The following is a 57,671-nucleotide window of genomic DNA, read 5'->3' on the forward strand; positions in this document are numbered from 1 at the left end:
GCAGAGAATGCTGAATTTTGGATTACACCAGGATTAGATGAAGATTTAGACGAAGCAATGAAAAAATCTACACGTGAAGCGATTCGTTTTTTAAATCAAGAATATGGTATTGATGAAGCGATTGCTTATGCTTATCTAAGCGCTGCTACCGATTTTGAAGTATCGCAAGTGGTCGATAAGACCAAGGGGATCCATGCAAAAATACGTAAAGCTGACTTTAAAGAGTTTGTTGAAGACGCTAAGTAAAACTAGAGCTGCTTAATTAAATATCCTTGAAAGTAAGGTCGTATAATCTGCTTTCAAGGATTCATCATTATCTTTGAAATGATATAAAGCTATAATCTTTTGGTCTTTATTAGTGCTGATTGTTTTCCTGCAATTTATTTATGCTTTTGAACTACACTGAGTCGTTTGTTATCATAGCTTTCGATATCCGACATCAATGCTAAAACCTTTAAAACATGAAGAATCATGTTTATTTAAGCCTTAGTTATAGTAATTTAGCGGAATGAGCTTTAGACACGAATCATACTTTTACTGTTTATATCCTCCATCCAGTCATTTAAATCCAAATCATTGGTAAATGAATGTTCACCATCAATCTTAAAGACTAACAAAGAGTCATGAATACTGATAATACTCGCTAAATGTTGGCGAATGATGTTGGCTTCATAGTTGGTATTGATCAGCCAAGTGGAAGGGTTCACCCGAATCGAAGCATCGTAGTCACAGATAAGCTTATGGACTTCATCATAATGATGTGCTTGTGATGAGTTTAGAATAATCAAATAATTCATATTAACAACCTCCATAAAAGAGATTTCGATAAAATAACTTTTATTATGAAATGTGATAAGTATCACGATTTATTCAATCTAACACCAAAGCAATTTGATCAATTAAAAAAATGTCAGACAATCTAAAGCTGAATTTTGATGATGCGTTAGTTTTTTATTATTGTATTGTTCAAGAAAATTCTTAGTGGATATTCCTTTTGTTACACAATAAATAATCAAAAATTTTAAATACTGGCTAAATTGAAGTATGATTAAGTTTAAAATATTTAAACAATAAGCTCATCAAAAGATGGGCTTTTTTGTCTTACTCTCTCTGTGTTATAAAGTTTGAGGCTTAAAATGCTGGTTAAAATAGAAGATGGTTTTTACCTAAATTCACTGCATATTATCGCGATACATGTTTCTAAAAATATGATTACGCAAAATTTTTCTATAAGTATAGAATATACACCGCACAATCAAAATGCCAATGGCCTATATCATAAAAAGTGCCAGACCAAAGCTGAAGCAGATTTATTTTTGCAAACGCTACATCAACAAATCGCGCAAATATAAATTAAAATTTTTTTAGTTATTTTTGCATTGAAATTAAAAGAAAAGGAATTCATTTTTTAAGCTATATTAGGCTCACAATTGAATGTATCAATAATGTGAAAATCACAATGATTGAACATTTTTGAGGTCAAAATGCATAAACTAAAAATTCTTATTTGTACACTTTCACTATTCACACTGCCTGCCTGCCAAAATGTGCAAAAAAATAACAAAATCATTGCTAAGGCATTTGATACTTCAACACATTTTCAACGCTATCTGATGGATAAACATGCGCCAGAGAATGTCATTGTTACCCATAATATAACTTACCAAGAACAACCAAAACTCAGTTTAGATCTCTATCAGCCAATAGATATTCAACAATTTGAAAAACGCCCAACAGTGATCTGGATTCATGGTGGTGGTTGGATTTCAGGTGCTAAAGATAATGCAAGAGGATATTTTAAACTGCTTGCAGCACAAGGTTATAATGTTGTTTCTGTGCAATACCAATTTGCACCGCAAGCAATTTATCCAACGCAGTTGTATCAAATCAATAATGCACTGCGATTTATCCAGCAAAATGCAAAACAATACCATATAGATGCTGATCAATTATTTTTAGCAGGGGATTCGGCTGGGGCCAATTTGGCCAGTCATTATGCAGCGCTTCTCACTAACCCAAATTTTGCCATAGAATCTGGATTTACAGCCTCAATTCAAGCTTCACAACTTAAGGGTTTAATTCTGCATTGCGGAATTTATGATATGAATGCCTTTATCAATACAGCACCAGATGAAATCAAACTGATTGAATGGGGGGTAAATAACCTTGTTCAAGCTTATACAGGTAATCAAAAAGACAATCCTGAATATTTAAAACGTTTATCACCTATACAACATCTTACCAAGGATTATCCGCCTGTATTTATCAGTGGGGGGAATAAAGATTTTCTCACAGATACGCAGTCCATTCCTTTTGTAAAAGCTTTGCAAGAAAAGCAAATCCCTGTTCAAGCTGTTTTCTACCCTGAATCAAAAGAATGGTTGGTCCATGAATATCAATTTTTCTTGGGCAAAAAGGCGAGTCAGCAAACGTTTGATCAAACTATTTTGTTTTTGAAGAAAAATGTTGATTCAAAATAAACTCAAAAAATAATGATTTAAACTGAATTGTCATAAAAGCATGTTATAAAAAATAAAATTGTAGCGAGAAATGAAAGATGGAAATCAGTGTAAAGCAAATCAACAAGCGTATAGATGAATTTCAAGAATCAAGTAAGAAAGCATCAACTTTAGAAATTGGCTATAAAACCTACGCCAAGTTAATGAATGAAGATAAATTTGCAGATGCACTCAAGAAAGATCCGAATAACACAATGGTTCGTTACTACAAAGATATAAAAATTAAATTGGTCACAGAAAAACACCATTTTGAGGTGAAATAAGGTTTTTTTAATAAATAGAATAACAATTTTTAAAATTTACAACTCAAGGAATGAGTGTAAATTTTTTTATCATTTTGCATGAGAAAAAGTAATATATCTTTTAAACACTTAGTTGATCCTATAGTGATCACTTTTTGCCTTATACACTTAAAATTTAATACATATAAAACATTGATATGTGACCTCATTGTTAAACACAACTTGTAACACTTCCATCTAAATCCTTCATTTTTTATTCATTTTATTTGAAGGGTGTATCTAAATGTTTCATTTTTTTGATTTTTTATCATATGTTTAAAACATTAAAAACATAGTTTATTAAGATAATTTAATTAATGTTGGTAATTTTTTATCAGCGGAGTTTGAGGTTTATTCTTGTGATATGGGTATCAAAACCTACAGAATAACTGAATAAAAACAACTATATGATAATATTTATCATTTGGAATGACTCATTTGAATATCTATTTGTGCTGTAAAAGTAGACGTTTAGACTCATTTTTTAAGTGTTTTTTAATTTAAGCAGACTTAATGATCTTACAAATTGTGACAAAATATATTAAAATAAATGCTGGTTTATTTTGTGACGAAAATAATGGAAATTTTAAACTTTATAAAGAGTTTCAACACGGTAAACACGTATTTAATTTTGGCGGTCATTGCCTTGTTGTTTATAATTTCATTTTTCTATTTTATTCATCCTACCTGATTAAGTAGAAAATTGAAGAAAAAAGGTGAGTATCATATTGATAACTCACCTTTTTTTATAAAAATAATTTTTATCAAAGTGCAATTGCTTATTATTCATCAAATTTAATGGCTGAGATTACAAATCGCTAAAGATTGTATTGTAAATTGAATTTATATAACATACCAACCAAATGGTATCTTTTGATGAATTTATGAATTCTATACTTTTTGCCTATAGTTTATTGGCGGTCGCTATCATCGCTGAAGTAACAGGTTCAACATTCTTAGTGAAATCCCAAGGTTTCACAAAGTTAGTCCCAAGTTTACTGGTGGTATTTTTTTATGTGATTTCTTTTTATTTACTGTCTCAAGTGATTAAAACGATTCCATTAGGTATTGCTTATGCAATTTGGGCTGGTGTCGGTATTATCCTCACTGCTTTGGTGGGTTACTTCATTTTCAAACAAAGCTTAGACTTTGCTGCAATTGCAGGCATTGGATTAATTATTTCAGGTGTATTGGTGATTAATTTATTTTCAACATCAGCAGGACATTGATAAAAGCATGAAGCAGGTAAGATTTGAGTATGGATAAAATTGTAGAAAATGCTTATCAACGTAAAAAAGATCCTGAAGGTGTTAAAAAATTAATTTTAGCCAACACGATGAGTTTAGTTGCTGAACACGGTGTAAATGGCGTGTCGATTCAAAGTATTGCAACACGTTCAGGTGTAACGAAAGGTGGTGTATTTCATCATTTTGCCAATAAACAAGTTTTGATTGAAGCCATGTTGGAAGAGTTAATCCAACAATTGGACCAGCAAGTCAGTTTAGCAATTGAAAAAGATCCAGTTACTTATGGCTGTTTTACTCGCGCATATATTGATGTCACCTTAAGTGCTTCATTTGGAGTCAACACAGTATGGAGTGCTTTAAGCATGACATTGATGACAGATAAATCTTATAGCGAGAAGTGGGATCAATGGCTGACACGGCGATTATCTCAACATGCTGCAACGGATGATTCTGCCACATTAAAAATATTACGTTATGCAGCGGATGGGGCATGGTTTGTAGAAAGTCTCTCCCCAAAAATGCAGGATGATTATGAAGAAATTAAACAGCAATTGTTGTTAAGGACTTATCCTGAATAGTGATTCATTTGCTCAGATTTTTAAGCAAAACCAATAGCTGCAAACTAAAATAAAGTCCTAAATAAAAAAAACCAAGCCAAATGATATTGACTTGGAATGGAAAACTTTCTTTAAACTGGGTTAAATCATTGCTTTATGATTTATTCACTGCCTAAAGTCATCAAACTTGCATTTCCGCCCGCAGCAGCAGTATTGATACTAATCGCACGCTCAATAAGTAATGGTGCAAGCGGGATAATTGTATTGGCATCCGCTAAATGCGTTATGCCAACAATTGCACCTTCACGTTGCGCAATCACAGTCTGTAATTCTTTTAGACCAGTACCTTGATGTAAAACTGCCTCAAACTCTCCAACAGTCACATCATTGATCATCGAAAATTTTTGTTGCAACGCTTTTGGCATACTTTGAATCATTTTTAAAGCAATCGCATCATCACTTAAAATACACACTTGTGCATTGAGAGACAAAATTGCATTAAACTGATTCAGTAAAGCCTGTTCTTGCGCTGCGATTGCCAATATCCGATGACGTGATACAACATGGTATTGATTCAATTCACCTGTTGGACCCGGAAGTTCATATAAAGCAATCGGTGATTGATACTGATGCATAGCCCATTGCGAATAATGCTGTTTTGCCCAAGTGTGAAATTCTGTTTGAATTTCAGATGGTTTTAGATTGAGCTGTTCAGAGATATTTTTTACAGTACCAAAAGGGCGATTGGGTAGGGCTGTATGCTGCATCAATTTATATAAATAAATCGGACCGCCAGCTTTAGGCCCTGTTCCTGACAAGCCTTCACCACCAAAAGGTTGTACGCCGACAACAGCACCTACAATATTACGGTTAATATATAAGTTACCCACTTCCGCATGTTCAATGGTGGTTTGAATAGTTTCATCAATACGTGTATGTAAACCCATGGTTAGGCCATATCCTTTTGCATTGATATGTTCTAACAATTGCTTTAATTCACCATATTTATAGGTAATAACATGCAATACAGGTCCAAAAACTTCACGTTTTAAATCATTCAGATTTGGAAGCTCAATCACCGTCGGGACAATAAATGTGCCTGCATTTAGATCAGATGTTGGTGTTCCATAAGCAAGTTGATGTATTGAATAGCCCTTGCTACGCATCATTTCGATATGCTTTTCAATATTTTGTTGCGCTTCACCATCAATCACTGGACCTATATCTGTTTTAAGCAAAATAGGTTGCCCAATATTGAGCTGTTGCATGGCGCCTTTAAGCATCTTAATTAAGGTTGCTGCATTGTCTTCTTGAACGCACAATACACGGAGGGCAGAACAACGTTGACCTGCGCTATCAAATGCTGAATTTACTGCATCAATTACCACTTGTTCTGTCAGCGCAGAAGAATCTACGATCATCGCATTTTGGCCACCTGTTTCAGCAATCAGCGGAATCGGTTGACCTGTTGGACTCAGACGTTGTGCCACGGTTTTTTGTAAAATCTTAGCAACTTCAGTGGAACCTGTGAACATAATGCCTTGAATACGCTCGTCTTGGCTAAGTTTTGCACCGACTGTTTCACCACGACCAGGAAGTAATTGTACAACTGATTTTGGAACTCCTGCTTCCCATAAGATTTGAATTGCTTGTGCTGCAATTAATGGGGTTTGTTCCGCAGGTTTAGCAATTACGGTATTTCCTGCAACAAGTGCTGCCGATATTTGTCCAGTAAAAATTGCAAGCGGGAAGTTCCAAGGGCTGATACATAAAATTGTACCCAAGGGGCTAAGTGCGCCATTTTTTTCCATACTTTGCATTTGAGCTGCATAATATCTGAGGAAATCAACGGCTTCACGTACTTCGGCAATACCATTGCTGTAGGTTTTACCACTTTCACGACACAGTAAAACCATCAGTTCCTGAATACGTGATTCCATAATCGCAGCAGCTTTAAGTAATAATTCTGCACGAAAATCTTGAGATGCGTTTTTCCAATTTTCAAAAGCTTGATGAGCGTTGTTTAAGGCCAAATCAACTTGCGCTGTTTCTGCTTCGATCACATAACCAACCAAATCAGTGTGATCAGCTGGATTGCGGATTTCTTGCGAATTTATTTCAGCTAAGTCTTGTAAATCAAGCTGATCGACAAGGCTATAACTGTTCCACTGGTGTTTTAAATAGTGCTGAACAGTTTGATTTAAATCTTTTAATTTACTGTCATCGGCTAAGTCTAAACCTTGAGAGTTTTGGCGTATGCCTTGATATAAATCATGAGGAAGCGGAATCGCAGGGTGTTTTAGCCCGACTGCATGCTCTTTTTCTGCGGTATGTAAAATTTCTTGAACAGGATTTTCAATCAACTCTTCAATTTTAATATTTTTATCTGCAATACGGTTAACAAATGAAGTATTTGCACCATTTTCCAATAAACGTCGAACCAGATAAGCCAATAAGGTTTCGTGATTACCGACAGGCGCATAAATACGACATGGAATTCCTAATTTCTGATCCGAAACTTTGCCTACCACTTGTTCATAGAGTGGTTCACCCATGCCATGTAAGCATTGGAATTCATATTGACCAAGATAATATTTTTGTGGATCTGCTAACTCATAAATTGTGGCAAGCGTTTGCGCATTATGTGTTGCAAATTGCGGATACACTTGATCAGGCGCAGCCAATAGTTTTTTTGCACAAGCAATATAAGACAAATCTGTATGCACTTTACGGGTAAAGACTGGATAGTCAGACATACCGTCAATTTGTGCTTTTTTGATTTCACTGTCCCAGTAAGCACCTTTGACCAGGCGAATCATTAAACGTTTTTGACTACGTTTTGCCAGATCAATAATATAATCTACTACATAGAAACAACGCTTTTGATAGGCTTGGATCACAAAGCCAATACCTTTCCAGTTTGCCAGTTGTGGCTCAAAGCATAAACGCTCAAGTAATTCTAAAGACAGCTCTAAACGATCTGCTTCTTCTGCATCAATATTAAGACCAATGTCATAGGTCTTTGCTAAAAGCGCCAAATTTAAAATACGAGGGTAAAGTTCATGATGCACACGTTCGGTTTGAGAACGTTGATAACGTGGATGCAAAGCCGAAAGTTTAATTGAAATTCCTGGACCGGTATAAACATCTTTACCTTCAGACGCTTTACCTATGGCATGAATCGCTTGAGTATAGTCTTCAAAATAGCGATCTGCATCGTGTTCAGTCAGTGCCGCTTCACCAAGCATGTCATAAGAATAACGGAAACCTTTATCTTCAAGGATTTTGGCATTGTCCAACGCTTCTTCAATGGTTTCACCAGTAACAAACTGCTCACCCATCATACGCATGGCTGCATCAACTGCCTTACGAATGATGCCTTTACCCGTACGCGCTAAAAGCGAAGTGAGAATCCCTGAAAGGCTGGTTTGTTTAGGCGTTTCCATCAGCTTGCCAGTCAGCATGAGTCCCCATGCAGCAGCATTGACAAACATGAGATTACTTTGGCCTAAATGATCTTTCCAGTTTCCTTGATTAATTTTATCGCGAATCAATAAGTCTCGGGTCGCACTATCAGGGATACGCAATAAGGCTTCAGCCAAGCACATCAATGCGATGCCTTCTTGTGAAGACAATGAAAACTCTTGCAGTAGACCTTGTACGATACCTGCTTTGCCTGACGAACTTTTACGGTCACGTAAGCTATGCGCTAAGTTAAATGCAATGTCATAAATTTTCTGATTCATTTCTTCAGAAATTTGACTGTGCTCAAGTAAGTTTTCAACACATTCCGATTCAGCACGACGCCACGCATGATTGATTTCTTCTTCAAAATCAGTTTTGTCTTTAAATTCGGTAATGTAATCCAAACTTGGAAGTAAGTTTGCATTTAAAACTTGAGGTGAATCCATATTCATTGTCAACGTCCTGTGACTAGCAAATATTTTTGTTGAGCAGATGGGTTTATATAATTTATGATTACAGAATATTTGGTGAATAACTCACTATAATTTGAATAATATTTAGAGAATTATTCTATGGAAAGTGCTTATTTAAGCTTGGATCGTATAGATATTCGGATTTTGGACATTTTGCAAAAAGATGGAAAAATTTCCAATATTAAGTTGGCTGAAAAAGTTAATTTATCCCCCACAGCTGCGCTTGCTCGGGTGCAGAAATTGACCGGGGAAGGATTTATTTTGGGCTATGAAGCAAAACTAAATCCGAAAATGTTAGGTGCTAATTTTGTGGTATTTGTTGAGATTCTTTTAGATAAAACCACACCCAATGCTTTAGATGCTTTTTCAGATGCCATCGTACAATATCCAGAAATTATGGCATGTCATATGATCAGTGGCGGTTTTGATTTTTTAGTGAAAATTCGATGTGCTGATATGGAGGAGTTTCGTCGTATTTCAGGGCAGGTACTCTGGCAATTGCCTGGTGTAAAGGAAACACGTAGTTATCCAGTGATGGAAGTGATTAAAGACAGCTCACAATTACATTTAAATTTTAAAGCGAAAGTAAAGAAATAGAAAAGGGGGCATGAATGCCCCCAACGCTAATGGTTTATTCAAACATGTGAATTTACATATTTTTCATTTCACGGTTATAAATTTGTTCAGCATTTTCAAAACGATCAATTACTTCTTTTTCAGGCGCTTTGTCCATTAAGCTGACCACAATGATGCTGATGAAAGAAAGCACAAAGCCCGGCACGATTTCATATAAGCCCGTATGCGCCATGGTGTTTTTCCAAACAATTACTGTTACAGCACCGACAATGATACCGATCAATGCGCCATTTAAAGTCATACGCTTCCAGAACACAGACAATAAAATAAGCGGACCAAATGCTGCACCAAAACCAGCCCATGCATAAGCCACTAGACCAAGTACCTTACTTTCTGGGTTAAATGCCAAGATGATCGCGAGTACTGAAATGGCTAAAACCATTAAACGACCGACCCAAACCAACTCATTTTGTGAGGCTTTTTTACGAAGAAAAGATTTATATAAATCTTCAGTTAAGGTACTTGAGCATACCAAAAGCTGACAGCTTAAGGTACTCATGACAGCGGCTAAAATAGCGGCTAAAACAACACCAGCAACCCATGGATTAAATAAGATTTTGGTTAATTCCATAAACACTGTTTCTGGATTTTTTGCCACAATTGCAGCTGATGGAATGTCAGGATGTGCTTGGAAATAAGCAATACCCACATAACCGACAGCAACAGCGCCCGCTAAACATAGAATCATCCATGCCATACCAATACGACGAGCGTTGGGAATGGTTTTCACTGAATCTGCTGCCATAAAACGGACTAGAATATGCGGTTGTCCAAAATAGCCTAAGCCCCATGCCATTGATGAAATGATGGCAATAAAACTAACCCCTTGGAACATATTTGCTGCATGTGGACGTGCGGCTTCAATCAATTGATTGACATGTTGTAAATCACCGACTGCCAAGAAAGTCATAATCGGTGCCAACAGCAATGCAAAAATCATCAAGCCCGCTTGAAATGTATCTGTCCAACTGATCGCAAGGAAGCCACCGATACATACATAACTGATGGTTGCAATCGCACTAACCCAAAGTGCAGTGGTGTAGTTCATTGCAAAAATACTTTCGAATAAACGTGCACCTGCCACCATGCCTGAAGCACAGTAAATACCAAAGAAGATTAAAATGACCAGTGCAGAAATGATACGGATTACTTTCTTTTTATCACCAAAACGGCTGGTGAAATAATCTGGTAATGTTAATGCATTATTTTGTATTTCAGTATGGACACGTAAACGGCCTGCAACCAAATACCAGTTGAGCCAAGCACCAATAATAAGCCCGATTGCGATCCATGATTCAGATAATCCAGTCAAGTAAATTGCGCCGGGGAGACCCATGAGTAGCCAGCCACTCATATCCGATGCACCTGCTGAAAGTGCAGTGACAAAACTCCCTAAGCTTCGACCTCCCAAAATATAATCTGAGAAATCGGTGGTTTTTCTATAGGCATATAAGCCTATACAAACCATTGCAATGATATAAAAGATAAACGTGACAACTGTGGGGTTGAGTGAGTCCATATTTAATTCAGTCCTTGTGGAGTAAATCTCCAAGTTTTATTTTTTATCGCATAAGTTTCACGAGCGAATTCTTTCACACAACTAAAAAATATCGCTGTGATTTTTATAAGGTGATTGTGCAAGATTTATGTATCCGATTGTAACTTTAGATACAAATGCAAAAAATCAGCAATTTATATCCAAAAAAATTCTACTGGGAGTGTTTAGTGACTGCGGGATTATACTTTACGCAAAGTTACATTGTTAACGTTTAATTGATAATTCCATAAAATTGTTTATCGAAATGACATATTTTGCTAGTACAAAAGCAGATGAGAAGGAATATTATTATAACTGCACAACTATAGTGCATAAATATATAATGAGCAGATCACATGGAAACGGTTCAACCTGAAGTTACAAGAATAGAAAAAGATTTATTGGGAAGTAAAGAAGTTCCTATAAACAGTTATTATGGCATTCATACAATCCGAGCTTTAGAAAATTTTAATATTTCTAAACATAGCGTCGGTGAGCAAAGCTTTTTTATCCGCGCTTTGGCTCAGGTCAAAAAGGCCTCGGCACAAACCAATTTGCAATTTAATAAGATCTCTGAAGAAATTAGTGTAGCGATTCAAAAAGCAAGTGATCAACTGATTGAAAATCCGCAAAATTGGAAAGATGCATTTCCATCAGATGTCTACCAAGGTGGTGCGGGGACATCAATTAATATGAACACCAATGAAGTCATTGCCAATATCGCATTAGAATCTTTAGGTTATGCGAAAGGACGTTATGACATCATCCATCCAAATGACCATGTCAATAAATCTCAATCGACCAATGATGTCTATCCCACTGCATTACGTTTAGCAACTTACTATTCACTGGATTTGTTATTTGAAAAAATCAATAATTTGATTAGTTCACTGACATTAAAATCTGCTGAGTTTCAGTATGTGCTAAAAATGGGACGGACCCAGTTACAAGATGCTGTCCCAATGACATTAGGACAAGAGTTTCATGCCTTTGCGACATTACTCAAAGAAGATGTTCGTCTAATTAAAAAGACCCGTGAACTTTTATTAGAAATTAACTTAGGCGCTACTGCGATTGGTACAGGGGTAAATACGCCACATGGTTATGCTGCGCAGGTCAATGAAAATTTAAAAGCCTTAACAGGTTTAAATTTAATTGGTGCAGAAGATTATGTTGAAGCGACCAGTGACTGCGGTGTATTTATTATCCTTTCAAGCACCTTAAAACGTTTGGCTGTAAAACTCTCTAAAATCTGTAATGACTTACGTCTATTAAGTTCTGGCCCAAGAACAGGTTTATGGGAAATTCGCTTACCTGAATTACAAGCTGGTTCATCGATCATGCCAGCAAAAGTCAATCCTGTGATTCCTGAAGTTGTCAATCAAATTGCATTTAAAGTGATTGGTAATGATTTAACCATTACTTTTGCAGCAGAAGCAGGCCAATTACAGTTAAATGTGATGGAGCCTGTGATTGCGCTTACCATGAATGAGTCAATTGAATTACTAATCAATGCGATTCAAACCTTGGATGAGAAGTGTATTCAAGGTGTGGTTGCCAATGAAAAAACCTGTTTTGATGCAGTGATGCGTAGTGTGGGAATTATTACTTTACTTGATCCAATTCTAGGTCATGCAAAGTGTGATGAAATTGGGAAGCAATGTATTGCTGAAAATAAAACCATTCAAGAAGTTGTACTTGAGCAGGGTTTATTGAGCCAAGAACGTCTAGATGAAATTTTCTCTTTTGAAAATATGATTTCAGAAATTGCAGTACAACCCTATGAAGAAATTGGTAAAGCGGGCTAAGTGTTTAAACTGCGCCTGTTGATCTATATATAAAAACTTTGATAAATACAGCATTTAGATGCTGTATTTTTATGCATGGTAAAAAAAGTAAAGTTTCTTTATAATTCAACAAAATTTAAAATCACCAACAAAAGTCAATAATCTATGAATAATAAACATTTAATTCTTGCCTTAAGCTTAGTACTTCTTTCTGGATGTGCGAAAAAGTCGGAACAAGCTGCTGAAAGTTCGGCGTCTGCTCAAGATGCACAAGTCGTTGCTCAGGATGCTGCACAAGCGGCTGATGCCGCAGAAAAAAGTACTGAGCAAGCTGCTGAAAATTCTGTTGATACCACACCTGTGACTGAACAAAAACCTGAAACTATTTTAAGTACCGATGTCAGTCAAGCAGAAAAAGCACGTCGTATGGTGCGTGAAGCTCAGGTTAATTTCACAGCCAAAGATGTGGTGAAAACTGCTTTAGAAATTGATAAGCTCACTTTTCAAGCGGGCGGCTTTATAGAGCAGAAAAATATCAGTTTTGATGTACTCGATGTAAAAACACAAAAAATTGCGGATGGTAAAATACGAGTTTTTGAAAAAGTTGATCCGCATGCAGAGATCATTGTCAGAGTACCGAGTGATAAAGCCGCGTTATATGTCAATCAGTTATTGCCTTTGATGTATTTTTTAAATCAACAACAATATTCTGCTAAGCGTTTTGAGTTAAAGCTTTTAGAAGAAAAAATTGGACAAACTCAAAGCGTTCCAAGTGATACCAAACAATCACAGCTGAATGAAATTTCCCGTTTAACCCAACTTGAAGTTCAAGATCGGGTGCGTTTTAGCACGATTAGTATTGCCATTAAGCAACCTGCAATGGTGAGAGAAAGTCTGGATGTTGATGTTGCTGCTGTGGCACGCTTAAACGGTGATAGTTTTTGGAAACGTGCTTGGGAAGGTATTCAATATGGCTGGCAATTTATTTTGGATTTGTTGGTTGTTTTAGTCTCCATTTGGCCACTTTATTTATTGGTATTTCTTGGCTTGATTATTTATCGAGTGGTTAAGCCTTTAATGAATAAATTATTCAATGATTCATCTTCGACTAAACCTTCTAAAGATGTAAAAAAAGATCAGATGAATTCCACAGATGACAATGCATGATTTTACTTAGCGCTATGCTGTAATTTTTAAAGCCAGTGCAATTGCACTGGTTTTTTAATGTGTTGTCAGTTTTTCAAAAAGCTGTTGCATTCCTTCAGTCGCACTCATTTTTAAACATTGGTATTGCTGGGGAACACGCTCATAACTGGCTTGCGGGTCAATATAATAGGCATCACAGTGTTCTGGAATCTCGTGAATCAAACCTGCCACAGGGTAGACGGTCAATGTAGAGCCAATAACAATAAAAATATCAGCATCACGGATCATCTCTACTGCTTCTTCATACGCAGGAACAGCTTCACCAAACCAAACCACATGAGGTCGAAGTGGAAACCCTTCAGGACATTTATGTTGTTCTAGGTCCAATTGCCAACCAACTATAGGATAAAACTCATTTGTATACTGCGCATTAGGTTTAGAACTTTTAGCAAGGCGGATATTGCCATGTAAATGAATAACCTGTTGGCTTCCAGCACGTTCATGTAGATCATCAATATTTTGAGTAATTACAATGACATCAAAATATTGTTCGAGTTGAGCAATGGTATCGTGTGCTTGATTGGGGTGGGCTTTGAGAATATGTTGACGTCGTTCATTGTAAAAACGTTGCACCAAGGCAGGGTTACGCTGCCAAGCTTCAGGTGTAGCCACCTCTTGAATATCATAATTCTCCCATAAGCCATTACTATCTCGGAACGTGCTGATTCCACTTTCTGCACTCATTCCTGCACCTGAGAAAACTACAATTTTTTTCATAGGATAAACAATTAAAATTTTTAAAATCCTAACATAAATTGAGTGAAACGTGTTTTCTCATTATTATGACTATCCTGAAGCAGTTAAATGGTGTCAGGCGGCTTATCTAAAGATCCAGAGCATGACCTTGTCAAAGAGGTTTTATATGAGATCATGGGAAATACCAAGCGCAGTATCAAAAAGTATAACCAAACAATTGCCAATATTGCTGCTTCAGACATACCTAGACGTTAAGATGTTTTAATTTAGTCAGTTTTACTGATTTATCATTAATACATAAAGTCTAAAAATCTGAAATATCTAAATTTATAGTGTCAAAATAAGAATATAAAAAGCATGACATTTAGAAGGGAGAGTGGATTCTAATGTCATGATTTATTTTTAAATTATTCAATAAATTTGATTTGTTTAATGAAGTAAAAAGACTCATCTGCACTAGGACCAGCAACTCGATCTGCATTTTTTTCAAATTGAATATCTGCTTGGACTTTTTTTTCAATATATTGCTTTTTTAAAATTTGCCCGCCTGTTTCTTCATCATGGTCAAACCATGGCCCGCACTTTTGATTGCAGTATGCATAAATGGTTTTGCCTTGGGTATTTTTTAACAGCAAGCCGTTGTCATCAACACCACCACCATTGGCCAATATATAGTTTTGTGTTTTGGCATTGGCAAAATGACTGATTGAAATACAGGTAAGAATAAGCAATATTTTTTTCATCTTTTCCTCAAGATTTAATAAGACTTTATTGTATATACGCGGTTATTTTACAATAAATAGCATGTATTAAAAGAAAAGGTCTGTAAAAACAGACCTTAAAATACTGAGCTTAATGATCATGGTGTAAATATTTCGGCTGTTTAGGGAGTTGCATGCTACAGAAAAGACAAATAATTAGCATGACAATCACGTAAACAAAGAAGCTGTTCTCATGACCAAGATCTTTTAACTTTAATGCAACAGCAGGTGCAGATCCACCAAAGATTGCATTACCGACAGCATAGGCAAAACCAACCCCCAAGGCTCGAATATGTGGTGGGAACATTTCTGCTTTAACTAAACCACTAATCGAGGTATAGAAACTGAGTAACATCATTAAGAAGATCAGTAATAATGTCACGATAAAAGCTGAACCACTAAAGTATGGCATTGCAATGACCATGACAGGATAGATAAAAATGGCACAGCTGCTACTAAAGAGCATCATTGAAGCACGACGACCGATTCGATCTGCCAGCATCCCGAACAAAGGTTGCGCACACATAAATACAAATAGGGCAATGGTCATCATATAGCCGACCGTTTTATCAGCAAAACCAAGGCTGGTGATATAGGTTTTTGAATATACTGTGATGATATAAAAACACAATGAACCCGCAGAGGTATAACCAACAACCAGTAGGAAAGTATTCCAGTTCTTGCTGAGTAATTCTTTTAAACTGCCTGAACCCTCTTTTGCACTATCATCTTCAGATAAGGTTTCTTTTAAATGTCGACGTGCAAAGAATGAAAGAATGGCAACGACACCACCAATAACAAATGGAATACGCCAGCCACCATCCATTAATTGTTCTTTAGACATAAGGGCCAACATAATCACGCCTAAAAGGCTTGCTAAAAGTTGTCCACCAGACAGCGTGACGTACTGAAAAGAGGAATAGAATCCTCGTTGACCTTTTAAAGCAACCTCGCTCATATAGGTCGCAACAGTACCATACTCACCACCTACTGAAAGTCCTTGTAACAGACGTACAGCCAATAATAGAAATGGTGCTGCCATACCGACTTGATCATAAGTCGGGAGTGCTGCAAATAAAAATGAACTGATCGCCATTAAGGTAATAGAAATGATCATGGATTTTTTACGTCCATAGGTATCGCCAATCCAGCCAAAGAGCCAACTGCCTATGGGCCGCATGAAAAAACTAGCAGCAAAGACGCCCCACACATAAATTGCTTTTGTGGAGTCATCCATATCTGGAGCGGTTAATGCATGGGTGAAATAGGTTGCGAATGCTGCATAAATATAGAAATCAAACCATTCCACCAAGTTACCAGAAGCAGCCCCAACGATAGCCATGACACGATTACGTTTTTCATGTGGCTGATAAATATGTGTTTCAGTCATAAAATATCCTTATTATGCTGCTACGGTTTTTATGTCTTGAAAATGTGAAAAATCAAATTTTTTGCATTTCAAACTGTTTGGATTTTGCATTTTGATTTTAAGATTAAACGATTATACAAATACGGTATTGGTACAAAAAATACACAGCTTAATACAGCTATATCTATAAATTAATGCACGAATGTTCTTGTTTTAATTTGCGTAATATGAGAATTTATTGATTAATTGCATATTGTAAAAATGAAAAAAATAAATAATTATCAAACTTGGTTTTAGATAGATTTACTTATGATTTAAGTTAAATGAAAAGAACCATCGAAAAGTATTCGGTATTGTAGTTGAGAAAAAATATCTAATTACGATTGGGTGAAATCACATCAATTCGAATGAGACAAATTAGAGAGAAAGAAAATACAAGAATATTTTCAAATGACCCAAGGGCAGATTGATTATCGGCATAATTGACTTAACACGTTGAAACAAAATGAGACACAATTTGCCGTTTTAAAAGCGGCTGTAGACAAGCCTGTCTAGACATTTTATTAAGCTTTTTAGTATAATTCATCACATTCTAAAATTAAATAATAAACTATGTCTAACAATATTTACACTGCTTTAGAGCAACTGGGACGTGGTACGCAAAAACGTGCGATCCATGTTCTATTTTCAAATTCATCTTTAAATGATCAAGTTTTACTGCAACGTATTGATGGGACACATACACTTAACTTAGGCCTTAGCCTACAATTAACTTGTCTATCTACATCAGCAAGCATTGCTCTAAAAAGCTTTATTGGTAGCCAAGTGGCCGTAGATATTGTTAATGACAAATCTGAGCTGAATCGAATTTCAGGGATCGTAACCAAAGCCGATGTAGGTGCCAGTGACGGTTCTCTTACAATTTATCGCCTTACAGTTGAAGACCCCACAGCGCTTTGGAAATATCGTAGAAACTCCAGAGTGTTTATGAATAAATCTGTTGTTCAAGTTGTGGAGGTTCTATTTCAAGAATGGCGAGAGCGAAGTCCATTGTTTGCTTCAAGCCTGACTTTGGACAAAACAGCCTTAACCAAAGACTATGATGTCCGACCATTCATCATGCAGAGCAATGAGCGCGATTTTGACTTTATTCAACGGTTATTGGCTTCTGAAGGGATAAGTTTCTTAGCCGATGAAGCACAGCATAAAGTTTCTAGTTCTTCAGAGCAGATTCAACCACAGAAACTACGCCTAATCGATCATAATGCGCAATACAAAGCACTAGATCGCCGTAGTATCCGTTTTCACCGTAGCAGTGCTGTAGAAAGACAAGATAGCATAACGGCATTTACTGGTTTACGTTCCATTCAGCCTACGGCTGTACATGTACAAAGATGGCAAGCGGATGCTTTAGAACAAGAAGAAGGTGCAGGTTCAGTTCTTACCAAACATAAGCATTCAGACAATCAGAATGTGGCAAGTTTAGCTTTAGAACAGGCATTTCATGTCAGTCCTGCATGGATACAGGACTTAAAAGGTGAAGATGGTGTAACCAAATCTGGTCATGTCCAAATTGAAAAGCTCAATGAAAACTTGAGTAAATATTTCGATCTACAAGCCAAAAAATTTACTGCTATTTCTACAGTAAGAGATGCATATGTGGGGTATTGGTTTGAATTTAATGAACATCCTGAAATAGATCAGCATTCAGGTGCAGACAAAGAATTTTTGATCACCTCAAAGACATTCTATAATCAGAACAACTTGCCTAAAGACCTGAATGATCAAGTGACAGCATTACTTACACAAAGTCATTGGCAATTGAACAATATCATCACCAATAACAAAGATGAACGTCAAGCCAATCAGCTTGTATTGCAACGTCGAAGCATCGACATTGTTCCTGAATACAACCTACTGCAACAACGACCTACCACACATCCACAACGAGCAAAAGTTGTCGGGATGGATGGCGAGGAAATTCATGTCGATGAATGGGGACGTATCAAAGTACGCTTCTTGTTCACTCGAAATGAAGACCACACCCATGATGGCGGTGCAGGTTCAAATGACAATGATACAGATTCGGCTTGGGTCTATGTACTGACGCCTTGGGCAGGAGAAGGCTATGGTGCACGATTCTTGCCTCGTATTGGAGAAATTGTGGTCATTAATTTCTTTGATGGCAATATCGATCGACCGTATGTCGTGGGGCGAATTCATGAAGCACAACGTCATCCCACCAAATTTGATCATAAAGGCAAATTGCCAGATACTAAAAAATTAGCAGGGATAAAAAGTAAGGAATATAAAGGGAGTGGCTACAACCAACTGAGATTTGATGATAGTACAGGACAAATCAGCGTCCAACTGCAAAGTAGTCATTCAGCAAGCCAGCTGAATTTAGGTAATCTCAGTCATCCTAAAGAAACTGACACCAGTGAGGGACGTGGTGAAGGCTTTGAATTGCGTACTGATCAGTGGGGAGCGCTTAGAGCTAAACAAGGCTTATTGCTTTCTACCTATTCGCAAGATTCAGCAAGTGGTCATCATCTTGATGCACAAGAGACCAAATCACAACTTGAATCTGGTTTGAATAATTCAAAAGCGTTAAGTGAAGTCGCTAAAAATCAACAAACCGACCCTTTAGAAATTCTAGATGATCTTAAGCAGTTTATTGAACAAATCGAACAGCAAAGCGAAACTAAGGCAAAAGCATTTAAACAAGCTTTAATGATTTTGACTTCACCCAATTCAATCGCCCTTGCAAGCAATGAAGATGTACATCTTTCAGCAGATGGTCAAATTAGTCACAGTGCAGGCGATAGTATTAACCTAAGTACTCAAAAGAACTTGTTAGCTCATGCACAAAGTAAAATCAGTTTGTTTGCAGCACAGGAAGGTGCCAGATTCTACGCAGGTAAAGGCAAGGTCGAAATACAAGCTCAAGGAGATGGGGCTGATTTGATTGCACGTAAAGGGATTCAAATCATTTCAACTGAAGATGCAATCTATATTACTAGCCCTAAAGAGATTAGATTAGTTGCAGATACCTCAGAATTAAGAATCAATGGCTCAGGTGTGTTTGCCACTACTGGTGGTTTGTTTGAGAGTAAGGCGGGGCAGCATGTTTTGAAAGGAGGTAGCAATTTATCTGCAATCGTACCTGTCTTACCTACAATTAACGTATTGCCAAAGGAATTGGAACTAAAATATGTTTATGAGGATTTAAAACCCGTGGCACAGGCGCCTTTTAATCTTATTTTTTCTGATGGTTCTTCTCTAGAAGGTATATTGGATGCTGGTGGATATGCCAAGGTCACTATCCCAGGCGATAAAATACAGCCAAAAGTTTATTATGGTTTTAGTAGTGTTGAGGCAAAGCCTGATAAAGAGAAAGTAGATAATCCATTTAAAGATAAAAAAGTGATGAGCATAACTGAAGCAGAACAACTAATAGAACAATACAATCAACAAGAATTAGATGCATTGTTGGATGATTATTTTCCTGATGAAATTGAAAGTATGATTAATGGGGATACTATTGAGTATGATGATCATGTTGGTGATTATGAAGAACAATTACTAGGGCAAGAAAATAATCACAATGACGAAATAGCTGATGATTTAGAGGAAATATTATTAACCAATGATTCAACTTCTAGATTAGAACTAGGAGATGAAAAATGAATACTGCTGTAGCGAAAGCAACCTCACAAACTGTAAGAGTCACTGCTAAAGGTGAAGAGTCAGCAGCTCAATGGATCAAAGGTGTGCTTGATGGAAGTGGTTCAAGTCCTGCACAAATCATTGTTGCAGTGGTGATTGGTTGTATTCCTTTTGTAGGCCAAGGGGTCGATGTCGGGAATGTTATCGTTTCGGTCATAAAAATTGCTGAAAAGCCAGAAGATAAAGATAATTGGTTTGATTTGGTATTTAACCTAGTAGCTTTTGTTCCTGTAGCTGGTGATGGCTTAAAAATTGTTTTTAAGCAATTACGCTCAGGTAAAGCGATGGGCGCAATTTTAGATGCAATCCCAAGTAAGACTATGCGAGGGAATGTAGATAAATGGTTCAGGAATTTAAATTGGAATGCTTACACAAAAGAATTACAAAATACAAGTAACAAAATGATTGATGGTTTAATTGATGTTTTTGACAGTTGGATGACTCGGGCGGTATTGGGTAATGCAAGATTAAAGACCTTAGTGACCCAATTAAATCAAATGAAAAGAGTTGCCAATCAAAAAATTGAGATGGTGATGAAAGAAATGCAAGCTGCTCATGCAAAAGCAATTGCAACCCCTTATCCAAATACCACTGCAAAAGCTCCAATTGTTACAAAAACGCCAGCACCTACACCAGTAGCACAGGCTAAAACACCTGCAACTCCTACCCCAACTCCAAAGGCAAAAACACCATCAACGCCAGCACCTAAAAGTTCAAGAAAACCGAATGAAAAACCAGCACCTAAAACACCACAAAATGGGAGTGTACCTAAAAATACAGGTGGTAATAGAGTAAGCCCAGGTAGGAAAAATACTTCAAATCGCCGAAAGCAATTGAAAAGAAGAAAAAGATCAAATAAGGAGTTGGGTTCAGGTGGTGAGCATATCACGGATTACTACTATGTAAGACGTATGAAGAGTCGAACTAAAATCAATCATGATGGCGTGCTTTATGAATATCATGATGATGGTCACAATGGTATAGATCATGTTTGGCATAGCTCAAGATTGGGGCATAAGTATCGTGTAACAGACAGTAAAGCTACTAATGCTCTAAGTCATAGAGCATTAATGACACCCAAAGCCGCAATGATGGCGTTAAAAATGGGGTTAGATGTTTATATGTCTACAGATCAAGATTATAAAGTTAAGAACACTGTAGGCACTACAGTAAGTGATGGTGTTCAGATGTCACATTTGTGGATTTCTCGAAAAATTGGTTCATCAAAAATAGTATCAGCACACGATAATCTGCTTGATGATATCGAAGCATGGGAACGAGTACAATTTAAAGTGTCAGCAGAAAAGAAGCTAGGTAGATCTGTTGCTATAAGGTGCCCTTATGATAGAAGCTTGGTTACTATTACAGGTGATAAATTTGACCATCATGAAAAATGTAAAGGACTGAATAAACCTAAATGCACTAGAACTGTAACTGCACATGGCATTAAATTAGAATTTGTTTTACCAAATGACATGTTGGAGCGATAAAATAATGTCAATAACAGTGAATGATCAAACAATAGATTGGCAAAAATGGTTAAATTTAGAAATAAAAGATACAAACCTGTTTAGGGATAGTTTGCTTGAACAAAGAATGTATCATAAAAGATTTGAAACATTTGTAAATGGGATTTATTCCGTTACAGATGGTTTTAGCAATTATAAAAATGATTCTAAATTTGGTGGATATATTGCAGCTGGTAGAAGACGAATTATAGATACTTTAGACTTAATTTCTTTGCAATATTCAGCTGGGGGTGATATAGATTTTATAAAAGAACTTTATCCTTATTTACTTCATTGGACTGAAGAATACGCAGAAACAAGTCATCTCTATAATTTGAGTCCTGATGCTGATGGGCGATTTGTATGGCATATTGCTTTAAATACAGAGGATTATTGGTATATAGCATTCCGTTTGATTTGTTTTGGTTTATTGACTGGTTATGCAGATCAAATGGGTCGCGTAATACCAATTATAGATTACACAGAGGCTGTGCCAGAAGGACAAGAAAAAGATGGCTTAATTGAGCGTTTAGTTGCCCCTTTTATTTCTGATAGAGGCGTTCCACCAACTGAAGCAAGGCGACATTTACCTTATCGAAAATTAATCAAGGTGTTTGACGCAGAAGAGGGTAAACGTCCTGAACTTATGTTGCAATATTTAGAAGATTGGTACGATGCTAGTCGTCGTGAACCCTATTATGAACAACATCCTGAAACTGATCTAAGATCAGGACGAAGTTATTATGGTTATTGGTCATGGGAAGCTGCTGCAGTAACATGGTTATTAAATATCGATGATACAATCTATCGAGAACATCAGTTCTACCCAAAAGACTTGGTTGATTTTGCTAGAAAACAAGCTGAGAATCCAACAGCTGAAATAATAATTGAACGAATTAAAGTAAAAGGTGGAGAGAAATGTTCCAAAACTGGTTATTGGACGACTCCCGCTCAACCTGATACACGACCTTACTTCACACAAGGTGAAATATTACCAACATTATCAGAAACTGATTGGGGTGAAGTATATTGGTATTTTGATGGTGAGGAATAAAACTTTAAGTTAGTAAAACCATCCATAAAAAGATGGTTTTCTTTTTAGTTAGAATAAAATAGTAAAGAATTACATATGATAATTATGCTTAATTTTGAAGTAACTAATCGAAAGTGATGATGCATTATTATAATATTCATTGTATTCATACTTTAAAATCTGAAGGATAAAACTCATGATTAGTTTTATCTTTTTCTTAGCGGGATTACTTAGTTTTTCTCACTTTAGTGTACTCACAATATTAGTTTTTAGCTTAATCACTCTCTGCTTCTATCGAGTATGTTATTACTTTAACTTTCAAAAACTTCAAATTTACTCATCATATCTTTATGGTGGATTGAGCACAGGGTTAATTTTAAGATTAGGTATTTATTTTTGGTTAAGTAAAAACTATGTATTACTGATGGTTATCCTACCAATAATTGGGGTTCTCCTGATTGTAGTTTATGAAGAATTATTTAAAAACATTATTCTCTTAGTCTTATTGCTTTTGGGGAAAGTGAAGAGCTTTGTATTAAAAAACCAGAGATTAAAAATGATTGTGCGAAAGTATATTTGCAGTTGAGGGACAAAAAACCAAATCCAAGCAGTTTTTATACATTTAGTCCGAAAGAAGCCTATTTACTTGAACAATTTAGCGCTTTGTATTTTTTTGAAATTGTACGTAATAATCATCGTAAATTTTTAGATGGTTTAGAAGAATTATTTGAAATATATATGCATAATCTTCCTTATAACTTAAGAGATTTTCCTTTACCTGAACGTGCAGATATTAATTGGGGTGGTACAGTCTTACCAAACTTTAGGTCCACGATGGATCGGATAGAATATGCTTATATAAAAATAAAATCAGGTGATTTTACTTATCTAAATTGTGTGGGGGAAATTCGTTCGAATGACAAAGGTCTAAGTGAATTTTCTCCACATTGGATGGATGATCTACCTAACGATAAAGTACGACAATGTTGGGATTATTATTCAATCACAAATCGATATGCCTCAATTATTAGAAATTCTTACCCAAAAAATTGGGATATGGGTTTTCTTGAAGCCGAATTTCCAGAAGCAGCTATATTTCAAGGAATTGATGTTGATTTACCAAACTCTTATCCAATATATCGGATAAATTTTGAAATAACCGTTAAATCTAATGAGAAAGTAAAAACGACAGGGATTTATATTTGCAAAGAAGACCAGAAGCGGATTGAGTTTATAGCTTCAAGCAAAGAAGAGGATAGAGGGTGGGGAAGTGTAGTACCAATCGGGGTTGATCCAGACACATATGAAACATTGTATGCTGAAGTGAATTGGATATTAATTGAAAGAATTGCTGATGAAGGTGGTTCAGATAATTCTTTGGATGTTGAAAATATAAAGGCCTTATCAAGCCAAAGTTGCCCAAGATCAGGATATTGGTGGAGTCCAGCAAACAAATCTCAATCTCGTTATTTTGAACAAGGAGAAATTTTTCCAAAAATTGAAAATAGTGATTGGAGTGAAACGATTTGGTATTTAGAAATCACTAATAAACTACAGTGAAATATTTTAAGATTTAACTGCAAGAAATGGCGCTTTCATAAAGCGAAACTTAGTTATATTCCTTAATATGTCATGATAGAAAAATCCCATCGAACTGCATGGGATTTTATACTGATTATTAAGTGATTATGCTGGTTTATTGACTTTGCGGTGAGTCTTGTACTGGAGTTGGAATGGCAGCCTTTGATTGTTGTCGAGTTAAAATCAAGTGTGCGATCATGCCAATACAAATTCCCCAGAAAACCGAACTAAATCCTAAAAAATGCATACCTGATACAGTGGCAAGAAAAGTAATGATGGCAGCATCTCGTTGTGTTTCATCTTTCATTGCAATACCAAGATTGGTGGTAATCGCTCCGAGTAAGGCCAATCCAGCAAGTGCCGCAATCAACTCTTTGGGAAGTATGCTAAATAGCATCACCAAACTGCCTGCAAATAATCCCCCTAAAATATAGAAGATGCCATTTGCAATACCTGCGATATAGCGTTTTTCTTTCAATTCATGTGAATCTTTACCCGTGCAAAGCGCAGCAGTAATCGCTGCTAACACAATCGTGATTCCACCAGTAAACGCTACAGCAATAGAGGTGATACTGGCTATGCTTAAAATCGGTTTAGCAGGTGTATCGTAATGATTCAGTTTGAGAATTGCCATACCCGGCAAGAACTGACCCGTTAAACTGACAATTGTAAGTGGAATTGCAAGATTCAATGTAGAAGACCAGGTCCATTCTGGACTGATCAGAACAGGAACTGCCAATGAAAAATCCATTGGTACTGGATTGATTTTTCCAAAGATAAAACTGAGCACAATCCCTGAAAATAATACCCAAATTATGGCATAGCGAGGTGAAAAGCGTTTCGCCAGTAAAAAGCAGAGTAGCATACCAAAAACCACATAGGGCATTGTGTCAGTAGCTTTAAACAGACCTAAACCAAACTGGAACAGAATTCCAGCCATCATTCCTGCTGCCAGTCCTTGTGGTATCCATTTTAAAAGTTTGTCAAAAGAACCAGTAATCCCAATGATAAAAATAATGATTGCAGAAGTAATATAGGCTGCAACAACTTCATTGAGGGAAATATGCGGAAATAAAGCCACCAAGAGCGCCGTTCCAGGTGCTGACCATGCGGTAATAATCGGCGTTTTAAACTTAATGGATAAAATGATTCCAGTGATTGCCGCACCAATAGAGCTCCCCCAGATCCATGATGCCATCATGGTTGAGGAAACATTGGCTTGTTGAGCGGCCTGAAAAAAAATGATCATTGGTCCTGCATAAGAAATCAGTACAGCTAAAAATCCTGCAACTGTCGCTGATAAAGACCAATCTTGTTTTAATGTTTTGAACAGGGATGCCATTGGGCAAAGCCTCCATGCATTGAATTTCAATGATCCTGCTATATAAAAAGAAACCAGTTTTAACCCTGATCACCACCACCTACAGGGACAATAGTACCTGTCATATAAGAGGATTCATCAGAGGCAAGAAATAATATTGCATTGACCTGTTCCTGAATCGAACCATAACGGCCCATAAAAGTACGATCAATGGTTTGATCTACCACATCTTGCATCCATTGTTTTTCATTTTTGGTCAATGCCGTAGTATTGCGCGGGACTTTACGTGGCGGTGCTTCTGTACCGCCAGTCGCAACAGCATTAACCCGGATACCATCTTTGGCATGTTCAAATGCAAGTGCTGTAGTTAGACCATTTACACCACCTTTTGAGGCTGAATAGGGCACTCGATGAATACCGCATGTTGCAATAGAGGATACATTAACAATGGTACCTTTTTGATTTTTGATCATTTCGGGCAGGACTGCTCGACAACACCATAAGGTTGGAAATAGTGAGCGATGCACTTCTTTGATGATTTCTTCTTCAGAAAACGCTTGAAACGGTTTCATCCAAATTGCACCACCGACATTGTTAATTAAAATATCAACACGGTTATAGTGTTCAATGGCTTTAGCAACGACAGCTTGAGCACCCGCTAAAGTTTCCAGATCTGCATTGACGGTGATTGCATCACCGCCAGTTTTGTTAATTTCAACAAGCACGTCTTCGACATATTCTGAACGATCGGCCATAACCACATGCGCACCTTCCGCTGCCACTTGTAGGGCGACACCACGACCAATACCTTGTGCGGCACCGGTAACAATGACAACTTTATTTTTAAATCTTTGGCGATCTGACATTCTTCTCAGCTCCTGAACAGTACGATTTTAGTTTGCAGAGAATTTCTCAAATAAGAAGTTTGCCGGTTTAATCCCTTCAGTATCCAACCAGCCTCGAACAGCTTCAACCATAGGAACAGGGCCACATAAATAAACATCGACGTCACCGCCATTTAACCAGTCATTGTCAATATGACCTGTCACATAACCTTTGCGTTCATGTGTTGATTCAGCATGTGCAACGACTGTGCGGTATTCAAACCATGGCAGTTTATTTTGCAGTTCATTGAGCTTTTCAAGTGCCACAAGGTCAAAGTCATTGGTCACACCAAATACTAAACGTACAGGGTGTTGTGAGCCTTTGTCTTCAAGCACTTGTAACATCGACATAAATGGTGCAATACCTGTACCGCCTGCCAACATAACGACAGGGCGAACTACATTACGAAGGTAAAAACTTCCAAATGGACCAGTAAAGGTCATTTTGTCGCCCGCTTTGGCATTTGCACTTAAAAAGTCACTCATCTTTCCATTTGGAACATTACGTACCACAAAGCCTGTTAAGCGATTTCCGGGTTTTGAACTAAATGAATAAGAGCGCGTTTCAGTGGTTTGTGGAATTGCCACATTGACATACTGACCTGCAAGAAAATTAATATCGGGCTGACCTTCATCTAATTGAATATCGAAAGTGATGGTGGAATCAGAGAGCTTTTCCACACGAGATAATGTGCCTTGAAATGCATGAATTTCGGTTTTGCATACTTCAGATGAAGCTTGAATCTGGAATACGGCATCAGAAGAAGGTCTACATTGGCAGGCCAAGATATAGCCTTGTTCAGCCTCTTCTGGTGTTAAAGCATCTTCAATATAACTTTCCTCAGGCATGTCAAACGAACCAGATTCACAAAAAGCACGACATGTACCGCAAGCACCATCACGGCAATCTAAAGGAATATTGATTTTCTGGCGATATGCTGCATCAGATAAAGTTTCACCTTGTGTAACTGAGATAAAACGCGTTACGCCATCTTCAAATTGAAGAGCAACATTGTGGTTTGACATGGCTGAAAATCCTATAAAAATCTTTAAAACTTTTGAGTGCTTTAGCCAACTTTCCATTTGGCTAAAGCAAACACCTCTAATTTTTTACACAACTCGAGAGAAAAAATTAGAGGTGGTAAATATCGATGACTTGGTTGATGTAGTCATTTTTTAGCACCACATATTTATTCAGAATCTGTGGTTGTGTAGCAGAAAAGTCGATGACATAACGAGACATACCAAAATAGCTATAACTGTTTTTGTAACGAAAGCTCAGCGTATTCCAGTTAAAGCGGACTGTGACTTTGTCACCATCTCTTTCGATAATTTCAATATTGCTAATATTGTGGCAAGTGCGTGTATCAGGCATGGTTGCTGAAGAACGTTCAGTCTTAATCCGGAAAACACGGTCTTCCAAACCTTGACGGTCAGGGTAATAAATCAAAGAGATTTCAGACTGAGGATCTTCGGTTAAACGATCATCATCATCCCAAGCAGGCATCCAAAAACATGCCGAGGGTGAGTAGCAGGCGAGCCATTGATCCCATTGTTCATCATCTAAAAAACGAGCTTCGCGGTAGAGAAATTGCGCAATATTTTCTAAAGAAACTTGATCGATGTTTGCTGTTGTATTCATGCTGTTGCTCCTTGCTGAGATGTTTCTTGTTGAGCAAGATTTTTTTCAGATTGAATGGCATGTTTCATCATTTCTAACCAGTATTGATGTTGGGCGAGATATAAGCCTTCATCTTCTGTTTTAATACCACTCAGTTTAGGTTTTAAACCAATTTCATTGGCCGCATCATCAGGTCCTTGAATCCAGTGTTTTGATCCACGGCACATGTCATTCCATTCAAGCTCAATACCAGCATAACCCGCTTGACAAGCACGGAATTCTTCAAGGTCATCAGGCGTTGCCATGCCAGAAGCATTAAAGAAATCTTCGTATTGGCGAATACGTCGTGTACGTGCTTCAGGGCTTTCACCTACAGGTGCAATACAGTAAATCGTCACTTCAGTTTTATTAACTGAAATTGGACGTAATACACGAATTTGTGAACCAAATTGATCCATGAAATAGACATTTGGATAAAGGCATAAGTTACGTGAACGTTCGATCATCCATTTCGACATTGGCGCACCGAATTTTTCAGTGTACTCATCAGCTTTTGGATAATTAGGACGATCTTCAGGGTTTGCCCATTGAGTCCATAACAGCATGTGTCCATGCTCAAAACCGTATGAGCCGCCACCTTGTTTGCCCCAAGCACCTGCACTCATTGCACGTACATTGTCATTTTCTTGCTGTTTTTCTTTACGTTGCTGTGTGGTCGCTGCATAGTTCCAATGTACAGCTGAAACGTGATAACCATCTGCACCATTTTCAGCAGTCAGTTTCCAGTTACCTTCATAGGTATAGGTTGAAGCACCACGTAAAACCTCTAAGCCTTGCTCAGATTGGTCGACAATCATGTCAATGATTTTGGTCGTTTCACCTAAAAATTCTTCTAAACTTGGTACATCTGGATTTAAACTGCCAAATAAGAAACCTTTATAGCTTTCAAAACGAGCTACTTTTTTCAGGTCGTGTGAACCTTCTTTATTGAAGCAGTCCGAATAACCTGCATCACTTGGATCTTTAACTTTGAGTAGTTTCCCAGAGTTATTAAATGTCCATCCATGGAATGGGCATGTATAAGTCGCTTTATTACCACGCTTATGCCGACAAAGCTGTGCGCCACGGTGTGAACACGCATTGATCATGGCATTTAATTCACCATTGCGATTACGCGCAATCATAATGGGCTGACGCCCCATAGTGGTGGTGTAATAATCGTTGTTATTTGGAATTTGGCTTTCATGTGCCAAGTAAACCCAGTTGCCTTCAAAGATGTATTTCATTTCTAGGTCAAAAAGGGCTTGATCTGTGAAAACAGAACGATGAAGTTTAAATTCACCCGTTTCAAAATTATCGACTAAAAGTTCGTCAATTCGATCAAGATGGCTGGTATTTATAACAGGAATACGTGGCATATGGGTTCTCCGACTTTCCAAATGAGAGGAAGTCCCCGAAGTGCTGCAATAGTGCAAACATTTCGGTTCCGTGCGTGTGGGTTTAAGCGCTTGCGCGACGACGATCTACTTCTGTAGACGGTGCTTTAGATTGTTCTTTTACCAGTGCTACATTGAATGAAATGCGTTTAAATGGTTTGTTGAGACCACGACGGGCAATTTCAGCTTCATCACTGATATCAATAGCTGTTGCCACTAAACCATCACGTGTTGCAAAAGCAAAATCATCCCAAAGGTATTGATCACCTTCGATGTTGAATTGTGTGGTTAATTTGCGATAGCCGGGTGCAGATACGAAATAATGCACATGAGATGGGCGGTTACCATGGCGGCCTAATTTGTTCAGTACAAACTGAGTCGTCCCTTGTGGTGGACAGCCATAGCCAACGGGCATAGTGGTTTGTGCAACATACTGACCATTGCTATCAGTCAATATGCTACGGCGTAGATTAAAATCTGACTGCGATTTATCGAAGAAAGAATAATTACCTAAACTGTTGGCATGCCAAATTTCAACTTTAGCATTTGGGATAAGATTGCCATCTGTGTCAGTGACTGTACCTTCAATAAATAGGGTGTCGATTTTATCGCTCTCTGAACCATCGTCCATACGAGAAAAGCCGACGGACTCAGGCGCACCAGCGACATATAATGGGCCTTCAATGGTGCGTGGTGTGCCACCTGTGATACCTGCTTTTGCATCTGCTTCATCAGCACGTAAATCCAAATAATGTTCCAAACCTAAACCCGCTGCTAAAAGACCAAGTTCATTGGCTTGACCTGCATCGGTAAAATATTCTAGGCCTTTCCATAATTCACTTTGTGAAATGTCTAAATCTTCAATGGCTTGAAACAAGTCAGCTAATAAACGTACCACTACTTGTTGTACACGTGTATCGACTGCACCTGTTGCAGTGTCTACATTCATTTGTTTGACCAAAGTATCGATTTCTTGACGGTTCATACTAGATCTCCTGCAGTATGCGTGGTTTGGCATTGCATACGAAAAAAATCGTTTGAAACTTTGCTGCCCACTTTCCATGTTCTTCATGTGCGAGATTTAAAGCCGGAACTGATAAAAGTGATTCATTGGGCTAACAGAATGGGATTCTTTGGCTGGCTGTGAATATCAAAAATTTTACAGTCTTGCTTTACATCTTGCTTTTGATATACCTTAAAAGAATGGATGATCGCTGTCTAAGATCAAATTTGCATTTTTTTATATCTTAAAGGTATGGAGTTTGAGATGGAACTCAGGCATTTGCGCTATTTTGTTGCTGTTGTAGAAGAACAAAGTTTTACCAAAGCAGCAGAAAAGCTTTATATTGCTCAGCCTCCACTGAGCAGACAGATTCAAAACCTTGAAGGTGAATTGGGTATCGCGCTTTTTGAACGTGGAAGCCGTCCGTTAAAAACCACAGAAGCGGGACAATTTTTTTATCAACACGCTGTTAAACTTTTGTCTAATGCCGAAGAAGTAAAGTCCATGACTAAGCGAATTGGCTTGATCGAAAAAACGGTGACCATGGGTTTTGTGGGTTCTTTATTGTATGGTTTATTACCCAAAATCGTTTATATGTTCCGTCAACAGCAGCCGCATTTAAAAATTGAGCTGATTGAAATGAGTACCAAAGATCAAATTCAGGCGCTTAAAGAGGGGCGTATTGATGTTGGATTTGGGCGTTTAAGAATTTCTGATCCTGCCATTAGGCGAGTTTTGTTGCGAGAGGAGCCGTTAATGTTGGCTGTCCATATCAGTCATCATCTCGCTACAGATTCTAAGGGCACTTATTTTGCCGATATTGAAGATGAGAACTTATTCCTCTACCCAAGTCATCCTAAGCCTAATTTTTCCACTCAAGTACGTCATCTGTTTTCCGAGCATGGTCTAGATCCTAAGAATCTAAAAGAAGTTCGAGAAATTCAACTGGCTTTGGGATTGGTTGCTGCAGGTGAAGGGGTATGTATTGTGCCCGAGAGTGCAAAAACCATTCAATTGCCGAATTTAATCTATATCCCATTGTTAGATAGCTCTGCAAAAAGCCCAATCTTTATGGCAATACGTTGTATGGATGAAAGTGAAAATATTCGGTCTTTATTTGATTGTATTTATCAGGTTTATGATTTAGAAGGCTTTCAATATGATCGTGCGAGTTTTACGACGATATATTAGGCTTCTTTACTAAGTTCTTTTTTAAATCATAAATCAACATAAAATCCCCCTCATCCTAGCCTTCTCCCCCAAGGGAGAAGGGACTTTCAATACCAATTTTATTCACACCATATGATCATTTTTTCGATTTATGAAAAATCCATTCAGTTCAAGCATTGAATAAAAAGTCATTTATAGATGTTATTTTGCGTGAAAAGTAACATATTGAAAAATCAGAAAAAGTCGATTGATTGGTTCTAATACTCTAAAAATATCGAGATAATCATTAAAATAAAAAATAAATCATTGAAAATATAAAGCCCGATTTCTTTATTAATTCTTTTTAATCCATTGTTTATTCAATAAAAAATATTAAACCGACTTTTAAGGTATGGATATATATGCAATCGGTTTTGGACAAAAAATAACAGCTGCCTCATTGTTTGAAAAAATTTCGTAGCGTTTCACCGCAGGAGGCAAAAGTGCAAACGAGTAAACTAAATATTAATCGCATCGTGGATGAAGCAAAATTCACCCCTTTTCATTGGGGCGTTCTATTGTGGTGTTTATTAATTATTATTTTTGATGGATATGATCTGGTTATTTATGGCGTAGCTTTACCTTTATTGATGCAAGAGTGGGGATTAACTGCTGTACAAGCAGGCTTGCTAGCCAGTACAGCACTTTTTGGCATGATGTTTGGTGCAATGAGTTTTGGAACACTGTCTGATAAGTTGGGCCGTAAAAAAACCATCATGATTTGTGTGGCTATTTTTAGTGGATTTACTTTTCTCGGTGCATTTGCATCAACCCCCGTTGAATTTGGGATTCTCAGATTTTTAGCAGGACTTGGTATTGGTGGTGTGATGCCGAACGTGGTGGCTTTAATGACTGAGTATGCGCCTAAACGTATACGTAGCACACTGGTCGCTGTGATGTTTAGTGGCTATGCCATTGGTGGTATGACCTCTGCCTTGCTGGGTGCTTGGCTGGTGGTCGATTATGGTTGGAAAATTATGTTTTATATCGCCATTATCCCATTCTTAGCTTTACCACTTATTTGGAAGTTTTTACCTGAATCATTGATGTTTCTAACTCACCAAGGCAAGACCGATCAAGTACGAGAAGTGGTGCAGAAAATTGCACCACTGCAACAGATTCATGCATCGACTCAATTTGAATTAAATGAAGTCACCGCTGGTGATGAAGCACCGTTACGTGCATTGTTTCAGAAAGGCCGTCGATCAAGCACAGTAATGTTCTGGATTGCTTTCTTTATGTGTTTATTGATGGTTTATGCACTCGGAAGTTGGTTGCCTAAATTAATGATCCAAGCAGGTTATTCACTGGGTGCAAGTATGATCTTCTTATTTGCATTAAATATTGGTGGCATGGTTGGTGCAATTGGTGGTGGTGCTTTGGCGGATAAATTTCATATTAAACCCGTATTGACCATCATGTTTACAGTTGGTGCGATTGCGCTCATTTTCCTTGGTTTTAAAAGCCCACAATTCATTCTCTATACCTTGATTGCAATTGCTGGTGCAGCAACCATTGGTTCACAAATTTTACTCTATACCTTTGTTGCACAATTTTATCCAGCAACAGTACGTTCTACAGGTATGGGCTGGGCATCAGGCATTGGACGAATTGGTGCCATTGTTGGACCAGTCTTAACAGGTGCATTGCTGACCCTAGAGTTACCTCACCAAATGAATTTCCTTGTTATCGCTGTTCCAGGATTTATTGCAGCACTGGCGGTATTCTTTGTGAATTTAAATGCTTCAGTGGAAAAAACTCAAACGGTCGAAGCAGCAACAACTCAACAAAATATTGTTGGAAATACAATTAACTAAGCTCGTAAACCAAACTCACTCACTGAATTGCTATCTCAGCCCGAATCATGAAGATGACGGCTGCTCAATAAATACGAAAATTAAACCGTAGAGAATAGGATGATTTCTACAATGCATATTTTTAAATACAACATTATTTTGGTGTCAATGGGATTACTTAGCCTAAATATGGCACATGCAGATTCGATGACAGAAGTTGAACAGTTACGTAATGAAGTTAAACAATTACGTGAAATGATTGAACAACAGCAACAGCTGCAAAATAAGCAAATTGTGGCATTGGAAAATAATGTTAAAACGGCACAGGTTGTATCGCAGGTAAAAGATCAAAGCTTTGCACGAACAAAAGCAGGTGCAGAAGTAACACTATATGGGAATATCCGTGCGGATCTATTGTATCAGTCGGAAGGTGGAAGTGCCGATCGACTGTATAATCAGATCAATAGCGTACCGCTTAAAGGCCATAATGAAAGTAGTGATCAATTAAAATCGACTCTTGCAGCGACACGTTTAGGTTTAGATTTTAAAACTGCTGACAAAGATATTTCTGGAAAAATAGAAGTTGATTTCTTGGGCGCGAATGATGGACTTAGAATTCGCCATGCCTATTTTAATTATGGTCAATGGTTGATTGGTCAAACATGGTCTAACTTTGCAGTGCCTGATTATATGCCAGAAACAATTGATGCTTTGGGTTATGTGGGGGGCGCTGTTAAACGTGATGCACAAATTCGTTATACCCATAAATTTAATGCAGAAACGCAGCTGGTAACGGCTTTGGAAGATTCCAAAGATGCCTTATCGAATATGCGGATCCCGGTTTTATCAACTCGACTAAATCAATCATTTGCTGATCGAGCGGGTGCATTGAGTTTGCGAGGCATGGTTAGTGAAAAGAGAACTGTGGCAGATAATGAACTCGCTTGGGGTGTTGGACTTGGAGCAAAATACGATATTTCTGCAAAAACCACACTTAAAGCAGATTATTATCATGTTAAAGGTGATTCCAGTTTAGTGTCATGGACGAACCAAGGCTTTGCTATAGATGCCAATAAAAATATCATGGCGCTGAATCAATTTGACTCAATCACTGTGGGGGTGACGCAACAGTTTAACTCACAATGGCGAGGAACATTGGGATATGGCTATATGAAAGCGGATGAAAATCAGGATTATATTCGATATTTGAGTGATCCGACCAAAGCCAATAAAACACTTTGGCAAGCTTGGGCCAATGTATTTTATAGCCCGAAAAAGCCATTAAGTTTTGGTCTGGAATATGTTTATGGTGAGCGTAAAGCCTTTGTTGCAGCACCTAATGGACAGGATACAGGTGAGGACAATCGTTTTAATGCGGTTGCGATCTATAATTTTTGATAAATATTTCTATTAGTCTTCTTACGAAAGTAGGCTTTTAGAGGATATTAAAATGAGGTGAAGTCTTTAAAAAAATATCAAACTTATATCATTCTATAAACGTTAATTCATATGGTGATAAAGTTTGTACGGCCATACCTTGCATTTAAAGTTTAATTATATTTGCGTAGGCGATGCCTCCCTTTTCAGGGATGAAAAGGGACAAAAATCCTCTGTTGGGTGAGAGGTACGTCCTGTACCCCCACCCAACGGCGACAGCCATGTCGCCTCACGATAGAATGACCATGTATGGTTCAATAATGTATAAAGCTGTTTAATTTATATGATGATCAATATATGGATTAGTATTAAATAACGACTTTAAAAGCGTTTTTTAAAGATAACGTGAGTAATTTGATAAAAAACCTCTTTTAATTTGATTTAAACGAGGTTTTTATATTGTTTGTTATTCGTTTAAATTAAGCGGATTCTTTTAAAAATAAACGGATTGCTTGGCTAAATTTCACGGGTTCAGTAATAAGCGGGGTATGCCCTGAACGTTTAAAAATAATATTTTTCGCATTGGCTAAACTGTCAGAAATTTGCATTTGACCTTCAGCAGGATAGAGCGATGACTTTTCCCCAATAAAGAATGTAGTTGGACATTCCAATTGTGAAATTGCCTGACGATAATCTTCATCATGGTTGAGATAATTATCGATATACCAAGTTAAATAATCCATTCGACGGATAGGTAATAAATGTTTTTGTAATTGAGGATGTTTAAGCGCCAAATTAAACATAAATGGGCTTAATTTATTACTGCCCTGAATTTTAATAAAATTTAACCAAATTTGAATCAGTTCAGTTCGTGGTTCAATCGGTAATTCATCGACAAAACGATAGTTTGAATATTGATGTAAAAAATCAGAAAAGTCTTTTAGCAATCTTTTAATTTTAAAATACTTTTTCCCAAATAATCCAAATTCCCAAGTATCATCTGTTGGGATTTTAGGGGTTTGGTCAATGTGTAGATAAGCTTTGAGTTTTTCAGCCAAATTGCCATACTGCATCCCATGCATTGCAGTAGTTGCTCCCATGGAATAACCCATAAGAATAAAATGATCTAAATTTAACTGGTCAATTAAGCTTTCAAGATCACGCCAATGGTTGCTAATCGCATCGATTTCTTGAGGGATCTTACAGGTTCTAGAGCCACCAAATCCGCGCCAATCTGGGATATAAAATTTATAATGTTTAATATTAGGCAGTAAAAAGGGAAGCCATTGCCAACTATGCATACCTAAACCAGACAGGACCAGTACAGGTTCACCCTGACCAATTTCACGGACAAATAATTTTTCACCATCTGGCATTGTATAGTGTGGCATGCAGTTTCCTATGAATTCTCTTTATTCTCAAACGCTTTAAGCTGTGGAATGACTTGGTCGAGCCAATTGATCCAGCCCATTTCTAAGTCTATACCCAATTGTAAAATCATTTTGTGAATATATAAAGTTCGATCCAGTTGCTCGATTTGTTCAAAATCTTTGGAAAAAATCTGGCGGTATAGTTTTAAATTTTCACGATGTAATTCTAAATGACGCTCAAGTTCAGGTAAAACAGTATTTCCACCAAATTGTGCTTCTGCCCGTAAGCGAACCATAATTTCTTCACGAAGCTGGGCAGGTTGGCCTTGTTTGACCATCCAGTTTGCCAGTTCGACCCGTCCAAGTTGCTCAACTTGATAAGTTTTTTTACGGCCATGATCAGACTGATCTTCAAGCGTGGAAATCCAGCCTTTCTTTTGCATGCCGTTAAGTTCACGGTAGATTTGTTGATGCGTTGCATTCCAGAAGAATCCCATAGATCGGTCAAAGCGTCGCGCCAATTCAAAACCTGTACTTGGCTTCTCTATCAGACTGGTCAATAAAACATGGGCTAATGACATTGTGTAATATCACATCAACAAAATGAATATAAAGTCATTATGCAACATGTTGCATAAAAATCAAATCTCGATTATAAATACTCACACTATGCAACTTGTTGCATTAAACAGATATGAAGTGTCATTTAACAGATTGATAGCTAGCGAAAGCACGCCAAGGGAGTTCACATGTCTAATTATCCGCATTTACTTGCGCCTTTAGATTTAGGCTTTACCACATTAAAAAACCGTGTATTGATGGGTTCAATGCATGTTGGACTAGAAGAAGTTCAAGGTGGATATGAACGTATGGCTGCATTTTATGCAGAACGTGCAGCAGGTGGAGTGGGCTTAATTGTGACGGGTGGTATCTCACCCAATGATCATGGGGTAACATTCTTTGGTGGTTCAAAACTGGATCATTTAGAAGAAGCAGAAAAACATAAGGTCATTACCAAAGCTGTGCATGATGCTGGCGGTAAAATTGCACTGCAAATTTTACATACAGGCCGTTACTCTTATCAGCCTGAAAATGTTGCACCATCTGCGATACAAGCGCCAATCAATCCAACTAAACCGCATGCTTTAACTTCAGCAGAAGTTCATCAAACCATTGCAGACTTTGCCAATTGTGCAAAATTGTCACAAATCGCAGGCTATGATGGTGTGGAAATCATGGGATCAGAAGGTTATCTGATCAATGAGTTTATTGCTGCACGTACCAATCACCGCGATGATGAATGGGGCGGAAGTTATGAAAACCGTATCCGTTTCCCGATTGAAATTGTCAGAAGAACACGTCAGGAAGTAGGCGAAAACTTCATCATTATCTATCGTTTATCTATGCTGGATTTGGTTGAGGGTGGTTCTACACTTGAAGAAGTGATTCAACTTGCGAAAGAAATTGAAAAAGCTGGTGCAACCATTATCAATACAGGAATTGGTTGGCACGAAGCACGTATTCCAACCATTGCCACCAAAGTACCGCGTGCCGCATTTACTTGGGTGACCAAAAAATTAAAAGGTTCGGTCAAAGTTCCTTTAGTGACCTCAAACCGTATCAATACACCTGAAATGGCTGAGCATGTCTTGGCTCAAGGCGATGCTGATATTATTTCGATGGCGCGCCCAATGCTTGCAGATTCGCATTTTGTATTGAAAGCTGAACAAGGCCGTGCTGATGAAATCAATACCTGTATCGGTTGTAACCAAGCTTGCTTAGATCATATTTTTTCAATGAAAATTGCAACGTGTTTGGTCAATCCACGTGCATGTTATGAAACTGAACTTATTTTTAAAGAATCGCCAGTAGCTAAAAATATTGCTGTAATTGGAGCAGGTCCAGCGGGACTTAGTTTTGCAACATATGCAGCTGATCGTGGACACAAAGTTACAATCTTTGAAGCATCTAATCAGATTGGTGGTCAGTTTAATATTGCAAAAACCATTCCTGGCAAAGAAGAGTTCTATGAAACTTTACGTTATTTTAAACGCAAAATTGAATTACAACCAAATATCAAACTGGTACTTAACCACACTGCAAGCTATGAAGAATTAGCGGCTGGTGACTTTGATGATGTTGTGGTGGCTACAGGTGTAACGCCTCGTCATTTAAATATTGAAGGTATCGATCATCCAAAAGTTTTGTCATATATCGAGGTTTTACGTGAGCGTAAACCTGTCGGTAAGAAAGTAGCAATTATTGGTGCAGGCGGTATTGGTTTTGATACTGCTGAATATCTTTCCCATGAAGGCGAGAGTGGCAGCTTAAATCCACAAAAATTCTATGATGAATGGGGAATTGATACATCCTATGAACATGTCGGTGGCTTGAAACAACCTGAGATCGAACAATCTCCTCGTGAAATCTACTTACTGCAACGTAAAGCCAAATCTGTTGGTGCTGGTTTAGGCAAAACAACAGGTTGGATTCATCGTACAGGTTTAAAACATCGTCATGTCAATATGATTCCTGGCGCAAGTTACGACAAGATTGATGATCAGGGCTTACATATTACGGTTGGCGACAAAACCACGATTTTAGATGTCGACAATGTGGTGATTTGTGCAGGCCAAGAACCCTATACAGCAATGTTTGATCAACTCCAAGCTGATGGAAAATCTGTACATTTGATTGGTGGTGCGAAAGAAGCGGGCGAGTTAGATGCGAAGCGTGCAATTCGCCAAGGTGCTGAATTGGCAGCTGTGATTTAAAAGGATCAACGCTGTTTGAACTCCTTCTCTTTAAGTCATGTGTAGTGTGAAGCATGCTGTGAGAGAAGGGGGTTTATGGCAGAATTTTAAAGAAAATGACTAGAAACGAATTCAAATTATTTCAAATTAAAGGGATATAAAAAATGAGTTATACAAATACCAAGCCTGCAATCCAAAAATGGCACAATATGCTGGAAAGTCGAGACATGAGTCTTTTAAATGAATTACTGGCAGACGATGTGGTTTTTCGTTCACCTGTGGCTTATAACCCCTATGAAGGTAAGCAAGTGGTCTTTTTCATTTTAAGCAATGTGATTCAAATTTTTGAAAACTTTACTTACCATCGAGAATTTTTTACAGAAGATGAGCAAAGTGTAGTTTTAGAATTTTCTGCCAATGTTGGTGAAAAAAAATTAAAAGGGATTGATATGATTCGTTTTAATCAACAAGGTCAAATTGTTGATTTTGAAGTGATGATTCGACCAAAAAGTGGTTTGGAAGCATTGGCAGCTCAAATGGGGCAACGTATGGCCAGCTTTATACCTAAAGCCTAATTACGTATATACTGCAATAAATAAAATTAAGCGTGAAAAATTTCTTAATTTTTAAAATGATGATGAGTGATAAAAGAGTTGAGGTGGAAAATGTCTGTATTACATAAGTTTACTGAGATTAGCCAAGATTTATTGGATCAAGTGACAGGTGCTGAATTACCAAAGCTGTATTTTAATCAGCAAGGGAAAATGTCTGAGATCATCAAGAAACTGCCTCAACTACAGGATAAATATCGTCCTACACCATGGCTCAGCAATACCCATGCTCACCTGTTATATTTTGATTTAATTAAGAAAAAATCCGTTAAGCTGGACTATGATCGAATTGATCAGCTGACCATGCAAGATGGCGGTGTTACGGCAATTGCTTGGTATGGCTACGATTTACCACAAGAAACCCCAACTATCGTGATTATGCATACGATTACAGGCACACCTGACAGTATGCGTGAATTGGTCAAAGATCTCCATGAATATACGGGATGGCGTATTGCATTATGTCTACGCCGTGGGCATGCAGGCTTACCTATGCCTGTTCCTTTAATGTCGATTTTTGGTTCAACTTCTGATTTAAAAGAGCAATTGGCTTCGATTCAAAACACATTCCCACAATCTGATCTTTATGCAGTAGGTTCTTCCGCTGGTACAGGCCTACTTGTGCGTTATCTTGGTGAACAAGGCCTAGATACACCTTTTAAAGCTGCTTTTGCCATGTGCCCTGGTTATGATACTGAGCTTGGATTTCAAAATGTCCATCCTTTCTATACCAAAGTCATGACCAAAAAATTGTTTAAGGCATTTATTAAGCCTTATGAGCAAACATGGACACCATTACATTCTGTACAAAATGTTCTACAAACGAAAACCCTACAAGAGTTTCAGACTGAATATTTTGAAATGGCTGGTTTTTCAGATTATGAAAGCTATTCAAAAGCCACCAATCCAATTTATGTATTTGAAAATGTTAAAATTCCATTAATGATTCTAAACTCAGAAGATGATCCTGTTTGTTCAATCAAGAATTTAGAGCCATTTAAAGAAACCATTCAAAATATGGATAATGTTGTGGTGGTAACAACCAAAAAGGGCAGTCATTGTGGTTTTTATGAAGGTCTTAATACCAAATCTTGGGCTTCACGTTTAATGGCTGATTTTTTAAGACAGTATTCATGATGATACGCAGTATCAATAAATATCTCTTTAAGTTAAAAATTGACAGATCAAACTATTATTATTTGATTTGTCAGTTTTAATTGCTCAACTGGGTGTTTTATTGATCCTAAGTTGCTAGGTTAAGATAAATATTAGACTTCTTTCATAAGTCCATTTTAAACACAGATCAATATAAAATTCCTCCTCATCCTAGCCTTCGCTCAGTGGGAAAAGGCACTTTCAATATCGATAGATTCACTCTACATGATCATTCTTTGAAGAAAGAAAGATCTTTATTTAAAATAAAGGCTTATTTAAGCGCTAAATAATTCCAAACAAAATTTATCTTTTGCGAGTAAATAATATTGCTACGAACGATATAAATATCTTGAAAGAAACTATAACCATCAAGTATTTTTAATTTATTTTCATTTATTTCTTCTTCAATCAGTAAGCGAGGTAGCCAAGCTACACCTAAGCCTTGTAAAGCCAAGGCTTTTAAGTCACTGGCATTATCCGTTTCATATAACGTTCGGTAATTGAGTTTACTTTCTATAATTTTATCTACGCATTTTCTCAGATAGGCTTGTTTACTATAGGCCAAAAGGGGGAAGGTTTGGTTGAGTTGGTATTTTGGTAATCCATTTTTACTGGCTGTAACAGGTACAATTTGCATATTTACAATTTTATGATAGGTAAAAAGTGTGAGATCCAATTGTTGTAAAGTGAGTTGATCACAATAACAAATGAGAAAATCACAAGAACCTTCTTTTAATAAATGTATCCCTTGTTGCAGATTTGCAGCAATAATTTCCAACTTTAGATCATTATAGTCTGAGTATAGTTTTTGAATAAATTTGGGAAAAAACTGCGTGATGAGTGAGTGTGATACTGCAAATTTAATTGAGAGTTCATTATCTTTAATGTTTTTTTCTAAATATTTTATTGTTGTATCCATTTGGTTCTGAATATTTTTTGCTGTAGAGAGCAAGACTTGACCAGCATCTGTAAAATCAATGTTTTTACTATAACGCTTTAAAATTTGAAACCCTAACGACTCTTCAATATTTTGTATTCTACGTGTAAAAGCCGATTGAGTGACATGACGTATAGCTGCAGCTTTAGAAATGGATTTTTCTTGGTCTAATGCAAGAAGATCCTCTATCCACCGAATTTCAAGCGTCATGTTCAATCACCAATAAATATTTAACTCAAGCAAAGTATAACAAGTGATATGCAAAAAATGCATACAGATATATTTTTTTACATTGGTCAAGTTTAGATTGTTTCACCTAAGATGAATTGATTATCTTCGTAGAGTTACATTGCAAATGAACATTGAAATTAAAACGAGAACTGAGAAAGATTTATTGGGAATGAAAGAAGTCCCATTTCATTGCTATTACGGTGTACAAACATTAAGAGCGGTTGAGAACTTTAACCTAAGTGCGCATAAATTAAGTCATTTTCCTATTTTTATTCAAGCGCTTGCTATGGTGAAGTCTGCTTGTGTAGAGGCTAATTTTAAATTAAATAAAATTGAAGAAAATAAATATAAAGCGATTCAACATTCATGTCAGCAATTAATAAATGGTTCATACCATAATCAATTCCCTATTGATATGATTCAGGGTGGGGCAGGAACTTCTACAAATATGAATGCAAATGAAGTTATTGCAAACATTGGATTAGAGTTTCTTGGTCATGCAAAAGGCGAATATCAATATCTACATCCCAATAACGATGTAAATATGTCTCAATCGACCAATGATGTATATCCAAGCGCAATAAAAATAGGTCTATTATTTGCATTGGATCATCTCAATGTTCCGTTTAAAAAACTAATTGAAAGCCTCAGTCGCAAAGCTGAAGAGTTCTCTGATATCTTGAAAATGGGACGTACTCAGTTACAAGATGCGGTACCGATGACATTAGGGCAAGAATTTAGTGCTTTTGCGCATACCTTACAAAATGATTTGCAAAAGTTAAATCATATTATGCCCGATTCACTCAGTGTGATTAATTTAGGTGGAACAGCAATCGGTACGGGAATTAATACCGAGGTTGAATATCGCTTAAATGCCATTCAAGCTTTATCAGAAATCACCGGTAAAAACATTTCAAGCTCGCCTGATTTGATTGAAGCAACTACAGATATGGGTGACTTTGTACTTTTATCGAGTTTACTCAAACGTACTGCAACCAAGTTGTCTAAAATCTCTAATGATTTACGTTTGCTATCGAGTGGGCCGCGTACTGGTATAGGTGAGATACAATTGGAACCACGTCAGCCTGGTAGTTCAATCATGCCAGGAAAAGTAAATCCAGTGATTCCTGAAGCGATGAATTTGGCGTGCTATCAAATTATTGCAAATGATTTAGCAATTACTTTGGCTGCAGAGGGTGGTCAACTACAATTAAATGCGTTTGAACCATTAATTGCGCTTAAACTATTTGAATCTATTGAGTTATTAGGCAAAGCGATGCAAATGCTGAATGAAAAGTGCATCCAAAATATTCGTGCCAATGCAGCGCATTGTCAGCATTTAGTGGATAACTCAATTGGTATCATTACCGTGCTAAACCCATATTTAGGTTATGAAACCACTACACGAATTGCAAAGATGGCAAATGAATCTGGGCAGAGTGTTTTGGCTTTGATCAAAGCAGAGGGATTACTTTCAGATGAAATTTTAGCAGATGTACTTGCTGTTCATAATATGGTTCAGCCAAAACAACATGCGGCTTAGTTTTTAAAAGCTAAAGGTACAATTAAACTCATTCATGACTTATATAAGAAATTCAGTTTCATATGGCATATGCAACTTAATACTTAGGTATAGTTATAAAAAAAGGGAAATCATCATTTCCCTTTTTTTAGCGATGCAAAATCTTAGTTTTTCAAAGCTGGTGTAGCAGCAGCGATGGCAGCGGCAACAGCATCATCTTCAGATTGTGCTGAACCAGAGCTTGCTTTTGGTGCTGGTGTTTTGGTTTGTGCAGTTTCAGTTTTTACTGACTCTGCTTTTGCAGGCTTCGCCTCAGTCGCAGCAGGTTTATTTTCCACTTGTGCACTTGGCATAGTTGCATGGGCTTCATGCGTTGGTTCACGGCGAATTTCAGTGCTTGTATTTGCTGTTTCTGTGCGTTCAACTTCTACATGTGCCGGAATTTCGACTTGTTGCGCATTATTCTGCTCAACGCTTGGTAAGCTTTCAAACTGTGTAGGTTCAGAAGTCGCAGGTTGAGCAGTTTCAACTTTCTCTGGCTCAGCTTCTTTAGGCTCTTCTTTTTTTACACAAGCAGATACCAAAAGCGCTGTCGCAATTGCACCACAAATTAAAAATTTCTTATTCATAATGACTCAAAACAAAACGTATTAAAGAGATGTTACTTAGTATAACAGCAAAATGATATTTAAAAATCACCTTATCAAGTGCTAATTTTTTATTGGAAATGCTGATAGAATAGCCAATTGTTTATTGTTCTATGAATTGATGTGAATTGACTTTGCTTTCTTGGTACAAGGTAAAGTAAAATCGCACAACATTGTAGGCCAATTTAGGCTCCATTGTACGAGAAACTTAATGACCCATTTTATATTCGTAACTGGTGGTGTTGTATCATCACTAGGTAAAGGTATTTCAGCTGCTTCAGTTGCTGCACTTTTAGAAGCCCGTGGTTTAAAAGTAACCATGGTCAAAATGGATCCATACATTAATGTCGATCCTGGGACTATGAGCCCATTCCAGCACGGTGAAGTATTTGTCACAGAAGATGGTGCTGAAACTGACTTAGATTTGGGTTATTACGAGCGTTTCTTACGTCGTGCCAAAATGACCAAATTGAATAACTTTACTTCAGGTCGTGTTTATCAAGACGTTTTAAATAAAGAACGTCGTGGTGATTATCTCGGCGGTACAGTACAAGTTATTCCACATATTACGGATAATATTAAAGAACGTGTTCTTCGCGCAGGCGAAGGTTATGACGTTGCCATTGTGGAAATCGGTGGCACAGTAGGTGACATTGAATCTCTCCCATTCATGGAATCTGTACGTCAGTTGATGGTTGAGCTTGGTCATAAACGTACCATGTTGATGCATTTGACTTTATTACCTTATATCAAGTCAGCTGCTGAACTTAAAACCAAACCAACTCAACATTCTGTTAAAGAATTATTGTCGATTGGTATTCAACCAGACATTCTGATTTGTCGTACTGAACATGATGTTGACGCAGATACCACCCGTAAAATTGCACTCTTTACAAACGTTGAAGCGCGTGCTGTTGTGGTGTGTAAAGATGCACGTTCAATTTATCAAATCCCACGTACATTCTATGAACAAAACGTTGATGATTTAATCTGTGAACGTTTTGGTTATGACAGCTTACCTGAAGCCGATCTTTCGGATTGGGATCATGTGGTTGAAGCATTATTGAATCCAGAGTACACAGTTCGTGTGGCGATGGTGGGTAAATATGTTGAATTGCCAGATGCATATAAGTCTGTCAATGAAGCACTTTTACATGCGGGTATTCAAAATCGTGTCAAAGTTCAAATTGACTATATCAATGCTGAAGAGCTTGAAAGCCAAAATCCTGCTGAAGTATTAAAAGGTATCGATGCAATCTTGGTTCCTGGCGGTTTTGGTGAACGTGGTACTGAAGGCAAAATGCAGGCGATTCAATATGCCCGTGAAAACAAAGTACCTTTCTTGGGTATTTGTTTAGGTATGCAATTGGCCGTGATTGAATTTGCTCGTCATGTTGCTGCTATGCCAGAAGCGACTTCTACAGAGTTTAATCGTTCAACAAAATTTCCATTGATTGGTTTAATTACTGAATGGTTAGATGAACGTGGTGAAATCCAGCATCGTAGTACTGAGTCAAACCTTGGTGGCACAATGCGTTTAGGTGCACAAAAATCAGAATTGGTTGAAGGCACTAAAACACGTGAAGTTTACGGCAAAGCTGAAATTACTGAACGTCATCGTCACCGTTATGAAATGAATGATCGTTTCATTCCTGCAATTGAACAGGCAGGTATGAAAATTTCAGGTTATTCGACAGCGCAGCATCTTGTTGAAACTGTAGAAATTCCTGAACATCCTTGGTTTATTGCTGTACAATTCCACCCGGAATTTACAAGTTCACCACGTGATGGACATCCATTATTTGCTAGTTTTATCGATGCCGCTAAAAAGCAGCACCAAAACAGCAAGTAAGTATGTAAGAACTTAAACTAGGAAGTTTAAATGTCACAATTAAAACCACAAGAAATTGTACGTTTAGGCGATATACAAATGGCAAATCACTTGCCATTTGTATTATTCGGCGGCATGAACGTACTTGAGTCGAAAGACTTGGCTTTTGAAATTGCAGAAACGTATGTCGATATCTGTACTCGTTTAGAGATACCGTATGTATTTAAAGCCAGTTTCGATAAAGCCAATCGTTCAAGCTTACATTCGTTCCGTGGCCCTGGTTTGGAAAAAGGCATTGAATGGTTAGGCGACATTAAAAAGCATTTTAATGTTCCGATTATTACCGATGTTCATGAACCTCACCAAGCTGCAGCTGTCGCTGAAGTTGCTGACATTATCCAGCTTCCTGCATTTCTCAGTCGTCAGACTGATTTGGTTGAAGCAATGGCGAAAACTCAAGCCATTATCAACATCAAAAAAGCACAATTCCTTTCTCCTCGTGAAATGAGCCATATTCTAAACAAATGTTTAGAAGCGGGTAATAACAAGCTCATTTTGTGTGAACGTGGTACGTCATTTGGCTATAACAACTTAGTTGTTGATATGTTGGGTTTCGACATCATGAAAGAAATGAATGTGCCAGTATTTTTTGATGTCACGCATGCATTGCAAACACCGGGCGGTCGTGCTGATTCAGCAGGTGGTCGTCGTGCGCAAATCACGACCTTAGCACGTGCGGGTATGGCAACAGGGCTTGCAGGTTTATTTTTAGAAAGTCATCCAGACCCTGAAAATGCAAAATGTGATGGTCCTTGTGCATTACGTATGTCACAGCTTGAGCCATTTTTAGCGCAGTTAAAAGAATTGGATACCTTAGTTAAAGGTTTCAAAAAGTTAGATACACATTGATGCGCTTAGAAAGCATCTTATTTTTAATCAACTGAGGAATTATTCATGAGCCAAATCGTTGACATTCGTGCACGTGAAATTTTGGACTCTCGTGGTAACCCAACCATCGAAGCAGACGTAATCCTAGACTCTGGCGTTGTTGGCCGTGCATGTGCACCATCTGGTGCTTCAACTGGTTCTCGTGAAGCTTTAGAACTTCGTGACGGTGATCAATCACGTTACTTAGGTAAAGGTGTTCGCACTGCAGTTCAAAACGTAAATGGTCAAATCAAAGACTTATTAAAAGGTCAAAACGTATTTGAACAAAAAGCGCTTGATGACAAAATGATTGCGCTTGATGGCACTGAAAACAAAGAAAAATTAGGTGCAAATGCAACATTGGCTGTATCTTTGGCGGCTGCACGTGCGGCTGCTGTTGAGAAGAAAACTGAATTGTTCCAATACATTGCAGATCTTCGTGGTCAAACAACTTTGTCTATGCCTGTTCCAATGATGAACATCTTGAACGGTGGCGCACATGCGGACAACACTGTTGATATTCAAGAATTCATGATTGAGCCTGTAGGTTTCACATCTTTTGCTGAATCTTTGCGTGCTGGTGCTGAAATTTTCCATGCTTTGAAATCTGTATTGAAAAAGCAAGGTTTAAATACAGCAGTTGGTGATGAAGGTGGTTTTGCACCTAACTTACGTTCAAATGAAGAAGCAATTACTGTTATTCTTTCTGCAATTGAAACAACTGGTTATAAAGCTGGTTCTGATATTATGCTTGCGCTTGATTGTGCATCTTCAGAATTCTACAAAAATGGTCAATATATTCTTGCGGGTGAAGGCAACAAAGCATTCACAAGCAACCAATTTGCTGACTATCTTGCTGGGCTTGTTAAACAATATCCAATTATCTCAATTGAAGATGGTTTAGATGAATCTGACTGGGAAGGTTGGAGCTATTTGACTTCTATCCTTGGTGATAAAATCCAATTGGTCGGTGATGATTTGTTCGTTACAAACCCTAAGATTTTACAACGTGGTATTGATGAGAAAGTAGGTAACTCTATCTTAATCAAATACAACCAAATCGGTACTTTGTCTGAAACTTTAGATGCAATCTATCTTGCTAAAGCGAATGGTTATAGCACTGTGATTTCACACCGTTCTGGTGAAACTGAAGATTCAACGATTGCAGATCTTGCAGTGGGTACGGCAGCGGGTCAAATTAAGACTGGTTCACTTTGCCGTTCTGACCGTGTTGCAAAATATAACCAATTGCTTCGTATTGAAGAATTGACTCATGCTGCTTATCGCGGTAAAGCTGAGTTTAAAGGTTTAAATTAATATCTTTTATTGATTTAAATTAAAAAAAAGCCATTCTTTTATTTGATATAGGGGATGGCTTTTTTATACGCTAAAAAATAATCATGAATAGTATGTTTTAAGGGAAATTTAATATCATGTAATTGATTGATAATAAAATTTAGGGTAAGAATTTAATTAACTTAGTTTATTGAAAATGGAAATTTATAATAAATAATATCGCGATATGTGAGTTTTTAGCATAAAGATAATTTTTTGATTTTTAATTACAAAGTAGATTATTGATCACCCACTTATTTTTTATAAAGAAAGAAAAGTTATTTTGTTCTAGTTTTGCAGTTTTCGCATAGTTTAGTGTTCTTCATACAAAATATTTGATGTATATTAGCATCTTAATTTAATGCTGTTACTCAAGACGCAAATCCATGTTAGAAGTCTTTAAAACAACTTCAAGTAAAGTGATTGCAGTACTCGCGATTTTAATCGTTGTGGTATTACAATATCGCTTTTGGTTCGGTGAGGGTGGTCATTTCCCTCATCAAGCTTTACTACAGCAAATTGAACAGCAAGCTGAAGTCAATGCTGAGTTAAAAGAACGCAACCGAATTCTTGCTGCTGAAGTGTATGATTTAAAAAATGGTGCTGAAGCCATAGAAGAACATGCACGTTTAGACCTTGGTCTAGTCAAGCCACATGAAACTTTTGTACAGATGAGTACCATCAGTACCCATTACAAACCTATTTATACCGATCCAAGTGTAGATTTAAGAACCAATGAAGATGACAACGAACCTGCGCCAGAACAACCGTAAAATTTGGGCAATTGTTCCTGCGGCTGGCTCAGGGCGTCGTTTTTCAAAAACCGAACTTAAACAATACCAAGTCATCCAAAATCAAACAGTGTTAGCGCATACCATAGCGCGTCTAAACGATTTACCGCTTGCGGGTTATGTACTCGCTGTTGGTGAGCAAGACCATTATGCGCAAACATTGCCATTAAAAAATAAACATTTGAGTCATTTTTGTTTGGGTGGTGCAGAACGTGTTGATTCTGTTTTAAATGCGTTGCGTTATTTAGAACAATTTGCACAAGCCGATGATTTGGTTTTTGTACATGATGCTGCTCGTCCTTGTGTGACACAACAATGTCTTGAAAATTTAGTCGATACCGCAATAAACCTGAACAGTAGTGCGATTCTTGCAATTCCTGTAAGAGATACTTTGAAGTGTGTTGAAAATCAGCAAGATATCAATAAAACAGTCAGTCGAGATCAATTATGGCAAGCACAGACACCACAAATTTCTACCTTTTCAAAGCTTAAAACGGCAATCGAAACAGCTTTAGCGAATAATATTGTCATTACAGACGAGGCGAGTGCATTGGAATATATCAATGAACCTGTCAAAGTGGTCATGGGGCGTTCTGATAATATTAAAATTACCTATCCAGACGATTTGGAGTTAGCCAAGTTAATTTTGCAATCGCAGCAATAAAACAACGAAAATAAAAATAATTATGCATTGATTGATTTTCTCAACCGTTATTTATCTCTATAATTTGACCAGATTAAACTAGGTTTAAGATTTGTATTCATGACACCATCGCCACAGTATAAGTTTTTACGTCAATCAGTCAGAGATGGTTTAAGTATTAATCAAAAAGTTTCAAGGTGGGACAAACTACACCTTGATCCTTGGTTATTGGGCTTTTTAATTATCAATGCGATTTTGGGTTTATTGATGGTCTATAGCGCATCTTCTGAAGATATGTCTATGGTCATTCGACAAGCCGTGAGTTTCGGTGTTGGTTTTGTTCTGCTTTTTATTTGTGCACAAATTCCACCAAAAGTATATCAAGCGATCAGTCCTTGGTTTTATTTGTTTGCAATTTTGTTGTTGATTCTGGTTTTATTGGTCGGTGATGTTCGATTAGGCGCAAAGCGCTGGCTGACTATTCCAGGGATTGGCAGTATGCAGCCCAGCGAATTTATGAAGTTCGCCATGCCATTGATGATGGCATGGTATTTTGCACGTAACCCGTTGCCGCCTAAGTTTAAACACATTGTAATTGCCTTGGTCATCATGATGGTGCCTTTCGTATTGGCGTTGTTACAGCCAGATTTGGCAATTGGTATCGTGATTGGTGGTGTATTTGCTTTGTTTTTAAGTGGCATGTCGTGGACTCTAATTATTGGGACCTTAGCGGCATTGGCACTGGCTTTTCCTTTAATTTGGACTTTTGTATTACAAGCTTATCAAAAGAAAAGGATTATGACCTTATTTGACCCTGAGTCAGATGCGCTTGGGGCAGGATGGAACATTATCCAATCTAAAATTGCGATTGGTTCAGGCGGAATGACTGGGCGTGGATTCTTAGAAGGGACACAGTCTCAGCTGGGTTATTTACCTGAGCATCATACTGATTTTATTATGTCGACCTATGCAGAAGAATTTGGCTTTATTGGGGTGTTCTTCTTATTTGCACTTTATACCGCAATGATTTTTAGATGTATGATCATTAGCTTAAGCAGCTTCCATAACTATGGTCGCTTATTGGCAGGTACGATTGGTTTGTCTTTGTTTTTCTATGTGTTTGTAAACTCGGGTATGGTCAGTGGGATTTTACCTGTGACTGGCGATCCATTACCGCTGATGAGTTATGGTGGATCAGCCGTGATTGCGTTGTTGGCGAGTTTTGGTATTGTTATGTCTATCCATACACATAAATAAAATCTTCACAATTTAAAATTTTTTAAACTAAAGCTACTCCTTCTCTTTTTTAAGAGAAGGATAGTATCAAACATAAACACAAACTTTTTTCTTGGAATCTAATCGCTTATATAGTCAACCTATCAAAAACGCAGATACAAAAATACAATTTCTCCTCATTAATAAAGATCTTTCATAAATCAAAATATGATCATGTAGAGTGAATTATATTGGTATTGAAAGTTTCGTCTCGCAGCGGGAGAAGGCTAGGATGAGGGTGCTTTAGTTTCAAAATTTTAAAAGACTTAAGCTTCATTTATGATCAGTGACTTGATGGAAATCACTTTTATGAATAATTAGATGGTTTGACTATAGCTTGCCAATAGTTTAAAAATCATGTGATATTGTGAATGATTCATCTATTTAAAATCGAATTAAAGCTGACATTTCAACATCAAATCGGTATTGCTAAATCTGTTCTAAGTGCTAAATTAAAATAGTCATATAAATTATTTCTCTAACTACATCATTTTTATTATAAGACGATTAATTCGTATAAGGTTCGGTTCAGTATGCATATCATCATCATGGGGGCAGGTGTTATTGGTACAACATCCGCCTACTATCTAAAACAAGCAGGTCATGAAGTCACTGTGATTGATCGGCAACCCAATGTGGCTTTAGAAACCAGTTTTGCCAATGCTGGGCAGATTTCTCCGGGTTATGCATCACCTTGGGCTGCACCAGGCATTCCACTAAAAGCGTTTAAATGGATGTTTCAACCACATTCACCATTGGCGATTAAGCTAACAGGTGATATGCATCAGTATCAGTGGATGGTGCGCATGTTGGCTGAATGTAATATCAATCGTTACCAAATCAATAAAGAGCGAATGGTGCGAATTTCAGAATATAGCCGTGACTGTTTGGACGAGTTACGTGCAGAGACCAAGATTCATTTTGATGAGCGTCAACTAGGCACATTACAACTGTTTCGTAAACAACATCAATTGGATGTGGCAGGCAAAGATACCGAAGTTTTAAAACATGAAGGTGTACCATTTGAGTTATTGGATAAAGCTGGGGTTATCAAGGCTGAACCTGCTTTAGCCCATGCAACAGTTGATTTTGTTGGTGGTTTGCGTTTACCCAATGATCAGACAGGCGATTGCCAAAAATTTACAACGGAGTTGGCAGAACTTGCTGCCAAGCAAGGAGTCAATTTTTTATTTAATACGGTAATCGAATCAATCGAAAAAGATGCTGAACGGATTACCGCGATTCACTTGAAAGATGGTAGCAAAATCAAGGGAGATGCTTATGTCATGGCATTGGGCAGTTATAGTCATGAAATGCTCAAACAATTGGAGATAGATGCACCTGTATACCCATTAAAAGGCTATTCGATCACCACCAAAATTGTTGATCCTGCACTATCACCTGTTTCTACAATCTTAGATGAGTCTTATAAAATTGCCTTAACCCGTTTTGATGATCGAATTCGTGTAGGGGGTATGGCTGAAATTAATGGTTTTGATCGCTCTTTAAAATCTAGCCGTGAAGACACTTTGCTTATGGTTTTACAACAATTATTTCCAAATGCAAGTGACATATCAGATGCACATTTCTGGACGGGTTTAAGACCAGCCACGCCAGATGGCACCCCGATTGTTGGTAAAACAAGGTATCAAAATCTATATACCAATACAGGGCATGGCACCTTAGGTTGGACTATGTCATGTGGTTCAGCAAAATTATTATCCGATATTATTTCTGGAACCACACCACAAATTGAATATGATGATTTGAATGTGTTCCGATATGACTCAGTGAATCACTAAGACGATTGTTAAGGCGATATGAATCAAAATCACCAAGTCGCAGAACAGGAAATTTCATTTTCCAATGTACATTTTTGGCATTGGTTTATGCTTTTATTTCGTGGTTTTGATGAGGAAAAGGAGTTGAATTTAGATGAGGCGATTCAGGAAGCGCTTGGTTTAGATCCGTATAGCAAGGAATTGGCAGCGTGGTATCAATCATTTCTACCCAGTGAAAATAATAGCATTCGAAATTACCAATTTTCCATTAGTGCGGATATTCGGGTAGATATCCAGTTTACCCAAGAGCAGATTAATTATTATCTTAATGATCTATATATAGGCAATCTGGGTGGGCACTTTGAAGCATGGTTTTTTACCCTAAAAGAGCTTTTGAGTTTTCAATTGAATGATCAGCATTTCTTATTATTGTTAACGATGCTGGGTGTTGAACCTCAACAGACTTTAGAGGCTAAAATTCAAATATCAAAAAGATTAAATAACATTCCGTCATTTCAAGGGCAACAAGATTACATCGCAAATTGTATTGTGAATGGTTTAAAGATGAATCAAGAATTTTATCAGGATGAACAAATCGGGATATTAAATCGACAAAATCATAGTATGCGTAATGTTGAGTTATATCTTGATGATTTGGAACATATAAAAACCATTAATCTTATTTTAAAGCATGATTAAATAGGAAATTAATAATAAAAGCGTTGTTTACGGCGATTAGAAATGGAGAAATGAAAAACATTCGCTGTAACGTTGCAAGATGTTCGACAACTTTTCAAGAATTGACAAAGCATGATGCTAAATTCAATCAAGCTACAACAGAGCCAGACTCTCTGAACAAGTTAATCGCTAAGCTATTTATTTCTTAAGCGATTTGAAGATCTTAATTTTTAATTTAAAAATTAGAGAATAATTGAACATATTTTACTTGTATTCGAACAAATTCATGGCATATTAATTGCTAATACAAGGAAAGATGATTGCAGGAGAGAAGTCTCTTGTGGACTCGCCGAAGGAGCAACGACCCCGGAAACTCTCAGGCAAAAGGACTGTAATCATTGTAAAACCTCTGGAGAGAAGTCATTCTATTGAAAACAAAAAAGAAATGACTCACCGAAGGGGATGGTAAAGCCTAAATAGTTTAGGTTTTTATCGAAGCTCTCAGGTACACATGACAGATGGGGCATACATTGACAATGTAATAAAAAAATATTGCATTTCAACGGAGTGTGCGTATGTGTCATGTCGTCATTATTGGTTCTGGTATTACAGGTGTTACCTCTGCCTATGAACTTGCTCAATTAGGTTATCAAGTTACTGTTATTGATAAACATTTATTTCCCGCCATGGAAACATCTTTTGCCAATGGTGGTCAGCTGTCTGCATGTAATGCTGAAGTGTGGAATCAAAAATCCACTGTGTTAAAAGGCATTAAATGGATGGCGAAGAAAGATGCACCATTATTGCTCAATCCATCTTTTGATTTGCACAAATATGCATGGCTGGTTGAATTCCTTGGCAATATCAAACACTATGAAGCAAATACTCAAAATACAGTGAAAATGGCACTTTTAGCGCGTCAAAGGCTATTTAATATTGCTGAACAAGAAGGCATTGATTTTGATTTAGAAAAACGTGGCATCTTACATTTCTACCATTCTGAATATGATTATAAAGTCGCAACCAACGTCAATGCGCTGTTATGTAAAGGTGGCCTAGAACGCCATGCCGTAACCAATGAAGAAATTAAATCCATCGAACCGAGTTTGACGGGTGAATACTATGGTGGTTTTTATTGCCCAGGTGATGCAACTGGTGATATCCATAAATTTACCACTGGACTTGCCAAAGCCACTAAAAAATATGGGGTAAAATATTTATTTGGTATGGAAGTCGTTAATGTAGAACACACTGCCAATGGGGTGAATATTCAATATCATTCGAGTGTTGAAAACATGGAAGGTGGTTCAGTAGCAATCGAACAACTCAGTGCTGATGCCGTGGTGATTTGTGGTGGTGTTGGCAGTTACCAATTGGCCAATCAATTGGGTGATCGTGTGAATGTTTATCCTGTAAAAGGCTATTCCATCACCGTACAATTGGATGATGAAAAAAGTATCAATGGCGCACCTTGGGTCAGCTTGCTCGATGAAAGTGCGAAAATCGTCACGTCACGATTAGGTGCCAATCGTTTACGTATTGCTGGAACTGCTGAATTTAATGGCTATAATCGAGATATCCGCTCAGATCGTATCCAACCTTTAACAGATTGGGTCAATAAGAATTTCGATATTTCAACCGAGCATTGTATCCCGTGGGCGGGTTTACGTCCGATGATGCCGAATATGATGCCTGTGGTAAAACGTGGAAAACGTGAACGGGTATTTTACAATACAGGGCATGGGCATTTAGGCTGGACATTGTCTGCTGCAACAGCTGTGATGATTAGTCAGGAAATTGCAAGCTCGCATCCGATTTAATCGTATAGGCAATACTTTGGTATTTGCACTCTGGTGAATGTCCATATCCACCAGAGTGCTGGTAAAAATAATTAGGTGTGTTATGAATATAGAATCAACAACTCAAAAGCACTGGCATGAAACGAGCTATGTAAAGTTAGTTGAATCGATTCAATATATTGCACAAAATTATCACGATGTGTACGCCTTGGCCTTGTACTATTATTGTGATGATGATGAACCTTGTTTTCCCAAAGTTGAGCTGAACTTTAATACCATTGAACAGTTTGAGTCGCAAATTTCTGAAGCTTCGAGTCAAGCTGAAGCGAAATGGAATTATGCCTATTGGTTACAACAACCGTCTTGGGATATTGGTGGAGAGAATGATCAGCTTTTGACACAATGGTTTGAGCAAACGCCATTTTATTATTCTCAAAAACAGATGGAATATGCTGAACAAGAAGATGATGCGCTATTTAATGAACTTTTAGAAAAAGGCGAGCAGTTTGCTCAATTGTTTATTACACAAATAATCAAAATGGTTCAGCAATTATTTTCTGAAAATATTCTTCGCGATACATTTGGGAAAAATCTTCCAGTCATTCTTCATGAACTTGAATATTATGAAGAACCCATTTCGTGGACCAAAAGAGCCAATCCAAGTGCGTTAATCAATGAATTTATTGATGCCTGTGAAAGTGATTTCTCTTAACAAAATATACTTATGATTCAATGCTGAGGGACGTGATGTGCCCCACAGCACTTATTAAGTAGAAGCAAGTACTTTAAAAAGTTATAGACGAGTAAAGACTTCTTCTTGGGTCAAACGAGACTTGGGCAATTTTGCATTAAAGTCAGTATCACTACGATAACCGAGTGTCATAATCACAGACGGGACCAAATTCTTTTCAATTAAGCCTAATTCTTCAGTCAGAATATCTTCGTCAAAACCACCGATTGGTGTTGCATCGATACCTTCAATACCTGCAGCTAACAGCATTTGACCCAGTGCGATAAAGGTTTGATTTTCCGCCCAGCGCTGAATATCACCTTTTTCATTGCGATAATAAGAGACATAGCCTGTACGACTGTCTTTTTGACCTTGCTTGGCCTTGTCATCTTTAAAGCGGCCACTGAGATCATCCTGCTGAAGTAAATTACTCAGGTGCTGTTCTGTAATATCTGCTTTGGTACAGAATAAAATTGTATGTGATGAATCTAAAACCTTTGGTGCGTTGTAGCTATATTTTCCGACTAAGGCTTTAGCAATACGTTGTTTAGCTGCATCATTGTCAGCAATAAAAAAATGCCAAGGCTGGATATTGATTGACGATGGGGTTAAACGCAGGATTTCAAGTAAACGTGCAAATTGTGCTTGAGGAATCTTTTTAGAAGAATCATAAGCTTTTGTGGTGTAACGTGTTTTTGAAACGGTTAATAAGTCCATCTTTAAACCTAATAGAAATATTTGAAAATCAAATTTATTATATTCTTATTATGTGAGTTTATAACAAATAGAATTGTCATGAATTATAAAATTTTGTGCAATAAATATGCAAAATTGAGAAAGTTAAAAAAATTGAAATGCCAGTTTGAAATAAATATTAAATCGATATAAAGTGATTGTATAACAAGATGATAATTAAAAATTGGAGAGGGAAACATGACGGCATATTATATTCATTTACCGCAAGATTTTCATGATTACGAATGGGAATATGAAAAGAAAGGTTGGTTAATAGTGATGATCGATATTTCAGGAAAAAGTTATTTTTTTACTTTTTATGATGCTGTTCGTCTAGAGCAAACGATTAAAGATGATTTAAGTGAATATAATTATTTTTTTGAAGAAAATTTAGTTGTGATTGACAAGGTAAATTTAAAAAATATTCAAAATTTTATTGAAAATATTATTAATACTGAGAAAATAAAGTGTTTTATTGAAAAATAATATGCAAGCTTATATAGATTTTAACGGATTCGCCATTTTATAAATTGCCATTTTCCTATCTCATCCACTTCTAAAATCATTGCTTCAGATGTTTTTTCGCGCCAATCCCCTAAAACAATTCTAGTTTTACCATTTACATCATGAATTTCAGGGCGATGGGTGTGACCATGAACCAACAGATCGACATTATTAACTGCTTTTTCAACAGCTTGCTGGTTAACATCCATAATTTCATAGGATTTATTTTGTTGAGATTCACGGCTTTTTTTACGAAAACCATTGGCAAGTTTTTGTCTAAAACCAAGCGGGGTGCTTTTTAAAAGTCCCAATACAATTGGATTGCGAATAATTTTTTTAAATCGTTGATAAGAGATATCATCAGTACATAAAGCATCGCCATGT

50 protein-coding genes and 1 riboswitch (2 of these 51 only partly in view) are annotated in these 57,671 nt (G+C 37.3%); of the genes, 32 read left to right on the top strand and 18 right to left on the bottom strand.

Annotated elements, in window-relative coordinates; translation table 11 throughout:
- On the top strand, positions 1 to 246 hold the final stretch of the coding sequence (locus tag ACQ7EO_RS09865) for an acetamidase/formamidase family protein (RefSeq protein ID WP_096734281.1). 981 nt of this gene lie to the left of the window's left edge; only the last 246 of its 1,227 coding nucleotides appear in the window; the start codon falls outside the window, past its left edge; it ends in the stop codon at positions 244 to 246.
- A gap of 269 nt (positions 247 to 515) precedes the next feature.
- Here ACQ7EO_RS09865 and ACQ7EO_RS09870 read toward each other — a convergent pair whose 3' ends face one another.
- Complete coding sequence (locus ACQ7EO_RS09870) at positions 516 to 797, bottom strand: hypothetical protein (protein WP_004821930.1); 282 nt, start codon at positions 795 to 797, stop codon at positions 516 to 518.
- A gap of 339 nt (positions 798 to 1,136) precedes the next feature.
- Between ACQ7EO_RS09870 and ACQ7EO_RS09875 the strand changes: the two genes are divergently transcribed.
- From ACQ7EO_RS09875 to ACQ7EO_RS09895, 5 genes are all read left to right on the top strand, one after another.
- Entirely contained in the window at positions 1,137 to 1,352 is a 216-nt protein-coding gene (locus tag ACQ7EO_RS09875) for a hypothetical protein (RefSeq protein ID WP_004821927.1), read from the top strand.
- A gap of 132 nt (positions 1,353 to 1,484) precedes the next feature.
- Positions 1,485 to 2,480, top strand: a complete 996-nt coding sequence (locus ACQ7EO_RS09880; protein WP_434279483.1) for an alpha/beta hydrolase — start codon at positions 1,485 to 1,487, stop codon at positions 2,478 to 2,480.
- Positions 2,481 to 2,557: 77 nt separating this feature from the next.
- Positions 2,558 to 2,782, top strand: a complete 225-nt coding sequence (locus ACQ7EO_RS09885) for a hypothetical protein (protein ID WP_004719860.1) — start codon at positions 2,558 to 2,560, stop codon at positions 2,780 to 2,782.
- Between the two features lie 902 nt (positions 2,783 to 3,684).
- The gene (locus ACQ7EO_RS09890; protein WP_004821920.1) at positions 3,685 to 4,029 is read left to right on the top strand and encodes a DMT family transporter; all 345 of its coding nucleotides are present in this window, start codon (positions 3,685 to 3,687) and stop codon (positions 4,027 to 4,029) included.
- A 29-nt stretch (positions 4,030 to 4,058) separates the two neighbouring features.
- On the top strand, positions 4,059 to 4,625 hold the full coding sequence (locus ACQ7EO_RS09895; RefSeq protein ID WP_004821919.1) for a TetR/AcrR family transcriptional regulator: 567 nt from the start codon (positions 4,059 to 4,061) through the stop codon (positions 4,623 to 4,625).
- A 140-nt stretch (positions 4,626 to 4,765) separates the two neighbouring features.
- Here ACQ7EO_RS09895 and putA read toward each other — a convergent pair whose 3' ends face one another.
- Positions 4,766 to 8,521, bottom strand: a complete 3,756-nt coding sequence (gene putA, locus ACQ7EO_RS09900; protein WP_434279484.1) for a trifunctional transcriptional regulator/proline dehydrogenase/L-glutamate gamma-semialdehyde dehydrogenase — start codon at positions 8,519 to 8,521, stop codon at positions 4,766 to 4,768.
- Positions 8,522 to 8,641: 120 nt separating this feature from the next.
- On the opposite strand from putA, the gene ACQ7EO_RS09905 reads away from it, so the two are divergent.
- Positions 8,642 to 9,139 (top strand): Lrp/AsnC ligand binding domain-containing protein, encoded by a 498-nt coding sequence (locus ACQ7EO_RS09905; RefSeq protein ID WP_004821915.1) that lies wholly within the window; start codon positions 8,642 to 8,644, stop codon positions 9,137 to 9,139.
- A gap of 52 nt (positions 9,140 to 9,191) precedes the next feature.
- Here the strand turns inward: ACQ7EO_RS09905 and putP are convergent, their stop codons facing one another.
- Positions 9,192 to 10,697: a sodium/proline symporter PutP gene (gene putP, locus ACQ7EO_RS09910; protein ID WP_034617251.1), complete on the bottom strand. Its 1,506-nt coding sequence runs from the start codon at positions 10,695 to 10,697 to the stop codon at positions 9,192 to 9,194.
- Between the two features lie 374 nt (positions 10,698 to 11,071).
- Here putP and aspA point away from each other — a divergent pair, with 374 nt between their 5' ends.
- Both aspA and ACQ7EO_RS09920 read left to right on the top strand, forming a co-directional pair.
- A complete protein-coding gene (gene aspA, locus ACQ7EO_RS09915) occupies positions 11,072 to 12,523 on the top strand; it encodes an aspartate ammonia-lyase (RefSeq protein WP_419311766.1) in 1,452 nt (483 codons plus the stop codon).
- 144 nt (positions 12,524 to 12,667) lie between these two features.
- Positions 12,668 to 13,669 carry a hypothetical protein gene (locus ACQ7EO_RS09920; protein WP_434279485.1) on the top strand — a complete coding sequence of 334 codons (1,002 nt, stop codon included), beginning with the start codon at positions 12,668 to 12,670 and terminating at the stop codon, positions 13,667 to 13,669.
- Between the two features lie 54 nt (positions 13,670 to 13,723).
- Here ACQ7EO_RS09920 and ACQ7EO_RS09925 read toward each other — a convergent pair whose 3' ends face one another.
- Entirely contained in the window at positions 13,724 to 14,425 is a 702-nt protein-coding gene (locus tag ACQ7EO_RS09925; RefSeq protein ID WP_434279486.1) for an SIR2 family NAD-dependent protein deacylase, read from the bottom strand.
- An 87-nt stretch (positions 14,426 to 14,512) separates the two neighbouring features.
- Here ACQ7EO_RS09925 and ACQ7EO_RS09930 point away from each other — a divergent pair, with 87 nt between their 5' ends.
- A complete protein-coding gene (locus tag ACQ7EO_RS09930) occupies positions 14,513 to 14,659 on the top strand; it encodes a hypothetical protein (RefSeq protein ID WP_270382480.1) in 147 nt (48 codons plus the stop codon).
- Between the two features lie 152 nt (positions 14,660 to 14,811).
- On the opposite strand, the gene ACQ7EO_RS09935 is transcribed toward ACQ7EO_RS09930, so the two are convergent.
- Together ACQ7EO_RS09935 and ACQ7EO_RS09940 are read right to left on the bottom strand one after the other, a co-directional pair.
- The gene (locus tag ACQ7EO_RS09935) at positions 14,812 to 15,147 is read right to left on the bottom strand and encodes a hypothetical protein (protein ID WP_004821903.1); all 336 of its coding nucleotides are present in this window, start codon (positions 15,145 to 15,147) and stop codon (positions 14,812 to 14,814) included.
- A gap of 109 nt (positions 15,148 to 15,256) precedes the next feature.
- Positions 15,257 to 16,555, bottom strand: a complete 1,299-nt coding sequence (locus tag ACQ7EO_RS09940; RefSeq protein WP_004821900.1) for an MFS transporter — start codon at positions 16,553 to 16,555, stop codon at positions 15,257 to 15,259.
- Between the two features lie 591 nt (positions 16,556 to 17,146).
- Between ACQ7EO_RS09940 and ACQ7EO_RS09945 the strand changes: the two genes are divergently transcribed.
- The 4 genes from ACQ7EO_RS09945 (at position 17,147) to ACQ7EO_RS09960 (ending at position 24,364) form a co-directional block, all read left to right on the top strand.
- Positions 17,147 to 20,224, top strand: a complete 3,078-nt coding sequence (locus tag ACQ7EO_RS09945; protein WP_434279487.1) for a type VI secretion system Vgr family protein — start codon at positions 17,147 to 17,149, stop codon at positions 20,222 to 20,224.
- Positions 20,221 to 21,753: a hypothetical protein gene (locus ACQ7EO_RS09950; RefSeq protein WP_419278589.1), complete on the top strand. Its 1,533-nt coding sequence runs from the start codon at positions 20,221 to 20,223 to the stop codon at positions 21,751 to 21,753. Before ACQ7EO_RS09945 ends, ACQ7EO_RS09950 begins: the two co-directional genes overlap by 4 nt.
- Before the next feature lie 4 nt (positions 21,754 to 21,757).
- Entirely contained in the window at positions 21,758 to 22,825 is a 1,068-nt protein-coding gene (locus ACQ7EO_RS09955; RefSeq protein ID WP_434279488.1) for a PoNe immunity protein domain-containing protein, read from the top strand.
- Positions 22,826 to 23,386: 561 nt separating this feature from the next.
- Complete coding sequence (locus tag ACQ7EO_RS09960; RefSeq protein WP_434279489.1) at positions 23,387 to 24,364, top strand: hypothetical protein; 978 nt, start codon at positions 23,387 to 23,389, stop codon at positions 24,362 to 24,364.
- A 136-nt stretch (positions 24,365 to 24,500) separates the two neighbouring features.
- Here the strand turns inward: ACQ7EO_RS09960 and benE are convergent, their stop codons facing one another.
- The 6 genes from benE to catA all read right to left on the bottom strand — a co-directional run bounded on the left by benE (position 24,501) and on the right by catA (position 30,632).
- On the bottom strand, positions 24,501 to 25,727 hold the full coding sequence (benE, locus tag ACQ7EO_RS09965; RefSeq protein ID WP_434279490.1) for a benzoate/H(+) symporter BenE: 1,227 nt from the start codon (positions 25,725 to 25,727) through the stop codon (positions 24,501 to 24,503).
- Positions 25,728 to 25,786: 59 nt separating this feature from the next.
- The gene (gene benD, locus ACQ7EO_RS09970; RefSeq protein WP_303576882.1) at positions 25,787 to 26,572 is read right to left on the bottom strand and encodes a benzoate diol dehydrogenase BenD; all 786 of its coding nucleotides are present in this window, start codon (positions 26,570 to 26,572) and stop codon (positions 25,787 to 25,789) included.
- Between the two features lie 27 nt (positions 26,573 to 26,599).
- Positions 26,600 to 27,616 carry a benzoate 1,2-dioxygenase electron transfer component BenC gene (gene benC, locus ACQ7EO_RS09975; protein ID WP_434279491.1) on the bottom strand — a complete coding sequence of 339 codons (1,017 nt, stop codon included), beginning with the start codon at positions 27,614 to 27,616 and terminating at the stop codon, positions 26,600 to 26,602.
- 106 nt (positions 27,617 to 27,722) lie between these two features.
- The gene (gene benB, locus ACQ7EO_RS09980) at positions 27,723 to 28,232 is read right to left on the bottom strand and encodes a benzoate 1,2-dioxygenase small subunit (RefSeq protein WP_434279492.1); all 510 of its coding nucleotides are present in this window, start codon (positions 28,230 to 28,232) and stop codon (positions 27,723 to 27,725) included.
- Positions 28,229 to 29,629, bottom strand: coding sequence for a benzoate 1,2-dioxygenase large subunit (gene benA, locus ACQ7EO_RS09985; protein ID WP_004719896.1), 1,401 nt, complete (start codon positions 29,627 to 29,629; stop codon positions 28,229 to 28,231). The genes benB and benA overlap by 4 nt, the downstream gene beginning before the upstream one ends.
- An 82-nt stretch (positions 29,630 to 29,711) precedes the next feature.
- Positions 29,712 to 30,632, bottom strand: coding sequence for a catechol 1,2-dioxygenase (catA, locus tag ACQ7EO_RS09990; RefSeq protein WP_004719897.1), 921 nt, complete (start codon positions 30,630 to 30,632; stop codon positions 29,712 to 29,714).
- A gap of 282 nt (positions 30,633 to 30,914) precedes the next feature.
- Here catA and ACQ7EO_RS09995 point away from each other — a divergent pair, with 282 nt between their 5' ends.
- The 3 genes from ACQ7EO_RS09995 (at position 30,915) to ACQ7EO_RS10005 (ending at position 35,053) form a co-directional block, all read left to right on the top strand.
- On the top strand, positions 30,915 to 31,841 hold the full coding sequence (locus ACQ7EO_RS09995; RefSeq protein ID WP_004821871.1) for a LysR family transcriptional regulator: 927 nt from the start codon (positions 30,915 to 30,917) through the stop codon (positions 31,839 to 31,841).
- 461 nt (positions 31,842 to 32,302) lie between these two features.
- Entirely contained in the window at positions 32,303 to 33,676 is a 1,374-nt protein-coding gene (locus ACQ7EO_RS10000; RefSeq protein ID WP_434279493.1) for an MFS transporter, read from the top strand.
- A 111-nt stretch (positions 33,677 to 33,787) separates the two neighbouring features.
- Positions 33,788 to 35,053, top strand: coding sequence for a DcaP family trimeric outer membrane transporter (locus ACQ7EO_RS10005; RefSeq protein WP_434279494.1), 1,266 nt, complete (start codon positions 33,788 to 33,790; stop codon positions 35,051 to 35,053).
- 458 nt (positions 35,054 to 35,511) lie between these two features.
- Here ACQ7EO_RS10005 and ACQ7EO_RS10010 read toward each other — a convergent pair whose 3' ends face one another.
- A complete protein-coding gene (locus ACQ7EO_RS10010; protein WP_303576887.1) occupies positions 35,512 to 36,423 on the bottom strand; it encodes an alpha/beta fold hydrolase in 912 nt (303 codons plus the stop codon).
- An 8-nt stretch (positions 36,424 to 36,431) separates the two neighbouring features.
- Positions 36,432 to 36,983, bottom strand: a complete 552-nt coding sequence (locus ACQ7EO_RS10015; RefSeq protein WP_434279495.1) for a PadR family transcriptional regulator — start codon at positions 36,981 to 36,983, stop codon at positions 36,432 to 36,434.
- Between the two features lie 168 nt (positions 36,984 to 37,151).
- On the opposite strand from ACQ7EO_RS10015, the gene ACQ7EO_RS10020 reads away from it, so the two are divergent.
- The 3 genes from ACQ7EO_RS10020 (at position 37,152) to ACQ7EO_RS10030 (ending at position 40,903) form a co-directional block, all read left to right on the top strand.
- Positions 37,152 to 39,176, top strand: coding sequence for an FAD-dependent oxidoreductase (locus tag ACQ7EO_RS10020; RefSeq protein ID WP_434279496.1), 2,025 nt, complete (start codon positions 37,152 to 37,154; stop codon positions 39,174 to 39,176).
- Positions 39,177 to 39,319: 143 nt separating this feature from the next.
- On the top strand, positions 39,320 to 39,730 hold the full coding sequence (locus ACQ7EO_RS10025) for a nuclear transport factor 2 family protein (RefSeq protein ID WP_434279497.1): 411 nt from the start codon (positions 39,320 to 39,322) through the stop codon (positions 39,728 to 39,730).
- Positions 39,731 to 39,820: 90 nt separating this feature from the next.
- On the top strand, positions 39,821 to 40,903 hold the full coding sequence (locus tag ACQ7EO_RS10030; RefSeq protein WP_004821858.1) for a YheT family hydrolase: 1,083 nt from the start codon (positions 39,821 to 39,823) through the stop codon (positions 40,901 to 40,903).
- Between the two features lie 289 nt (positions 40,904 to 41,192).
- Here ACQ7EO_RS10030 and ACQ7EO_RS10035 read toward each other — a convergent pair whose 3' ends face one another.
- Positions 41,193 to 42,068, bottom strand: a complete 876-nt coding sequence (locus tag ACQ7EO_RS10035; protein WP_166782395.1) for a LysR substrate-binding domain-containing protein — start codon at positions 42,066 to 42,068, stop codon at positions 41,193 to 41,195.
- A 145-nt stretch (positions 42,069 to 42,213) separates the two neighbouring features.
- On the opposite strand from ACQ7EO_RS10035, the gene ACQ7EO_RS10040 reads away from it, so the two are divergent.
- Positions 42,214 to 43,632, top strand: a complete 1,419-nt coding sequence (locus ACQ7EO_RS10040) for an aspartate ammonia-lyase (protein WP_434279498.1) — start codon at positions 42,214 to 42,216, stop codon at positions 43,630 to 43,632.
- A gap of 143 nt (positions 43,633 to 43,775) precedes the next feature.
- Here ACQ7EO_RS10040 and ACQ7EO_RS10045 read toward each other — a convergent pair whose 3' ends face one another.
- Complete coding sequence (locus ACQ7EO_RS10045) at positions 43,776 to 44,240, bottom strand: internalin (RefSeq protein ID WP_434279499.1); 465 nt, start codon at positions 44,238 to 44,240, stop codon at positions 43,776 to 43,778.
- 229 nt (positions 44,241 to 44,469) lie between these two features.
- Here ACQ7EO_RS10045 and ACQ7EO_RS10050 point away from each other — a divergent pair, with 229 nt between their 5' ends.
- The 10 genes from ACQ7EO_RS10050 (at position 44,470) to ACQ7EO_RS10095 (ending at position 56,030) form a co-directional block, all read left to right on the top strand.
- Entirely contained in the window at positions 44,470 to 46,110 is a 1,641-nt protein-coding gene (locus tag ACQ7EO_RS10050; RefSeq protein WP_004719920.1) for a CTP synthase, read from the top strand.
- Between the two features lie 30 nt (positions 46,111 to 46,140).
- Positions 46,141 to 46,998, top strand: coding sequence for a 3-deoxy-8-phosphooctulonate synthase (gene kdsA, locus ACQ7EO_RS10055; protein ID WP_004719923.1), 858 nt, complete (start codon positions 46,141 to 46,143; stop codon positions 46,996 to 46,998).
- Between the two features lie 45 nt (positions 46,999 to 47,043).
- Entirely contained in the window at positions 47,044 to 48,333 is a 1,290-nt protein-coding gene (eno, locus tag ACQ7EO_RS10060) for a phosphopyruvate hydratase (RefSeq protein ID WP_004719930.1), read from the top strand.
- A 404-nt stretch (positions 48,334 to 48,737) separates the two neighbouring features.
- Positions 48,738 to 49,124 carry a cell division protein FtsB gene (gene ftsB / locus ACQ7EO_RS10065; protein ID WP_004719933.1) on the top strand — a complete coding sequence of 129 codons (387 nt, stop codon included), beginning with the start codon at positions 48,738 to 48,740 and terminating at the stop codon, positions 49,122 to 49,124.
- Positions 49,087 to 49,806, top strand: a complete 720-nt coding sequence (gene ispD, locus ACQ7EO_RS10070) for a 2-C-methyl-D-erythritol 4-phosphate cytidylyltransferase (RefSeq protein ID WP_034615302.1) — start codon at positions 49,087 to 49,089, stop codon at positions 49,804 to 49,806. Before ftsB ends, ispD begins: the two co-directional genes overlap by 38 nt.
- A 99-nt stretch (positions 49,807 to 49,905) precedes the next feature.
- Positions 49,906 to 51,042 carry a rod shape-determining protein RodA gene (rodA, locus tag ACQ7EO_RS10075; protein ID WP_004719936.1) on the top strand — a complete coding sequence of 379 codons (1,137 nt, stop codon included), beginning with the start codon at positions 49,906 to 49,908 and terminating at the stop codon, positions 51,040 to 51,042.
- Between the two features lie 551 nt (positions 51,043 to 51,593).
- A complete protein-coding gene (locus ACQ7EO_RS10080; RefSeq protein WP_004719943.1) occupies positions 51,594 to 52,862 on the top strand; it encodes a D-amino acid dehydrogenase in 1,269 nt (422 codons plus the stop codon).
- A gap of 18 nt (positions 52,863 to 52,880) precedes the next feature.
- Complete coding sequence (locus ACQ7EO_RS10085) at positions 52,881 to 53,540, top strand: Imm19 family immunity protein (protein WP_434279500.1); 660 nt, start codon at positions 52,881 to 52,883, stop codon at positions 53,538 to 53,540.
- A gap of 292 nt (positions 53,541 to 53,832) precedes the next feature.
- Positions 53,833 to 53,921: riboswitch (glycine riboswitch) on the top strand.
- Between the two features lie 173 nt (positions 53,922 to 54,094).
- Entirely contained in the window at positions 54,095 to 55,339 is a 1,245-nt protein-coding gene (locus ACQ7EO_RS10090; protein WP_434279501.1) for a D-amino acid dehydrogenase, read from the top strand.
- 82 nt (positions 55,340 to 55,421) lie between these two features.
- The gene (locus tag ACQ7EO_RS10095; RefSeq protein ID WP_434279502.1) at positions 55,422 to 56,030 is read left to right on the top strand and encodes a DUF4303 domain-containing protein; all 609 of its coding nucleotides are present in this window, start codon (positions 55,422 to 55,424) and stop codon (positions 56,028 to 56,030) included.
- 81 nt (positions 56,031 to 56,111) lie between these two features.
- Here the strand turns inward: ACQ7EO_RS10095 and nfsB are convergent, their stop codons facing one another.
- The gene (nfsB, locus tag ACQ7EO_RS10100) at positions 56,112 to 56,765 is read right to left on the bottom strand and encodes an oxygen-insensitive NAD(P)H nitroreductase (protein WP_056511505.1); all 654 of its coding nucleotides are present in this window, start codon (positions 56,763 to 56,765) and stop codon (positions 56,112 to 56,114) included.
- A 216-nt stretch (positions 56,766 to 56,981) separates the two neighbouring features.
- On the opposite strand from nfsB, the gene ACQ7EO_RS10105 reads away from it, so the two are divergent.
- Entirely contained in the window at positions 56,982 to 57,269 is a 288-nt protein-coding gene (locus ACQ7EO_RS10105; protein ID WP_434279503.1) for a hypothetical protein, read from the top strand.
- 20 nt (positions 57,270 to 57,289) lie between these two features.
- On the opposite strand, the gene ACQ7EO_RS10110 is transcribed toward ACQ7EO_RS10105, so the two are convergent.
- Positions 57,290 to 57,671: the 3' portion of a UDP-2,3-diacylglucosamine diphosphatase gene (locus tag ACQ7EO_RS10110; protein ID WP_434279504.1), read on the bottom strand. Its footprint extends 341 nt past the window's final position; only the last 382 of its 723 coding nucleotides appear in the window; its start codon lies beyond the right edge, outside the window — the gene reads right to left on this strand; its stop codon occupies positions 57,290 to 57,292.

Source organism: Acinetobacter sp. CE-15 (assembly GCF_051059255.1).
Lineage (GTDB): Bacteria > Pseudomonadota > Gammaproteobacteria > Pseudomonadales > Moraxellaceae > Acinetobacter > Acinetobacter guillouiae.

Coding starts and splice junctions, on each gene's coding strand:
- ACQ7EO_RS09870 (WP_004821930.1), bottom strand. CDS start 797: ATGAATTATTTGATTATTCTAAACTCATCACAAGCACATCATTATGAT.
- benD (WP_303576882.1), bottom strand. CDS start 26,572: ATGTCAGATCGCCAAAGATTTAAAAATAAAGTTGTCATTGTTACCGGT.
- ACQ7EO_RS10045 (WP_434279499.1), bottom strand. CDS start 44,240: ATGAATAAGAAATTTTTAATTTGTGGTGCAATTGCGACAGCGCTTTTG.
- catA (WP_004719897.1), bottom strand. CDS start 30,632: ATGAACCGTCAAGAAATCGATACTTTGGTCAAACAAATGAATGTAGAC.
- ACQ7EO_RS10050 (WP_004719920.1), top strand. CDS start 44,470: ATGACCCATTTTATATTCGTAACTGGTGGTGTTGTATCATCACTAGGT.
- ACQ7EO_RS10030 (WP_004821858.1), top strand. CDS start 39,821: ATGTCTGTATTACATAAGTTTACTGAGATTAGCCAAGATTTATTGGAT.
- ACQ7EO_RS09940 (WP_004821900.1), bottom strand. CDS start 16,555: ATGACTGAAACACATATTTATCAGCCACATGAAAAACGTAATCGTGTC.
- benC (WP_434279491.1), bottom strand. CDS start 27,616: ATGTCAAACCACAATGTTGCTCTTCAATTTGAAGATGGCGTAACGCGT.
- ACQ7EO_RS09935 (WP_004821903.1), bottom strand. CDS start 15,147: ATGAAAAAAATATTGCTTATTCTTACCTGTATTTCAATCAGTCATTTT.
- ACQ7EO_RS09950 (WP_419278589.1), top strand. CDS start 20,221: ATGAATACTGCTGTAGCGAAAGCAACCTCACAAACTGTAAGAGTCACT.
- ACQ7EO_RS10090 (WP_434279501.1), top strand. CDS start 54,095: ATGTGTCATGTCGTCATTATTGGTTCTGGTATTACAGGTGTTACCTCT.
- ACQ7EO_RS09930 (WP_270382480.1), top strand. CDS start 14,513: ATGGTGTCAGGCGGCTTATCTAAAGATCCAGAGCATGACCTTGTCAAA.
- aspA (WP_419311766.1), top strand. CDS start 11,072: ATGGAAACGGTTCAACCTGAAGTTACAAGAATAGAAAAAGATTTATTG.
- ispD (WP_034615302.1), top strand. CDS start 49,087: ATGAAGATGACAACGAACCTGCGCCAGAACAACCGTAAAATTTGGGCA.
- ACQ7EO_RS09895 (WP_004821919.1), top strand. CDS start 4,059: ATGGATAAAATTGTAGAAAATGCTTATCAACGTAAAAAAGATCCTGAA.
- ACQ7EO_RS10020 (WP_434279496.1), top strand. CDS start 37,152: ATGTCTAATTATCCGCATTTACTTGCGCCTTTAGATTTAGGCTTTACC.
- putP (WP_034617251.1), bottom strand. CDS start 10,697: ATGGACTCACTCAACCCCACAGTTGTCACGTTTATCTTTTATATCATT.
- ACQ7EO_RS10025 (WP_434279497.1), top strand. CDS start 39,320: ATGAGTTATACAAATACCAAGCCTGCAATCCAAAAATGGCACAATATG.
- ACQ7EO_RS09995 (WP_004821871.1), top strand. CDS start 30,915: ATGGAACTCAGGCATTTGCGCTATTTTGTTGCTGTTGTAGAAGAACAA.
- ACQ7EO_RS10095 (WP_434279502.1), top strand. CDS start 55,422: ATGAATATAGAATCAACAACTCAAAAGCACTGGCATGAAACGAGCTAT.
- ACQ7EO_RS10010 (WP_303576887.1), bottom strand. CDS start 36,423: ATGCCACACTATACAATGCCAGATGGTGAAAAATTATTTGTCCGTGAA.
- rodA (WP_004719936.1), top strand. CDS start 49,906: ATGACACCATCGCCACAGTATAAGTTTTTACGTCAATCAGTCAGAGAT.
- putA (WP_434279484.1), bottom strand. CDS start 8,521: ATGAATATGGATTCACCTCAAGTTTTAAATGCAAACTTACTTCCAAGT.
- ACQ7EO_RS09945 (WP_434279487.1), top strand. CDS start 17,147: ATGTCTAACAATATTTACACTGCTTTAGAGCAACTGGGACGTGGTACG.
- kdsA (WP_004719923.1), top strand. CDS start 46,141: ATGTCACAATTAAAACCACAAGAAATTGTACGTTTAGGCGATATACAA.
- ACQ7EO_RS10015 (WP_434279495.1), bottom strand. CDS start 36,983: ATGTCATTAGCCCATGTTTTATTGACCAGTCTGATAGAGAAGCCAAGT.
- ACQ7EO_RS10080 (WP_004719943.1), top strand. CDS start 51,594: ATGCATATCATCATCATGGGGGCAGGTGTTATTGGTACAACATCCGCC.
- ACQ7EO_RS10105 (WP_434279503.1), top strand. CDS start 56,982: ATGACGGCATATTATATTCATTTACCGCAAGATTTTCATGATTACGAA.
- ACQ7EO_RS09890 (WP_004821920.1), top strand. CDS start 3,685: ATGAATTCTATACTTTTTGCCTATAGTTTATTGGCGGTCGCTATCATC.
- ACQ7EO_RS09880 (WP_434279483.1), top strand. CDS start 1,485: ATGCATAAACTAAAAATTCTTATTTGTACACTTTCACTATTCACACTG.
- ACQ7EO_RS09905 (WP_004821915.1), top strand. CDS start 8,642: ATGGAAAGTGCTTATTTAAGCTTGGATCGTATAGATATTCGGATTTTG.
- ACQ7EO_RS09885 (WP_004719860.1), top strand. CDS start 2,558: ATGGAAATCAGTGTAAAGCAAATCAACAAGCGTATAGATGAATTTCAA.
- benE (WP_434279490.1), bottom strand. CDS start 25,727: ATGGCATCCCTGTTCAAAACATTAAAACAAGATTGGTCTTTATCAGCG.
- ftsB (WP_004719933.1), top strand. CDS start 48,738: ATGTTAGAAGTCTTTAAAACAACTTCAAGTAAAGTGATTGCAGTACTC.
- ACQ7EO_RS10085 (WP_434279500.1), top strand. CDS start 52,881: ATGAATCAAAATCACCAAGTCGCAGAACAGGAAATTTCATTTTCCAAT.
- ACQ7EO_RS10035 (WP_166782395.1), bottom strand. CDS start 42,068: ATGACGCTTGAAATTCGGTGGATAGAGGATCTTCTTGCATTAGACCAA.
- ACQ7EO_RS09955 (WP_434279488.1), top strand. CDS start 21,758: ATGTCAATAACAGTGAATGATCAAACAATAGATTGGCAAAAATGGTTA.
- eno (WP_004719930.1), top strand. CDS start 47,044: ATGAGCCAAATCGTTGACATTCGTGCACGTGAAATTTTGGACTCTCGT.
- ACQ7EO_RS09875 (WP_004821927.1), top strand. CDS start 1,137: ATGCTGGTTAAAATAGAAGATGGTTTTTACCTAAATTCACTGCATATT.
- ACQ7EO_RS09920 (WP_434279485.1), top strand. CDS start 12,668: ATGAATAATAAACATTTAATTCTTGCCTTAAGCTTAGTACTTCTTTCT.
- ACQ7EO_RS09925 (WP_434279486.1), bottom strand. CDS start 14,425: ATGAAAAAAATTGTAGTTTTCTCAGGTGCAGGAATGAGTGCAGAAAGT.
- ACQ7EO_RS10040 (WP_434279498.1), top strand. CDS start 42,214: ATGAACATTGAAATTAAAACGAGAACTGAGAAAGATTTATTGGGAATG.
- benA (WP_004719896.1), bottom strand. CDS start 29,629: ATGCCACGTATTCCTGTTATAAATACCAGCCATCTTGATCGAATTGAC.
- ACQ7EO_RS10005 (WP_434279494.1), top strand. CDS start 33,788: ATGCATATTTTTAAATACAACATTATTTTGGTGTCAATGGGATTACTT.
- benB (WP_434279492.1), bottom strand. CDS start 28,232: ATGAATACAACAGCAAACATCGATCAAGTTTCTTTAGAAAATATTGCG.
- nfsB (WP_056511505.1), bottom strand. CDS start 56,765: ATGGACTTATTAACCGTTTCAAAAACACGTTACACCACAAAAGCTTAT.